The sequence below is a fragment of the Enterococcus sp. 3C7_DIV0644 genome (assembly GCF_002141235.1).
Lineage (GTDB): Bacteria > Bacillota > Bacilli > Lactobacillales > Enterococcaceae > Enterococcus_D > Enterococcus_D entomosocium.
This window is the reverse complement of record NZ_NGLK01000001.1, coordinates 1,582,630-1,640,300: the sequence shown is the minus strand read 5'-3', so window position 1 is coordinate 1,640,300 and position 57,671 is coordinate 1,582,630. Positions and strand designations below refer to the sequence as shown.

The following is a 57,671-nucleotide window of genomic DNA, read 5'->3' as shown; positions in this document are numbered from 1 at the left end:
GGTGCGATTTTGTATCTACGCCAAGAAGGCCGCGGTATTGGCTTGCGGAACAAGCTTCGTGCCTATCAGCTGCAGGAACAAGGCATGGATACTTATGAAGCAAATATTGCATTAGGGTTTGCAGCAGATGCCCGTCATTACACGTTTGCCGCTGATGTTTTACGTTCCTTAGAAGTGCAGGAGATTCAATTGATGACCAACAACCCTGACAAAGTGAAGGAATTAGAAAGCTTAGGGATTAAGGTAGCAGAACGGGTACCGCTGGAGATGCCTGCGCATAAAGAAAACAGCAGCTATTTGAAAACGAAGAAAGAAAAGTTTCACCATTACCTATCTATTTAATCAACCAAAGGAGAATGAGCGATGACAGTATTTGAAGGAACGTTTCAGGGAGAGGCAGTCAAAGTAGGGATCGTGGTCTCACGATTCAACGAGTTTATCACTTCCAAGTTAGTGGAAGGCGCCAAAGACAATTTGTTGCGTCATGGAGTCAAAGCAGAAAACATCGATGTGTATTGGGTTCCAGGTGCTTATGAGATTCCGTATATTACCAAAAAAATCGTTGACCACAAGCAATACGATGGGATCGTGACATTAGGTGCCTTGATTCGCGGAGCAACGACCCACTATGAATTGATCTCAAATGAAGTGGCGAAAGGCGTAGCCCAAATTGGTCTGAATGCCGACATTCCGATCATGTTTGGTGTGTTGACGACTGAAACGATCGAACAAGCCATTGAACGGGCGGGAACCAAAGCTGGCAACAAAGGCAGCGAAGCCGCTCAAGGTCTTTTGGAGATGATTTCGTTGAATCAACAAATCCTTGGCAACGCATAGGTTTCACGTTCGAACAAAGGGAAGCTAGCAAGAACAAGCCTGCCTGAGCATAGGCATCAGACTGGAGACAGACTTCGTACAAAATGAAGTCTGTCTTTTTTTCATCATTAAAAAAACACTGGATTATTATGCCAAAGGATTCGCTTCTTCACGGGTACCGTGTTTTCGATAGGTCAATGAAGAGGAAAACGCCCAATCAATCAAGAACATTAGAATAACTCTTATTTAAGGAAATTTTCAGAAAATTATTTACATTTCACAAAAGGTTCCTTATAATGACTCTATTCATTGAGAGTGATTCTCATTTGCAAATAGATGTCAAAGCAGCACATGGCTTTGGCGCTTTTCATGAGAAGAACTTTTATAAGCGAAAAAACGCACAGATGCTTCTTTTATGATGGCGGCGAGCAACACTCAGGTTGTTTTTGCTGTGAAATCAGAGGAGTTCGTGCTGAATAAAGGAGAATCACATGTCGGTAGGGTTGATTAAATCAAATCGTTGGATGGTGTCGACAATCATTTGCTGTGTTTTAGTTGTCGCCATTCTCTTATCTGCAGGAGTTGCTTTGGCAAACGGCCAAGCCAATATCACCCTTGGCGAAGTTTACCAAATTCTCTTCTATAAAATCAGCCACGGGTTGGTTGGTGATCTTTCAGGCATTTCAGACGCAAACATCAATATCGTCTGGTTTGTTCGGGCACCGCGGGTCTTGCTTTCTATTTTTGTGGGGATGGGGTTAGCGATCAGCGGGGCAGTGATGCAGGCAGTGGTCCAAAATCCGCTGGCAGATCCATATATCCTAGGGATCTCTTCCGGCGCATCCTTAGGGGCGACCTTTGCCATCTTAGTCGGTTTTGGCGGCTCGGCGCTAATCTTGCAGCTGGGCTTATCGTTTGGCGCCTTTGCAGGAGCGGGGATTGCGACTATTTTGGTGCTGCTGCTTGCCAGTATCGGTGGGAAAATGACTTCCACAAAACTTGTGCTGTCGGGGACGATCGTCAGTGCCTTATGCAGCTCTGTTTCAAACTTGATCATCTATCTGGCTAGCAATGCAGAAGGGATGAAGACCGTAGCGTTTTGGTCGATGGGCAGCCTAGCCTCGGCTTCTTGGAATAAATTGGGCTTTATCGTGGTTCTGGTTTCTTTGATCACGCTGTTCTTCCTGACGCAATACCGTGTTTTGAATACGCTTTTGCTGGGGGATGAAGTTGCTTCCACCTTAGGGGTCAAGCTGACCTTCTATCGGCGTTTTTACATGCTGCTAGCAGCGCTATTAACTAGTATCATCGTTGCGAATTCTGGGATGATCGGCTTTGTCGGCTTGATCATTCCTCATATCGTACGTGGAGTCAGCGGCTCGGATCATCGCCTGTTGATGCCTTTGACCGCTTTGACAGGCGCGTTGTTTTTGATTTGGGCGGATGTGATCGCCCGCTCGACCCTGCAAGGAGTCGAACTGCCGATCGGGATCATTACAGCGCTGATTGGCGCACCGATCTTTATCTATATCATTGTCAAACGACAATACAACTTTGGGGGGTGACGAGATGAAATTGGCAGTTGAAAAGCTCAATCTGACGATCGGGGATCAGCAGATTCTAAAAGACATCTCCGTCCAAACCGCACAAGGGCAATTTGTCGGTTTGATTGGGTCTAATGGCAGTGGGAAGTCCACGTTGTTAAAAGCCATCTACAAAACGTTGAAACCTGACAGCGGCGAAATTTATTTGGGTGAGATGAATATTTTGAAAAGTTCCGAAAAAAAAGTCGCCCAGCAAGTCAGCGTCGTCAGTCAGTTCAATGAGTTGAGCTTTGATTTAACAGTAGAACAGATGGTGCTTTTAGGCCGCACGCCCCACAAGGGGTTGTTGGAACAAGACACCAAAGCCGATCATGAGCTGGTCACCGAAGCCTTAGCCAAAACAGGGTTAAGTGCCTACAGAAAACGCAGCTACCTCTCATTATCAGGAGGCGAAAAACAGCGGGTCGTCCTTGCTCGTGCCATCACCCAAGAACCGAAATTTATGATTCTCGATGAGCCGACCAATCATTTGGATATCCGTTACCAGCTGGAAATCTTAGAGACCGTCAAGCATCTGAAGATTGGCTTGTTGGCGGCGCTGCATAATTTGGAACAAGCAGCCAACTATTGCGACATCATCTATGCCTTAAAAGATGGTCGGGTCGTAGGGTATGGCGAACCAGAAACGCTGCTGACAGAAGAACTGATCGAAGAAATCTATGGCGTGAAATGCAGTATTTACCATCATCCGATCACAGGCGGATTAGGGTTTCATTATTATTTTGAAAAGGAGCAAACAGATGAATAAATGGGGAAAAATGATTGGGGTAGGATTGGCAGTCTTTACATTAAGCGCTTGCGGCAATACGAAGGATGAAGGAACTTCGGCTTCTTCCTCACAGGCAGAAAGTACGTATCCCTTAACCATCAGCAACTACACCAAAGCAGAAGGCGGCACGCAATGGACCGCCAAGGATCAAACCTTTAATGAGGCACCAAAAAAAGTCGTTGCCAACACACGACCAGCAGCGGAATTGCTGCTGCATCTCGGCCTCAAGGATCAGATTGCGGGTGTCGGTGCAACCTTTGGTGCCGCTGATGAGGAAGTTGCTGCCGATTACGCAGAACTCAACGACCTGGGCAGCGACTATATCAGTAAAGAAACAGCCTTAAGTGTGGATCCAGATTTGATTTTTGGCCGCGGGGGACTTTTCGATAACCAAGATTGGGGCGTCGGAACCGTTGATTCCTTGAATGAGATGGGCATTCCGACTTATGTCCAAGAAACCTCTGTCACTGGGGCGACGTTTGATTCTGTTTATCAAGACATTGAAAACCTTGGTAAGCTCTTCAATGTCCCTGAGGCAGCCGCTGCTTTTGAAAAAGAATTAAAGGATCGTCAGAGTGCCTTGGAAGAAAAAGTAGCAGACAAAGAAGAGCAAACCTTTGCCCATCTCTTTATGTCTGATCCTAGTGTTGTCAGTGTCTATGCCGCTCAGGACGAGTCTTTTTTCAATAGCAACTTTGATATGATCAAACTGAACAATGTGTTTCAAGACTATTCAGGGGAAGTCAGTGTCGAAACTTTGATCGAAACGGATCCCGATGTCTTGATCGTCGGCGACTGGTCAACGATCGAAGGCAGTGTTTCCGGTCAAGAAATCATTGAAGGCTTATACAAAAACGACAAACTCTCTAGCATGAAAGCCATCAAAAACAAACAAGTCTACAGCATGGACTACAATTATCTCTTTGGCTACGGCTACCAAGCCTTGACTGGTTTGGAAGAACTGGTAGAGCAAATGGCACAATAAACACCTCCTATTCCCATAAAAAGGAGAACCAACTTTTTATATAATAGAAGAAAATCAACGTTTCACTGGCCGATTGACCACAGAAACGTTGGTTTTTTGTATTTGGGAAAAGCAACCTTTGCCGCTGCCCGTTACGCAACAAGTAGCCCGTTAGCTGTTTTTTTCTGTCTCTTGGTTCATTTGATAGCGAGACAAAAGCTTTTCTTTGTGTTTTTGCATGATTGTTTCCAGAGAAATATCGTATTTATCGGCGAGAATAAATAAGTTATCCAGTACATCGCCCAATTCTTCCGTCAGATTTGCCAGTTTTTCTTCCGGCAAGCCTTCTTGCTCATCGGGACGGTCACGGCCAATCTCCAATGTCCGAATGGCACGGCTCACTTCCCCGACTTCTTCTGCTAAAAAATTCGCCCGAATAAACGGATCATATTGATACCAGTTGCGGGCTTTGTAGAAGTCACTGATAAATCGTTGATATTCCTCAATGTTCATAATTTTTTTTCCATCCTTTCCCAGAACCTTTATCAGAATCATGATATACTATTTCAAAATGATTGAGAAGGATGATGGAGAGTTTTATGAAAATTGCAGTCTATTGTGGTGCCAGTGTCGGTAATGAACCTAGTTTTGCAACAGCCGCCCAAGAATTGGGGCAGTGGATCGCTTCACGGCAAAATACGCTGGTCTATGGCGGCGGAAAAGCGGGCTTGATGGGCGTGCTGGCAGATGCTGTCTTAGAAAATGGCGGTCAGGTGATCGGGGTGATCCCAACCTTTTTAAAAGATCGGGAACTAGCACATCCTGGATTGACCGAACTCCATGTCGTCGAGACGATGTCAGAAAGAAAACGAAAAATGTTCGAATTGTCGCAGGCGTTTGTCGCACTGCCAGGTGGTCCCGGGACGCTGGAAGAAATCACGGAGATGATCTCGTGGTCAAGAATCGGTCAAAACCCGAATCCTTGTGCTTTTTATGATGTGAACAACTTTTACCGCGCAACGAGAGCCTTGTATGACAACATGGTGGAAAATGAGTTCTTGACGCAGGCCGATCGCGAAAAAATCGGCTTTGCGCAAACAACCCAGGAGCTGGAAGTCTTTATTCAAGCTTACGAACCACCAGTTATTCGGCAGTATTAAGCGTCTGTTGCAAAAGAGCAAGGCGAAGCACCGGCGGGTGTCGTCTTGCTCTTTTGCTTCTTTGACGCATTCTTAGTATAATGGGGTTTGTTTTGCAAGTAGGGTCATAAAATAAGATCCTTGGACAAAGAAATGGAGCGTAAATCATGACAACAAATTTTTGGGCTGAATTGCCGAAGCCTTTTTTTATTCTAGCACCAATGGAAGATGTCACCGATGTCGTTTTTCGGCATGTCGTTCAAGCTGCCGGCGCACCAGATGTTTTCTTTACGGAATTTACCAACTCCGATAGTTACTGTCATCCAGAAGGACGCGACAGTGTGCGGGGACGTTTAGTCTTCACCGAAGATGAGCAACCGATGGTAGCCCACATTTGGGGAGACAAGCCAGAGTATTTCCGTGAAATGAGTATCGGATTAGCCGAGATGGGCTTTAAAGGGATTGACTTAAATATGGGCTGTCCAGTGCCAAACGTTGCCGGACGAGGCAAAGGCAGCGGCTTAATCTTGCGACCAGAAGTTGCTGCTGAGCTGATCCAAGCAGCCAAAGCTGGCGGCTTGCCGGTCAGCGTCAAGACGCGTTTGGGCTATACCGAACTAGGGGAAATGGAAGCCTGGTTGACCCATGTCCTGCAACAAGATATCGCTAACCTTTCGATCCATTTACGAACCCGCAAAGAAATGAGCAAGGTCGATGCCCATTGGGAATTGATTCCTGAAGTGGTGGCCTTGCGGGACCGAATCGCCCCACAAACGAAGCTGACGATCAACGGCGATATCCCTGATCGTACCAAAGGTTTAGAGCTAGCAGAAAAATATGGCGTAGACGGAATCATGATCGGTCGGGGTATTTTCAAGAATCCCTATGCCTTTGAAAAAGAACCGAAAGAGCATACCTCAGAAGAGCTATTAGGCTTGCTACAGCTGCAATTAGACTTGCAGGATCATTACGCCAAAATGGTGCCACGCTCGATCGCAGGATTGCATCGTTTCTTTAAAATCTATGTCAAAGGCTTCCCAGGAGCCAGTGATTTGCGAGCAAAATTGATGAATACCAAATCAACGGATGAAGTTCGGCAACTGCTGGCAGAGTTTGCGGAGAAAAAGAACCACGAGGAAAGTATTGAAGCGTAAGTTTCAATGCTTTTTTCGTTTTTGGTTGCTGCATCCGCTCTCAATGTCAATCCTTTCTTGACAATAGATAGGTACCTATGTAAAATGGAGAGCGGACTTTTAACTAGGTACCTATCTAAATAGTGAAGAGGCGAAAGGAGCTGAAGGTCGATGGTTTCCGAACAAGAAATCGTGGAACGATTGTTTGAAGTGTATAAATTAAATCGGCGGTATGCGGAACAAAAATATGGGCGTTTTATGCCAGGTCGGGGACAGTTCAATTGCCTACTGGTATTGGACGAAAAAGGGACGTTGACCCAAAAAGATCTCGCCGCGTATTTAGCGATTCGCTCGACATCCACTGGCGAACTACTAAAAAAACTGGCTGAAAAAGGGCTGATCCAAAAAGAAGTCGATCCGAAAGATAAACGCATCCATCTGATTTCGCTGACGGAAGCAGGCAAGGAAGAGGCACAGCGAATGAAAGAAAAACGTAGCAAGGCGCACCAAGAAATGCTGACCTATTTGACGGCAGAAGAAAAACAAGCCTTTGGTCAAGCCTTAGCAAAAATCGAACAGTTTTATCTTGAGAAGGAGGCGGACGTTGATTGAGTGAAACAGTCCAACGAACGGAACGTCAGCGGACGCTGATTTTTATTAATTTAATGATTACATGTATTGCCGTATCCATGTTGGCGACCGCATTGACGACGGCTTTACCCGCCATCGTCAATGACTTGCAGATTTCCGTCACTACGGGCCAATGGCTGACTAGCGGGTATTCTTTGGCAATGGCGATCGTTATGCCCTTGACGGCATATCTTATGAATCGTGTGCCAACCAAAAAGCTCTATCTCGCTGCATTAGGAATCGCTCTGGTGGGTTTGCTGCTTTGTGCCACAGCGCCCAATTTTCTAGTCATGATGCTTGCTCGTATTTTGCAGGCCGTAGGCAATGGAATCTTGACCGCGATGGCACAAGTGATCCTCTTATCGATTTATCCGATCAATCGCATCGGTGTCGTGATGGGCTGGTATGGACTCTCAATCACCGCGGCACCTGTGATCGCACCGACGATCGCTGGGCTGATCGTGGACCGCTTGAACTGGCATGCGATTTTTTATATCGTTGCCGTGATTGTTTTGATCTCATTGATTTGGGCCATAAAGGTTTTTGATGATGTGTTGCCAGTAAGCAACAGCAAATTTGATCAGACCTCTTTTGTTTTGAGTGCCTTCGCCTTTGGTGGGATCACTTTAGGCTTTGGAAACATCGGCAGCTATGGCTTTTTCAGCTTGCCGGTTTTAGGAACCTTAGCGATCGGTTTAATAGCAGGGATCTTTTTTGTCTTCCGTCAGTTAAGAGCAGAAACCCCATTTTTGGATCTGCGGGTCTTAAAAACAAAAGAGTATGCCATAAGTGTCTTTGGCAGTATCATGCTTTACTTGGTCTTGATGGGTTCGGCGATGCTGATGCCGCTTTATGTGCAGTCGATTTTAGGCAAATCAGCGACGATCTCAGGATTAGTCGTTTTGCCAGGTTCCCTAGTCTCGGCTTTTTTAAGTCCGGTGGCTGGACGAATCTATGACAAAGTCGGCATCCGTCTGTTGACGATTTTCGGCGGCGGCTCACTGGTCTTGAGCAACATCGGCATGTATTTCATCCATATACACACGGGTATTTGGGTAGCAGTGGTCTTGAACATGTTGCGCTGTGCCGCCACAGGCTGTTTGTTGATGCCCTTCGTGACGTGGGGAAATAAAAATATTCCGCCGCAGTTGACGGCGCATGGAACAGCATTATTGACTTCTTTGCGGACGGTGTCAGGCGCTATCGGGACAGCATTATTTGTCGGGATCATGAATAGTGTGGCGCAAAACAGCACGACCTTAACGGGGACGAGTGCACTGCTTCACGGGATGAATGTTTCTTTCTTATTGATGACGATCGCTTCTGGTCTGCTGTTTGCAACGGGGCTATTTTTGATTCGTGATCAGAAACCAGAAGCCGTGTGGCTGGAAGGTGCGGAGGAACCGCTGGAATAAAGAGGGGCACCTTTCTTTGAAGGGTGCTTTTCTTGATTTATTTCATGAAACTCTATGAAAAACCAAAAAATTCGATATAATAAGATAACTTATGGTTTAGGAGGAGTATTTTTTTTCAGGAAAGACTTGTTTTCATGGAAAAAAATCAGGGAGAAAATGAAGAATAAAGGCGTTTATTTTGGGTTGTCTGCCTATGTCTTGTGGGGCTTGGTCACACTATATTGGAAAATAATCGTTGGGGTTTCGCCATTAGCAACGATGTGCTACCGAATCGTGTGGTCCTTTGTTTTTATGGTGCTGTTTATTTTGCTTTCCGGGAAGAAAAAGCAATTTTTACAAGAAGCGCGTCTGCTGTGGAAGAACAAAGTGTTTGCTGGACTGATCGTTTTAGCTTCTGTGCTGATCTCCATCAACTGGTTCACCTTTATCTTTGCGGTGAGTGCGGGCCATGTGATGCAAGCCAGCTTAGGCTATTATATCAATCCGCTAGTCAATGTCTTGTTAGCAACCGTTTTTTTGAAAGAACGTCTTAGTCGTACTGGCATGCTGGCGTGTCTGCTGGCAAGTATCGGGGTGATCTTATTATCGATCCAAACAGGAACGATTCCTTATGCCTCACTGATCATGGCCTTTTCCTTTAGTACGTATGGCTTGATCAAAAAAAGGATCCCCATTAGTTCGGTTACTGGGTTAACGATCGAAACGATGGTGATTTTCCCCTTTGCGCTCGTGTATATTTTAGGATTTTCAACCGTCGGCTTTATGAATTATCCCTTGCAAACCAATCTCTTATTGATGGGTGCCGGGATCGTGACGGCTATTCCGCTGTTGCTGTTTGCGGAAGCCGCGAAAAATGTTTCTTACATTACGCTTGGGTTTATTCAATACGTCAACCCGACGATCATGCTTTTGTTGGCCATCTTTTTGTTTCACGAAACCTATTCACTGGCCCAATTTTCCGCCTTTGCGTTTATTTGGCTAGGGATCGCGGTCTTCACCTATGGTACGTTAGGCACGGCTATGAAAGAGCGGCGCATGGGACAGCAAAGAAAGCAACTCTGATACATCAGGAATGGCTGCAGCTGAGCCGTTCCTTTTTTTATTAAAAAACAACTCAATTTAGATAGTGAAGGATGTTGCAAGGAGAATTGTTCAATGGTATAACAAAGGAAAAGCACGTTGCAGAAATTCTGATTGAAAAGGGTTGCATCTGCCACAGGGGTGTGTTATTATTCTTTCAGTTACAAGGATTGTTACTGTTCGGCAGGCAAAACCAGAATTGACCGTAGCGCGCTAATGGGGAGATTCTAGGTTTTTTTATTTTGGAGTGAGGGAAAACGATGGTTATTGGGAAAATATTAAATAATAATGTCGTCATCTCGACCAATGATGCCGGTCAGGAAGTGATCTATATGGGTCGTGGCATTGCGTTTAAGAAGAAGGTCGGCGATCCAGTGGATGAAGCCTTTGTCGAAAAAGAATTTGTGTTAAAGGATACGTTTACCGCAAATCAGTTTCAGCAATTGTTTTCAGACATTCCTGTGGAAGAAGTCGAAGCCGTCAAGCAAGTGGTGGATGATGCAGAAGCGTCATTGGGGATCGAGCTGTCGCCAAATATTTATTTGACACTGACCGATCATATCCATTATGCGCTAGTTCGGGCACGTGAAGGCATTGAGCTGCCGAATCCATTGTTGTTTGAGACCCGCAAATTTTATCCGAAAGAGTATGCGGTTGCAGCAGATGCCGTTGCTTATTTTGAAAAAGTCTTCGGGATTTCATTGCCGGAATCGGAAATTGGCTTTATCGCCTTTCATATCGTCAATAGCGAACAAGCAAATGGTACGATGGAAACCACGATGCAAGCGGTAGAGATCGTTCGTGACGTATTGGCGATCATCAGTCGTTTTTATGGACGAGTCTTTAACCCAGATTCCTTGAACTATCAACGGATCACCACGCATTTACAGTATTTTGCGCAACGCTATTTAAGCGATGAACTTTCGGGGGAAAAAGATGAATTTTTATTTGCCCTTGTGCAATCGAAGTACCCTAAAGCGTTTCAAACGGTTCAACGGATCAACGAATATTTGATCAAAACCTACGACAAATCGATCGGTGAATCAGAAATGATCTACTTAACGATCCATATCGAACGTGTCGTCAATGATCAAACCAATTAACATTCAATCATTAACGGATTGTTACTGTCAGGCAGGCAATACCCAGATTGAAAAGACAACAGTCAGCGAGGAAAAGACTCGTTGGACGGTCGTTTTTTCAATCTGGGTTTTTTTATTAAAAAAGGAGTGTTGAAAAAATGAGTTCAAATAAAGAAATTGCAGTTCGCGTCCTCGATGCGGTGGGCGGCAAAGAAAATGTCAATAGCGTGGTGCATTGTGCGACCCGCTTGCGTTTCAAATTAAAAGATGAGAACAAAGCGGATACGGCACGCTTGAATCAAGACGACGACGTGATCCAAGTCGTTCAAAGCGGCGGACAATACCAAGTGGTGATCGGCAGTCATGTCAGCGACGTTTACCGTGAATTGAATGGAGTAGCGAACTTCGATGGTGAAGCAGACAGCAAAGGCGACAAAGGCAACCTGTTGAATCAACTGGTGGATATTATTTCGTCGATCTTCACGCCGTTTTTAGGCGCAATGGCAGGTGCCGGGGTCTTAAAAGGATTCTTGACGCTGGCAGTCACCTTGAATTGGTTAGCAGCTGATTCTGGGGTCTACACCGTATTGTATGCGATTGCCGATGGGTTGTTTACCTATTTACCAGTGATGTTGGCTTTTACTGCAGCGAAAAAGTTTCGCACCAATGAATTTCTAGCGGTTTCCTTAGCGATGGCGTTGGTTCATCCAGACATTACCGCTTTGGCTGGACAAACCTTGAGTTTCTTAGGCCTACCGGTCATTATTGGTGCTAGTGCTTATACGTCTTCAGTCATTCCGATTATTTTAGCGGTCTTTTTACAAAGCTATGTGGAGCGTTTCTTTAAAAAAGTCATTCCTAGCTTCTTACAGATCATCTGTGTACCTTTAGCGGTCTTCTTGATCATGGCGCCATTGACCTTTATTGTCGTCGGTCCACTAGGAACGATTTTAGGAAACTTGTTAGGTAGTGCTTACGACAGCATTTACCACTTCAGCCCACTGATCGCTGGTGCTGTTATGGGTGGTTTATGGCAAGTCTTTGTGATGTTTGGCATGCACTGGGGCTTTGTGCCGATCATCATGTTGAATCTCAGTCAAACCGGTGTCGATACCATGGTACCAATGCTGTTGCCAGCTGTCCTTTCTCAAGGTGGTGCAGCGCTAGCAGTGTTCTTTATGACAAAAAATGTGAAATTGAAAGGCTTGGCCCTTTCTTCAACGATCACCTCAATTTTTGGGATCACAGAACCGACGGTGTATGGGGTAACCTTGCCATTGAAAAAACCATTTATCGCCGCGTGTATCAGTGGTGCCATCGGGGGAGCCTTCATCGGCTTCAGCCAAGTCGAAAACTATACCTTTGGGTTAGTCAGCTTACTAAGTCTTCCTTCCTTTATCCCACAAGATACGAAAGATCTAAGTGGTCTGATCGCAGCTTCAATCGGAACGGCTATCGCTTTTGGGGCAGCGTTTGTCTTGACCTTCTTCTTACGTTTTGAAGATCAGCCAGCAACCGATGCCAGTGCAACATCAGCGAAAGAGCCAGCAGTACCCACAGATAGTTCGTCTAAAGAACGAGTGATCCTTAGTAGTCCGTTAGAAGGCAAAGTGGTTCCCTTAGCAGAAGTCAAAGACCAAGTCTTTTCTTCTGGTGCATTAGGAAAAGGCATCGCCATCGAACCGACCGTCGGGGCTTTATATGCGCCGGCAGATGGCACCATCACGACGCTCTTTCCTACCGGCCATGCTGTTGGTTTGACCACCACGGATGGAGCAGAAGTCTTGATGCATATTGGTATGGATACCGTGGAGCTAGATGGCAAAGGCTTTGAGGTCTTTGTTAAACAAGACGATCAAGTCAAACGCGGTGATTTGTTGGTGAAGTTTGATCTAGATACGATCAAAGCTGCCGGCTTATCCACGATTACACCAATCGTTGTGACGAATACTCCGCAATATTTAGATGTGATGGATATGAATCAAACCGATGTCTTGCAAGGAGAAGACTTCTTAGCCATCGTAAAATAAGCAAAAGAAACCCGATCCTCGACTGAATATCAGCAAGGATCGGGTTTTTTGTAAGAAAATAAGGCGCAGTTGCCGGTCTCGCTTGCCTTCTTCGGTGGAGAATGCTTGTCACAGCGCTAGTTAAGGGCAAGACCAACAGCAGGAACGCGTACTCAGGGAAAATCCGAACATTCTTATGGGCTGCTCCTTATACATGGCTTAAATTTTCGGCAAGCGACTCTAAAGCGGGGAAATCGAGAATTGCATAGCCCTGTTTTTGTTTTTCGATCAGCTTGTCTTCACGAAAGCTGGTAAAGGTTCGCAGCAGGTGGCGATAGCTGACATTCAAGATTGCGGCACAGGTGGTCAACTGAAAGGAAAAGTGTTGGTTTTCTTGATGCGCAAGAATAAATTTGGCCAACCGTGTCTCTACAGGTTCCGTCAATGAATTCGCTAAGTTGATCCCCGAATTCAAGCGGGAACTGAGCAACTGACAGATAGTTTGCAAAAAGCGGACGTCTTGTTGCAAGGTGCTGCGGTAGCGATTCAAAGGGATGCAGACGCAGACGCAAGCAGAAGCGGCTTTGACACTGCTTTTCGGCAAGAGTTCCCATAAAGAGGAAGCTTCCCCTAAAGGTGCAGCCGGCTTGGCGTAATCAATACAAATCGTTTGGGTATCCGAAGAGAAGGAATAGACCATCACGGTTCCTTCCACGAGAAAATACAAGTATTCAGAAGGCGTGCCCGTTCGAATCAGGTGCTCTTCTTTTTCAAAGGAATGCAAAGTGGCCATCGCTAACAAATCATTGTCCATATAAGATTGCAGATCGTATGTGTCAATGTAATTCCTGAGGCGTGCGGTATCATCGATTTTTTTCATGGGAATCAGCCACTCCTGAATGGTTTTCTTTAAGTATAGCTTAGTTCCCCTTTTGACTCAACACGAACGATAAATAAAAACTAATGTAAATTGTATGTAAAAATAAGGTAAAATAGGACATGTGTCACTTCATTTTGAAGGGATACTTGGTATGATTTGAATGTAAGAAAGCTTCAAACCATTAGGAGGAGAAAAAATGCCATTGAAACGAATTGTTAAAGGAATGTTAGGAATTGCGTTAGTTGCAGCATTGACCGGCTGTGGGAATGGGAGCAGCAGCAGCGACAGCAGTGCCGCAGCCGAAAAAGAAAAGCTGGTGGTACAATTCGTACCGACCAATAATGACGGCTCGATGCAAGCCAAAGCAAAACCGTTTGCTGAGTATTTATCAAAAAAATTAGACCGTGAAGTAGAAGTAACGTTAGCAACGGATTATTCGACGATCGTAGAAGCGATGGCTTCTGGCCAAGTTGATTTAGGGATCATGCCGCCAGCCGCTTATGTTCAAGCCAAAGACATGGATGCAGCAGAAGCGATTTTGACTTCTCAATTAGGTGCCTATGATCCAGAGACCGGCTTGCCATTAGAAGGGGAAAAAACCAATACCTTCAAAGGGGAGATCTTGGTACGTGCGGATAGCGATATGACAGAATTGACGGACTTAAAAGGGAAAAAAATCGCTACATTGAGTCCGAACTCTGCCAGCGGCTATATTTACCCAGTTGCCGAGTTGAAAGATGCAGGAGTTGATCCAACGACGGATGCTACATTAACGACGGTGAACGATATTCCAAGTGAGATCACTGCAGTCTTGAATGGTCAGATGGATGCCGCCTTTGTGTTTCAAGGGGCACGGAATGTCTTTGCTTCAAGCTTCCCAGATAACGATTTATTCGAAGATCTAAAAGTTCTTTACTTAACCGAAGGGGACATCCCGAATGACGCCATTGCCGTTCAACCGACGATGGATGCTGAACTAAAAGAGCAGATCAAAGAAGTGTTCTTGAATATGGCAGACGATGAAGAAGGCGCCGAAGCAATGAGCTTGTGGGGACACCAAGGGTATGAAGAAGCAGCTGATTCTGCTTACGATACCATTCGCGACTATACTAAACGAGCAGCAGAGTAAAAAATCAGGGATTGCGGTAGAAGGATAACGGGACACGGAGATGTGCAGCGATTTACTAGGGGAATAGGTGGAATACGCAGTATCAGTGCATTTTTTAGTGAGATAGACCGTGACCGATTGGGGAAACTTTGCCGCGGTCCCTACATAATGGAGAAGACAGATGATAACTTTTGAGAATGTATCCAAAGTCTACCCGAATGGGGTCAAAGGATTACAGAACATAGATGTAACGATTGAACAAGGAGAATTTGTGGCAATCATTGGTTTGAGCGGTGCTGGTAAGAGTACCTTTTTGCGCTCGATCAATCGCTTAGTGCCAATCACTGAAGGAGATATCCGGGTAGATGGCAAATCAGTCACGAAAGCCAATAAAAAAGAATTGCGCTTGATTCGCCGACAAATCGGATTGATCTCCCAAAGCTTCAATTTGGTCAAACGTAGTACTGTCCAAAAGAATGTGCTATCTGGTCGTTTGGGGTATTACGGGACATGGAAAAGTATTTTAGGGTTGTTTACGAAAGAAGACTACGAAAGAACGAAAGAAGCACTAGCGACTGTCGGCTTGTCAGACAAACTGCAAACGAGAAGCGACCAGTTGAGTGGTGGGCAACAGCAGCGGGTATCCATCGCCCGTGCCTTGGTCCAACAAGCACCAGTGATTTTAGCAGATGAACCCGTGGCATCGCTAGATCCCATCACCACAGAGAAAGTGATGGAGGATCTGAAGAAGATCAATCAAGAAATGGGCAAAACGATTGTCATCAATCTGCATTCGATTCCCTTGGCTCGTCAGTATGCGACAAGGATCATTGCCTTAAAAGCAGGTGCGATCGTTTTTGACGGCAACGCAGCCGCTTTGACGGATCAGCGTTTAGAACAAATCTATGGCAAAGCAATTTTTGAAGAAAAGGCAGGAGAAATCGATGAAACTGAAAGAAACAGTTCATTTTAATTGGTACAAGCACCTGCTGCTGGTTCTTTTATTGCTGCTCTTTTTTCAAAGCAGTGCCTGGATCACGGGGGCTGATTTTGCCCAAGTGTGGTCGAATCGAAGCCAGATGACGGCTTTCATGGCTCGCTTTTTGCATCCGGATTTTAGTTATTTACCACAACTGATGATGCCCTTGATCAAGACATTGCAGATGTCCTTTTTAGGCACCGTTTTAGGAGTAGTCGCAGCAATACCGGTTAGTCTGTTGGCGACGACAGTCGTGACAGAAAGCCGTTGGGTCTCTGTGCCGATGCGTTTTCTCTTAGGGCTGGTGCGGACGATTCCCAACCTATTGTTGGCGGCATTGTTCGTAGCGATTTTTGGGATCGGTGAAGCCACTGGTGTTTTGACCATCGCGGTCTTTACCTTTGGTATGGTTTCACAGCTGATGTTCCAAGCGATCGAAACCATTGATTTTGCGCCAATCGAAGCAGCAGCGGCGGTAGGGGCAAATAAATTTCAAGTGACTGTTTGGGCGATCATACCTCAAGTCATCAGCCAGTTTGCCAGCTATACTTTTTATGCCTTTGAAGTCAATGTTCGAGCTTCGACGGTGTTAGGATATGTGGGTGCCGGAGGGATCGGGGTCATCTTGAACGCCTCATTGGCATTATTGAATTATGAACGGGTCTCAATCATTATCTTGACGATTTTGCTAACGGTAGCGATCGTTGATTTTCTCAGTGAGCGGGTAAGGAGGTCATTCCTATGATGATCAGAGAAGTGAAGAAAACGACTTGGCTATTATGGGGACTCTTTGCTATCTTACTGGTATTATCCGCAGCGACGCTGGATTATTCCGGATTGAGTACTTTTTCCTTAGCGATGGGAAGAGATGTCCTGCAAGGGTTGAGTCAGCCAGACTGGTCTTTCTTTTACGACGGTAGCGGGGAGGATCTGTGGAGCTTATTGTTACTGACGATCGGCATCGCTTGTCTAGGAACGATGATCGCAACAGTCTGTGCGATACCGGTGACTTTGCTGAGTGCCGCCAACCTATGGGCTTCTGCGCCGTGGGTCGCGAAGGTCGGCAAAATGATCTGCAATATCTTGCGGGCATTTCCAGAGCTAGTTTATGCGATTATTTTTGTCCGTGTGGTAGGTCCGGGACCTTTTGCTGGGGTTATGGCGATCGGTGTCCACCAGATCGGTATGCTGGGCAAGTTGTTTACCGAAGAAATGGAAGCCATGGATGAGCGCTTGACGGAAGAGATGCAAGCAGTTGGTGCCAACTTTTGGCAGACGATGTTTTTCGTGCGGGTCCCTTACTTAGCACCCATCTATAGTTCCTTTGCATTGAATCATTTTGAAATTGCGGTCCGCAGTGCGGCAACGTTAGGGTTAGTCGGTGCTGGCGGGATCGGTGCACCATTGATTTTTGCTATTCAAACCAGAACCTGGAGCAAGGTAAGTATTATTTTGTTGGGCGTCGTTGTGACCGTCTTCTTATTAGACCAGTTGACTGGAATCATCAGAAAGAAATTGAGATAAACCTATGAATATATTGCATATATCAGATATCCATTTTCGAGAAAGTTACCTGCCTTGTGAGGAAGGGTATCAAGGAATGCTGGCAGCCATGCAAAATCCCTTGATTCCTCTTGAAGAGTGTATCCAAGATGCCAAGGCGCGAGGGGCGATCGATTTGGTGGTGATCAGTGGCGATTTGACCGAAGATGGCGCGTCTGCCGATTATGCCTCTTTGAAGCAATATTTAGAAAAAGCCTTTGGCTCAGTGCCGATCGTGGTAACGCTAGGTAATCACGATATCAAACGGCATTTTCGCCAAGGCTGGCAAGGTAAGTCAGTTGAAACGGCCAGTGATACGCCTTTTAATCAAGTCTATGAAACGGAGACATTGGCGATCGTGACTTTCGATAATTCCTGCTATGGCTATGCCGACGGTATCGTAGATGAGCGACAGTTTGAATGGCTGCAAGCCACGCTGGCGCAGCTCAAAGAGAAAAAGATCGTTTTTGTGACGCACCATCATTTGTTGCCTTATCAAGCAAGCACGCCGGCATGGGCCGGTGCCAATCGTTTGGTGGCATTATTGCAGCAGTATCAGATCTCTTGTATTCTCAGTGGACATACCCATCATGCATTTACGGGAACGATCGCAGGGATTCCTTACTATACTGTGGCAAGTATGTCGTTTGTCGGGGAAGATGAAGGCGAGGGGATGGTCCGTTTTGAAGAACGCTATGGATACAATTTGTATCGTTTTGAGGAAGGCGCGCTGGTTCATCAATCCTCAGAAAACTATCGACCGAACCGCGTATTGATGCGGGTCAACATGCAAGGATAAAAAACAGACGTTCCGTAAACGCTGAATTTAGCAGCAGGAAAGGAACGTCTGTTTTTGTGCAAAAAAGGCTTAACCTTGATTGCCAAAGGTTTTGACAACTTCAATCGTGCCGTCGATATGGAAAAACAAGGTATAGTTTTCTTCGGTTTTGATACCGTCAAAGCGGCGAGCATAATAGGTGACTGCGTCTTTGAAGGTTTGTGGGGGGACACCTAAAAAATCAGCGCATGCCGCCAACGTTTTGCAGCCTTCTTCAAAACAAGCGATGATATCATAGGGCGTGACCACGATCGCAGAACCAATGTCACGGGCTTTGCGTTCTTGTTTGCGTTTTTCGTTGGTGTCTTGGGCGGTAATGTCGCCAGCACTGGTCAAATAATGACCGATTTCTTCACCGATGGTGCTCAAGAGGTCTTCTTGTGATTGGTCAGGGTTCAAGTAAATATGGTGATCGATGTACAATCCTTGCTGACCATCAGGCATATTTTTATCGAAAATAAAGTGCAAGTCTGGGTAGGCGGCCATCAGTTCTTCTACTTTATCCATTTCCATCATTCCTTTTGGGCGTGCCGCTGTTTTATAAATTCAATGTAGCTGAGGATATCTTCCATCTGCTCATCGGTGACGTCATCATCAATATGGGCCGCAACGGTTTGAACTTTTGCAGAGGGCGGCGTAAAGCCTGCCGGGACTTGTCTGCCTAATAAAAAATCGGTGGATACTTGAAAAATCTCCGCGAGTTTGACGATGGTCTCGCCATCGGGTTCGTTACGATCATTTTCGAAATGCGAATACGCTGCGCGGGTGATCCCTAGCTGATCTGCGATCTGCTGTTGGGTTTGGTTGGTTCGTAGTCTGAGTGTTCTTAGCCGTTCGCCAAGCATGAGTGATCGCCTCCTTTTTTGTAGTATAGCACGTTGGATATAATTTGTATCTATTTTTGTATTATTTGATATAAAAAATATCACATCAGTTGACGATACGAATCGTATCTTTTATACTGGAAACAGATGATATGAATCGTATCAAAAAGAATGGGGGAGGATCATGGATACATCGATCGTAACAGTTGTCTTGCCGTCACTCATTACTGGTGTACTTACTTATTTGGCTACCCGAGTATCCAGCAAAGCGAATTTGGAACAAACGAATATCGAAAATGCCCAAAAGCTTTACCTAAAATATGAACAGATCAATCAAGAATTGACCCATAAAATCGATCAGTTAGAAGAAGAAGTCCAAAAGACCGCCAAAACCTACCAAGAAGAAGTCTTGGTCTATCAAGGAAAGCTTGCTACTGCCCAAAGCGAAAGGGATTTATTGCGGGCAGAAAACCAGGTGCTGAAAGAATTACAGCGAGGGAATCAAGTGCCTGTGGCGCGTGAAGAGAAGCAACATTCAGCCGTTGGCTAATAGAAAAAAACTGCTTATCCATCAATAAGCAGTTTTTTTTCTAGTTTTTATTCTTTAATTGATCATTTGTTCATTCACGTAGGCAGCATAAAGCGGGTGATTGTTGATCAATTCTGCATGGGTACCTTGACCGGTAATGGTACCTTTTTCTATAAAGTAGATTTGATCGGCATCCACGATGGTCGACAAGCGATGGGCGATCACTAATGTCGTGCGCCCTTCCATTAGATGATCCAACGCCCGCTGGACCTTTTCTTCCGACTGAGAATCTAGGCTGGCGGTCGCTTCATCGAGCATCAGCAGCTTGGGGTCTCGCAAGAATGCTCGTGCGATGGCGATCCGTTGTTTTTGCCCGCCAGATAGTTTGACGCCGCGTTCGCCGATTTGTGTTTCTAGTTTTTCGGGGAACTCTTGGACGAACTGATCGGCATAAGCCAATGCCAGTCCTTGCCACAATTCCTCCTCTGACAGTGTTCGGCTTAATCCGTATTGCAAGTTTTCCCGAATCGTACCGGCAAAGACCGCACTGTCTTGGGAAACATAGCCGATCTGTGCCCGCCAGTCCTGCAGATCAATGTCAGCTATCGGCTGTTCACCAATCAGCAAGCGCCCGCTGGTGGGTTCATAAAAGCGTTCCAGTAAAGCGAAGATCGTGGATTTTCCGCCGCCGCTTGGTCCCGCAAAAGCAATCACGGTGTTGGGTTTGGCTTCAAAAGAAATGTTTTGCAAAATCGGCCGTTTGGGATCGTAACTGAAATCGATCTGTTCTGCCCGTAGGACTGCGCCGTCGATAGCGGCTTTGGGTGCTGCCTGGATCGGCTCCAGCGGCGTATCCAAAATTTCTTGGATCCGTTCCGTAGCACCCATCGCTTTTTGGACTTGTGAAAAGAACATCGCAAACGTCGTCACAGGCGCAATAATATTAAAGAGATACAGTAGAAAAGCAATCAATGCGCCACTCGTCAAGGTGCCGGCTTGGACACGGATCGCGCCATAACCGAGGATTCCTACGAGTAATCCCAGCATTGCCGTCGTCATGATTGGCTGCAAAATCGCACTAACTTTCGCATCCTTGACCCCGAGGGTAAAGATTGCCCCAATGTTGCGCCGACCGTTTTCTTGTTCACTAGCTTCTCCGTTGCTGGCTTTGATCAAACGGATCTCTGAGAGTTTTTCGCTGGCATCCGCATTGAAATCGGCAGTCGCTGCTTGTAGTTGGCGTCCTAGTTTCGACATGATCTTGCCGATCGGCCACATGATCAAGGTGATCAAAGGCACCGCACTGAACATGATCGCCGCCATCTTCCAATCCATCAAAAACAAGATGATCATCGAACCAACCAATTGGATCAAGCCAGTGACAAAGCTGGGAAATTGCGAGGTGACTAGTTCTTTGATCACGGAAGTATCATTAACGAGTCGCGAACTGCTTTCCCCCGACTTATGGTCATCAAAATAGCTGACTGGCAAATGCAGCAGATGTTTCCAAAGACGTTCTCGTAATGTTTTCACGGCACTTTCTCCCACATAGCGCAAGAGAAAGCCGCCTAAAGTGCCTACGCCTAATTGCAGCACAAAGGCTAGGATCAAAACGACCAGCATGGAGGTGCTGAACGTGGGGGTGCCGCTGGCATCGACTAGCGTTTTCGTCAGCTGCGGCACGACCAAACTGGCGGCACTCGTGATCAGGCTAAAGAGCATCCCTAAAAGAAACAAGCCTTTCTTGGGATTGACACTGACGATCAGGTGGATAAAGTCTTTCATTTTAAATTTGTTTTTGTTCACTGTTGGTGTCGTTGTTTCCATTCGTTTTCCTCCGCTACAAGCAAGATGTCCTGCAGCTTTTTCTTTTTCATTAGGTGCTATTAGAAATCCTGCCAATCATCTTCGGCTGCTTCGTCTTTAGAAGCGGAATCAGGTCTTGCTTTGTGGTCTTGTCCAAACCCGTAGGCATCAAAAAAGTTGCCTTTTCCCCATGTGTCCCGTGGATCATTCGCCTCGCTACTATCAAATGGCCCAAATGGCCCAAATGACCGATTGCCAAACATGCCGCGGTGTCCAGGAAATGGCATTTGCCGCATGGCTTCTTTGATCTGCTTTTTCATTTGACGCCGCTCGTCAGCGCCCATATCTTGCCAAGTATCTTTCATTTGTTGCTTCATTTTTCGGCGATCGTCATTCGTCATTTCCTGCCAATTTCCACCCCATTGCTTCATCATCTGTTCCCGGATCTCCTGCATAGCTTGTAGACGATCCATCGGGTCAATAAAGCGTTGCGTCTGTTGCTGAAAGTCAGCTTCCCACCCAGTGGCGATGTTTTCAAGCAGACGGGCAAATTCGGTTTGTTCTTCCTCTGTTAACCCAGCAAAAAACGTTTGACTGCTGGCGGCTTCTTTTTGTGCCAGTAATTTTTCTGCTTTTTTTCGTCCAGTCTCTGTCAGAAAGATTCGTTTGATCCTTTTGTCGGCTGCATCTTCTTTGCGTTGGATATCCCCACTGCTTTCCATTTTCTTCAATAGTTCTGCCAAGGAACTTGGCCGTAAATCTAAAACTTCTGCGAGGTAATTTTGCACCAAGCCATCTTCTAAATTTAAAACGGCTAGGACGCGTTGCTGTCCAGAAAGGCGTTGGTTATTTTGACTCATAAAAGCATTGCTGGCTTCGCTGATAAAACGAAGCTGTTTCATTAAGTGATCGGTCATTGTACTCATTGAGAACACTCCTTTTGAATTATTGTTCGGTACCTAATGATATCGATGAGTTGATTATAGTTCGGTGCCGAACGAATGTCAAGAGGAAGTAGCTGGGATTTTTTTCTAACAAAAAGTAAGCAAAATGATTGACTTACTAAAAGTAAGTTTGATATGCTGAGTCCATCGTTAAAGAAAACACAATAAAAGGAGTACAAAAGAATGGTCTTTGGATTTGGGAAAAAAGAACAAATAATTGAAAAAGAAGTAATTAAAGAGGTGTATCGCACTCCGGAAAAGAAAAAAGCGCAAAAAATCGGAATCATCGTTGGCAGCACGAGAGAAGGCCGCGTGAGTCCGCAAGTAGCCAATTACGTTTTACAAACAGCACGAGCACATAGCGACCGCTCATTTGAAATCATTGATATCAAAGACTACAACTTGCCCTTTATGGGTACAGGCGAAGCGAACCAAGCGTGGAATGAAAAAATCGCTGAATTAGACGGTTATATCTTCATCGTACAAGAATACAATCATGGGCTATCGGCTTCCTTGAAAAATGCGTTAGACAGCGCCCGCGAGGAATGGTTCAACAAAGCAGCAGCAATCGTCAGCTATGGTTCAGCAGGGGGTATTCGGGCCGCTGAGCAAGTTCGCTTGATTTTGGCGGAACAAAAAGTAGCCACGGTGCGCACTAATCCAGCCTTCAACTTATTTACTGATTTTGAAAATTTTGCCACCTTTACTCCTGGCGAACATATGACGGCAGGAATGAACGATATGTTGACGGAATTACTGGACTGGGCAGACACATTTGCCAATCGTTAAAAAACAAACGAAAACAATCTTAGGAGGAACCTATCATGAAATTTGGTATTATTTTAGGCAGTACAAGAGAAGGACGCGTAAGTCCGCAAGTCGGAGCATATATTCAAGAAATTGCTACTCAACGGTCAGAGCATCAGTTTGAGATCGTTGATGTAAAGGCATTTGATTTACCGTTTATGGGAACGGCTGAGCCAAACATGGCGTGGAACAAAAAAATCGCTGAATTAGATGGCTATATCTTCATCGTACAAGAATACAACCACGGTTTTGCGGCTTCCTTGAAAAATGCCGTAGACTCTGCACGGGAAGAATGGTTTGATAAAGCAGCTGGGATCGTCAGTTATGGTTCTGGCGGTGGGATTCGTGCCGCTGAACAATTGCGTAACGTTTTAGCTGAACAAAAAGTTGCCACCGTGCGGACTAACCCAGCCTTCAATCTCTTCACAGATTTTGAAAATTTCAGTACCTTCAAACCCGGTGCGCACATGGCTGCAGGTGTCAATGACATGCTGGATGAATTGTTGTTGTGGTCAAAAGCTTTTGCCACGATTCGCTGATCTGTTTTAGGAGGTCACCATTTATCATCGATCATTTGCTGTTTCATTCATTGAATGGAGCAGCATTTTTTTGCGTTTCCAAGGAATGGTTTTCACTGGAAAGGCTATTTCACTGAAAGAATGACTAAAAATCGGGTATACTAGAAGAACAGAAGATGCGGGCAACTGCGTTCGATTTTTTGCCCAACGAGTGCATCCAGTAACAGAGGAGTGAACAAGAGCATGAATCTACTTTTTGCGATTGATGATCGATTCAGTGAACAATTAAAAACAACGTTATATTCAATCAAACGCCATACGACAGCAGCATCTTTCGATGTCTATGTCTTACAAGAAAAAGAATTGAGGCAAGGTGCAGAGCTAGAGGTCTTTTGTCAAAAATTGGCGATGACCTATCATCCCGTCATCATCGGTTCTGGTTCGATCTTTAAAACGGCACCAGTTAGTGACCGCTACCCAGAATCAATCTACTATCGATTGTTGGCACAAAATTACTTGCCGCAGCAGGTGGAAAAAATCCTGTATCTGGATGCGGATATTTTGTGCATCAATGATTTGCGCCCCTTGTATGAGCTGACGTTAGGGGATTTTCTGTATGCCGCTGCCAGTCATTCCAAGCTGACAGAAGTGACGACGGTCATCAATAAAGTCCGTTTGCGCAATTATGAGTCAGAAGGCTACTATAATTCAGGTGTCTTGCTGATGAATGTGCACCAGCTACGGCAAGAGGTCAAAGAAACAGAAATCGCAGCCTTCATTGAGAAAAATCATTTGAACCTCTTTTTGCCGGATCAAGATATTTTGAATGGGTTATATGGTGATCGGGTGCTGGCGATTCCTGATCAGCTCTATAACTATGATGTACGGAAAAACCGTACGTATGAGACGATCAGCCTAGGGGAATGGAGTTTGGATTGGGTCATCGAACATACCGTTTTGCTGCATTTTTGCGGCAAAGAGAAACCATGGAAGAAAGGCTATCGCAGCCGCTACGGTTCGTTATACAAATATGTAGAAAATGAACGGCGGAAGTTTGAAGAGGAACAATCAAAGTAGCTGTCATTGAATATAATCAAAATTACCTTGAAAGAAACGTCCACACGGCCGTTTCTTTTTTTAAGCGTTCTATTCTGCTTTTTTTCGATTCGATGGTACGATGAAACTAGTGAGTTATGAAAAAAAGAAGGAGTGGAGAACATGAAATTTTTAATTTGGCTGGTCTGTGTGATCGGCATTGAAGCAACAGGAATCATATCGAGTTTGTTTGCAGGGGACATTGCCGGAACGTATGCGCAAATGGAAAAACCCTTTTTAGCCCCTCCTGGCGGGATCATTGGGATCGTTTGGACGATTTTGTATGCCTTTATGGGAACGGCGTTGTATCTGTTGATCGTCGCCAAAGTCAATCCAGCGCTTAAAAAGAATGCCTACATCTTCTTTGCGATCCAGCAAGTATTAAACTTCTTTTGGAGTATCGTTTTCTTTGGCTGGAATGCTTACTGGGCAGGAACGGTCATTATTGTCTTGTTAGTGTTATCAGTGATTATTTGTATGATCCTCTTTGCTCGCATCGACAAAAAAGCGATGTACTTGTTTATTCCTTATTTGATTTGGTGTTTATACGCCGGCTACTTAACGATTGGCTTAACTTTATTGAATGCCTGATAGAAAAACCCTCTTCCAAGCGTCTTGTTGGAAGAGGGTTTTTTCTTTTAGATATAGTCTTCAGTCAATTCCATAAAGCTGGCAACATCTTTTAGGACCATGTCGATCCCTGCTTGCCAGAAGTCTGGTTTCGTTAAATCGACACCAAGGTGTTTTTGCGCCAGTTCTTCCGTCGTCATTGAAGCAGTATCTTGCAATAAAGCAATGTATTCTTCTTCAAAGCTAGACCCTTTTTCATTGGCATACGCGTAGATCCCCATACTAAAGAGGTAACCAAAGGTATAAGGGAAGTTGTAGAACGGCACATCGTCAATAAAGAAGTGCAATTTGGCTGCCCAGAAATGTGGGTGATAAGTCGCTAACCCATCCGCATAGCTTTCTTTTTGCGCCGCAGTCATCATTTCCGTGATTTGTTCCGCTGAAACCAAGCCCTTTTGACGAGCTTGATAGAAGCTGTTCTCAAAAATAAAACGTGCGTGGATGTTCATGAACATCGCGATCGCATTTTGCATTTTAGCATCCAATAGATTGATTTTTTCTTCTTTTGTCGTTGCTTCTTTGAGGGTTGCATCAGCAACGATCAATTCAGCAAAGGTACTTGCTGTTTCGGCAACGTTCATGGCATAGTTGCGGTTTAATTCTGGCAGCTCCCAAAGAACGCTGCTGTGAAAAGCGTGACCGAGCTCATGGGCAAGCGTCGCTACTTCGTTGACAGAATTGCTGTAGGTCATGAAAATACGTGATTCTTTGGTTTCTGGCAAGCTGGTGCAATAGCCGCCAGGACGTTTGCCGGGACGATCTTCTGCTTCGATCCAGCTTTTTTCAAAAGCGACTTGGGCAAAGTCAGCCATTTTTGGGCTGAACTTACGGAAGTTGGTCAAAATGAAGTCAGCTGCTTCATCAAAGGTGTAGGTTCTTTCTTCCATATCGCCAAGGATGATTGGCGCATCTTGGTCTTGCCATTCCATTTTTTCTTTGCCGAAAAGCTGCGCTTTGCGGGTCAAGAAATCAACGATCGGCTGTTTGTTCTTTTGGATCGTGCCCCACATAGCATCCAATGTCGCTTTTTGCAGACGATTGTATTCTAATGGTTCCTTCAAGTAATCAGTGACACCGTGAAGTTTGAAGGTAGAAAGGCGGAAACCGTCTAAGTGGTTCAAGGTATCCGCAAAGAGGTCTTCTTTTTCTGCCCACGTCTTTTCCCAAGTGTCGAATAAACGCGCACGAACTTCCGGATCAGGATCACCCATCATTTTATTGAAGGCTTGACCAGCTGAAAACTTGATCGTCGTGCCGTCTTCTTGCAGGAAAGGAATTTCGATCGAGGCAACGATCGTATCGTAATGTTGGCTCCAAGCATTCAAGCCATCTAAATTTAAAGTATTGATGATGGTCTCTTCTGCTTCGGATAACAATTCTTTGCCGTCGCGGCGAATCTCGCTTAAACGAAAAGCGACAGGTGCTAAGTTTTCCGCTTTAACTAGTGCTGTCCAATCATCCTCAGAAATTTCTGTCAATTTTTTCGAGAAAACGGTTTGTGCTGCTTGCAGTGCTGGCAATTTTGCGTAGAGGTCACCCGTCAGGATTTTGGCTTTGCTGTCATTGACATTCGCTGAAAGCAAGGCATTGATAAAGCTGCCGCATTGTGAAAATCCTTGACTAATAGTTGCGGATAAATCAAGTAACTCTTCTAATTTTGCTGCATCGTCTTCGCTGTTGGGCGACCATGCATCGACTGTTGTTCGGTAATTTGCAATTTGTTCTTCCAGTTGGCTCATGCGTTCTTTTAATTGAACAGAATCGCTGCCTCCCGGAAAGATTGTTTCCAGATTCCAATTGATTGAATAGGTCATTCCTATCAAACCCCTTTCTTTTCCTTCGATCTTATTAAGTATAGCATAACGAAATTTGGTCGCAACCATCAGAATCCTTATGAAATAAGGGTTCTTGATGAAACTGTACCAAAAACAAAAAATGGAATGTATAACTCCTTGATCTATTGATAGGGCGGAAAAACGTCAAAAATAAAAAAACTATCACATCCTCATCAAATTCTTAGAAAAAAATCGATGGATAAATATTACATATGAAAAAAAACAGCGAGTAAAAAAACGCCTGATGAGCGATATTCGCTTTTTCATGCATAATGCCAAATCCTTTGCGAAAAGAACACGAAATATACCACTGCGAAAGCGTATACAATTAGGTAGCATAGAGGTGTAAACAGAAGAAGGAGGAAGAAAAATGCCAAATGCTATTCATGTTTTTTCAGAGATTGGACGATTGAAGCAAGTCATGCTTCACCGCCCTGGTCGGGAATTGGAGAACCTTGTTCCTGATCATTTGAACCGCCTGCTATTTGATGATATTCCTTTTTTGGAACAAGCCAGAGCAGAACATGATCGGTTTGCGGAAGTCCTACGTCAAAATGATGTGGAGGTGTTGTATCTAGAAGATTTAGCTGCTGAATCGCTCACGTCACCAGAAATCAAACAGCAATTTCTCAAGGATTATTTAGCGGAAACTACAATCCAAAGTTCTGAGATCATCAAAGAAGTCACGGATTATTTTATGTCTTGTGACAATGATCGGGAACTGATCGACAAAACTATGGCTGGTTTAGCCAAAAATGAACTGGAGCTGCCAAATACCCAGAGCCTCGCTGGGACCGTGGATGATCAATACCCATTTCTGATCGATCCAATGCCGAATTTGTATTTTACACGAGATCCCTTTGCGACGATTGGTAACGGAGTATCCTTGAATCGCATGTATTCAGAAACAAGACGGCGCGAAACGTTATACGGCAAATATATTTTTGCTCATCATCCAATGTTCCAGCAAAATCCGCCTCATATGCTTTATGATCGCGCCCAACCAACCCGCATCGAAGGTGGCGACGAATTAGTTCTGTCAAAACATGTGTTGGCGATTGGTATCTCGCAACGAACGGATGCCGCTTCGATTGAGCAGCTGGCCCGCAAAGTGTTCGAAAATGAGCCAAGCTTTGAGTATGTTCTAGCGTTTGACATTGGTCAAGAGCGCAAATTCATGCATTTAGATACGGTATTTACAATGGTCGATCATGACAAGTTTACGATCCATCCAGAAATCGAAGGAGAGCTGACGGTTTATTCAATCTCACGAGCAGGTGATGGGGTGACGATCAAAGAAGAAAAGGACACGTTGGAAAATATTTTATGTCGCTATCTAGAACTAAATACGGTTGAATTGATTCGTTGCGGCGGCAGTGATTTGATTGCAGCAGCTCGGGAACAATGGAATGACGGTTCCAATACCTTGACGATCGCACCTGGCGAAGTCGTCGTATATGACCGCAATACCATCACCAATCAGAAGTTGGCAGAAGCCGGTATCAAATTGCACAAAATCTCCGGCAGTGAATTGGTTCGTGGTCGTGGCGGTCCTCGTTGCATGAGCATGCCATTTGTTAGAGAAGATATTTAAATCAGAGGAGGAATCATCGATGGAACAAGTATTTAAAGGAAGAAGTTTTTTAGCAGAAAAAGATTTTACGAAAGCCGAGTTAGAATACCTCATTGATTTTTCAATCTATTTAAAACAATTGAAAAAACAAAATATTTCTCATCGTTATTTAGAAGGCAAGAACATTGCCCTTTTGTTTGAAAAAACATCGACTCGGACACGGGCGGCCTTTACGACAGCTGCCATCGATCTTGGTGCCCATCCAGAATTTTTAGGCGCGAATGATATTCAGCTAGGCAAAAAAGAATCTGTCGAAGATACAGCAAAAGTTTTAGGCAGCATGTTTGACGGTATTGAGTTTCGTGGATTCAGTCAACAAGTCGTTGAAGATTTAGCCAAATTCTCCGGTGTTCCTGTTTGGAATGGCTTAACCGATGAATGGCACCCAACCCAAATGATCGCTGACTTTATGACCATCAAAGAAAACTTCGGCACCTTGGAAAACATTACGCTAGTTTATGTGGGCGACGGCCGGAACAATATGGCGAATAGTTTGTTAGTGACGGGGGCAATTTTAGGGGTCAACGTTCGTATCTGTGCACCAAAAGAACTTTTCCCAGCGCAAGAAGTGACAGACTATGCCAACAAATTTGCTAAAGAATCTGGCAGTCAGTTGATGGTAACAGATGATATCCAAAAAGGCGTCAAAGATGCAGACGTCTTGTATACCGATGTTTGGGTGTCAATGGGGGAAGAAGACCAGTTCGAAGAGCGGGTGAAGCTGTTGAAAGATTACCAGATCAACCGCGAAATGGTGATGGCCACCGGAAAACAAGACGATGGCTTGATCGTGCTGCACTGCTTGCCAGCGTTCCATGATACGAATACGACGTATGGAAAAATGATCGAAGAAAAATTTGGCATTTCTGAAATGGAGATCACAGACGATATTTTCCGTAGTCACTGGGGTCGTCAATTTGAAGAGGCTGAAAACCGGATGCACTCGATCAAAGCGATCATGGCAGTAACATTAGGCGATCTATTTATTCCTAGAGTGTGAGAAGGAGCAGTGAGCAGATGAGTGAAAAGAAACCAACGATCGTTGTCGCCCTTGGCGGCAACGCCATCTTAGCAGAAGATGCCAGTGCCAAAGGGCAAAAAGAGCGACTCAAACAGACCGTGGACTACCTGATTCCCTTGATCCGAAAAGACGTCAATTTGATCATTACTCATGGGAATGGTCCCCAAGTGGGAAACCTGGTTTTGCAGCAGCAAGCGAGCGATTCTAGCAAAAACCCAGCAATGCCTTTAGATACCTGTGTCGCCATGACCCAAGGCAGTATTGGCTATTGGTTGCAAAATGAGCTGAGAATCCAGTTGAAAGCAGCACAAATAGCGAAGCCGGTGGTGACTGTGGTCACGGAAATTACAGTCGATGCCCAAGATCCAGCATTTGCCCATCCGACAAAACCAATCGGGCCGTTCTTAACGGAAACGGCTGCCAAAGAAGCCATGGCGGCTTCAGATGCCATCTACCGGGAAGATGCTGGTCGTGGCTGGCGGAAAGTCGTGGCTAGTCCTGCACCACAAGCGATCCAAGAAGTTGCCAGCATCAAAGCGCTGATTGAACAAAACACGATCGTCATTTGTGCAGGAGGCGGCGGCATTCCCGTGCTAGACAATGGCCTGGGTGTTGAAGCCGTGATCGATAAAGATTTTGCTTCTGAAAAATTGGCTCGATTAGTCGATGCGGATCAGCTGATCATTTTAACGGGCGTAGAAAAAATCGCTTTGAACTTTGGCAAGGAAAGTGAGCAGTGGTTGGATCATGTGACCGCCGCGGAATTGGAAACCTATGTCGATGAAGGCCATTTTTCACCAGGTAGTATGTTGCCGAAAGTACAAGCCGCTTTGAACTTTGTCAAAATGGGGGCGGAAAAACGGGCAGTGATTACTTCTTTAGACAAGCTGGCAGCTATCGATGATGCTGGCACGCAGATCACCTGGAAGTAAGCGAAGCAGCAAAGCAAGACCCAAAACATTGGAGTGAGAAAAATGATCGACCACCAAATAAAAGATCCATCAACAAGAGCGAACAGCTTTCAATGGCTGGAAGAAGAAAATCAGCAGCGTTTGAAAGAGCATATTTACTGCCGTACGTACAAAAAAGGTCAAGTGCTTTTTTATGAAGGCGACGTAAGAGATCGGATATTCCTTGTGATAGAAGGACTTGTGCGGATCGAAAAGACCGACGGAACTGATTCCTATTGTTATGTAGATTTTGTTGGGCCAGATCAGTTATTTCCTTTGATTGGCTTGTTTGAAAGAGACAACTATGATGTATCGGCATTCGCTGCAACAGACATTGTCGTGCAGTTTGCAGCGATGTCACTGTTTGAACCGCTAGTCGTTTCGTCTACAAGTCAGTTGCTGTGGCTCAATCAGCAAATGAGCCGGCAGTTGGAAAAGCAAAGACGCCGTGTCGAGTATTGTGTCACCTCCAGCGCGCAAACAAGAGTCGTTAATACGATTGGTCTTTTGATGATCGAGCATGGGCAGACACAAGGTGAGCAGATTCGCATCCCTTTTCCAGTTTTTATCAATGATATAGCCAAGTACAGTGGAACGACGCGAGAGACAGTCAGTCAAACGCTCAAGGCGCTCGTGCATAAAAGAAAGATTTATTATCGCTACAAAGAACTCATTATTTATGACCAAGATTATTTTTCTCATGTTGCCAAGTAATGGCTGGCAGCAAATAGGATCGATTCAAAAAAGGGGGAACACAGATGAAAAAAAAACAAAAAGAAAAAAAGTCGCTGACATCATTCAGTATCTTATTTCTGATCATTATCGCCTTGACGGTCGCTTCCTGGCTCTTAGCAGGGCAGCCTTTTGCGCCTTCTTTACCAGCAGGCCAAGAAGAGATGGTCAGCCAAGTGGTGGGTGCCAAGTTTTCTGATTTCTTTATGGCGCCTTTTAACGGATTTCGTGATGCGATCGAGATCTGTGTGTTTATTCTCTGTTTGGGTGGTTTTTTGAATATCGTCACGCGAACAGGCGCTTTGGAAGCCGGGATTCAGCATTTGGTCAAAAAACTCAAAGGCAATGAGTTGATTTTGATTCCGATTTTAATGATCTTGTTTTCGATCGGCGGCTCCACTTATGGAATGGCGGAAGAAACGATTCCTTTTTATTCCTTATTAGCAATAACGATGGTGGCATCAGGTTTTGATACGATCGTCGCAGCAGGAACCGTTATGCTGGGTGCTGGTGCCGGCGTGATTGGCTCCACCGTCAATCCCTTTGCGACCGGCGTTGCGATGGATGCCTTGCGAAGCATCGATATTGCCCCAAACAATGGCACGATCTTAGTAGTCGGGGCATTGCTTTGGTTAGTCACGACCGCATACTGTATCTTTGTGGTGATGTCTTATGCCAAAAAAGTCAAAGCCGACAAAGGCTCCACGATCTTATCGCTGCAAGAGCAAAAAGAAATGGAAGAACATTTTGTCAAAGACACGAACGAAGCCTTGGTGTTTACGCAAAAACATCGCCTGATTTTGACGATTTTTGGTTTATCCTTTGTGATCATGGTGGTTTCCTTGATTCCTTGGGGCGACTTTGATATCCATGTGTTTGACGGTTGGACCGCCTTTTTGACCGGCAATAGCTTCGGTGAATGGTATTTTGGTGATTTGGCCATGTGGTTCTTCTACATCAGTATCATCATTGCGTTGATTCAAGGATTCTCAGAAAAAGAAATCGTGACCAACTTTATCGATGGGGTCAAAGACATTTTATCCGTTGTCTTGATCATCGTTGTGGCACGGGGTGCTTCCTACATTATGCAAACGACGTACTTGGATCTGTTTATTTTGGATCGGGCTTCCCATCTTTTAGAAGGTCTATCACCTGTCCTGTTTGTGATTGGCGCCTACATTTTGTATCTGCTCTTATCGTTCTTGATTCCATCGACTTCCGGACTAGCGTATGTATCGATCCCGATCATGGGGGCCTTGGCGCAAAGCATCGGACTCAATCCGAACGTCATGGTGATGATCTTTACTGCTGGTTGCGGATTAGTGAATTTGATCACACCAACTTCTGGCGTCGTGATGGGGGGATTGGAGCTGGCTCGGGTCAACTATTCCACTTGGACCCGCTTTATGCGCAAACCGTTACTGGTTATCGGAATTTCCAATCTTGCCATTTTAATCTTCTCAATGTTGTTCTTGTAAGCTACGTTTCAAGATGTGAACGAGACGGATCAACTATTTCAGTAAGCGAGACGACTTGAGAGGAGCGGATCAAGTAAATGAAAAAAAAAGAGCGACAAGCAATTATCAAAAAACTCTTTGTCCTACATCGGATTGAGTCTCAAGAAGAATTGATGAATTTATTAAAAAAAGAAAATGTTTCAGCTACCCAAGCCACGATTTCTAGAGACATGCGGGAAATGAACATCGCTAAAACGTATGCTAAAAACGGTCGGCCGTATTATTCGATCTTTGAATCCAAAGAGCAGGATCTAGAAGACAGAATTGCGTTTTCGATGTATGAGTACCTAAAAAAGATTACGCAGATTGACTTTTTAGTTGTCGTTCATACGGCTGAAAACGGCGCCGATGTGATCGCCAATTATCTTGATGAAATGGAGCTACCAGAAATTGTCGGCACGATTGCAGGGTTTGATATTTTATTGATCATCACGCCGTCACAAGAAGCGGCAGCAGAGGTGGTCGATCGGTTGAACCATTATGTAGAAGGCTACGAGATGGGTTCGTCATTGTTTACTGGAGAAAAAAACGCAAAACAGCCCTGAGAATCGTTGAAGGAGCTGAACGTCACAAGCCCCAAAATCTCACAACCAAACGGGTGACGGCTTTTCATACCGATGGCTATTTTTAAAAAGAAAGAGTGCTTCTAATCTTCACGGAAGCACTCTTTTTGTGTGTGCAATGTCACCACGGTTTGCTGGAAAAACAGTTGCATCACCAAATGAAAATGGTAAGATAGGAAAATGAGGAGTGAAAACTATGAAAAAATTACTGAAAGAACCGAATTTTTACTTTTGTATCGCACTTGCGGTTATGGTCATCCTCTTTATCAGTTCTTCACAAACCTATGAGCAGCAATCACAAATCGGGTTGCTTTCACGAATCTTAAAAAATGAACCATTGAAAGAGTGGCTAGAGAAGATTTCTTTTTCCTATGCTGGTTCGGAGATCAGTATTGCGGAAAAAGGCTATTTCTCATTTGTGGAATTTTTCATTCGTAAAGGCGCACATTTCTTTACCTATTTTGTCTTAGGGGGCAGTCTGTTCTTCGTTCTCGTATATCGCCGTACGCCGTATTGGCTAGCCGCTTTTTTTGCTTGGTTAGCAGCTACCGGCTATGCTGGGATCGATGAATACCATCAAATGCTGACGGGAGGACGGACGCCGCTTTTTCAAGATGTCATGCTGGATTCAGCTGGAGCACTGACCGCCGTTCTTTTGGGGTGGTTGATTTGTCAGTTATCGAAAAAGTCACCTAAACGCCGCAAAACATAACGAGTTGTCGGCGTTTTTAAGCGTTAAGCTGTTAGAAAGTATAAAAAACAAGAGGCGAAACCAATGGAAAAAAGTTTGAGTAGTGTCAAAGGCAAAACCGAGTTTGTCGTGCATGAAAGTTTGCCGGTGGGGGTTCTTCTCGCGATGGCTGGCGGCTTTTTAGATGCCTATACCTATCTCTTTCACGGTGAAGTGTTTGCGAGCATGCAGTCGGGGAATGTTATTTTGTTAGGGATCAATCTTTCAACGGGGCAGTTTGAACAAGCCTTTCGGTATCTGCCACCAATCTGTATGTTTTTAGTGGGGATCGTGGTGACGAATTATCTGCAGCATCATTTTCCGACTGGTGGTTGGATCGTTTGGCAAAATGCTGCGTTGATCTTTGAAGCAATCGGTATTTTGGTTCTGGGCTTTTTTGCGCGTTCTTTACCCAATGTCCTGGTTGATTCCGGATTATCTTTTTTTGCAGCGATTCAATATGCCGCTTATCGGCGCTTGGCAGGGATGCCCTATGCCACCACGATGACCACTGGCAATTTACGTTCGCTGGCTGATTACTTGTATTTGCGCGGGTTTAAGCAGGACCGATCAGTGACACCCAAGATCATTTCTATTTCCTTGATCATCGGCGGTTTCTTTTTTGGGGCGGTTTTAAGCAGCTTGCTAGGAATTTTCTTATTCCACCGGACCATCTGGGTGGTTTCAGGAATTTTAGCCCTGGTGTTGGGAATCACGATCCACAGTCAAAATAAAGAATAGAAAAAAGACATTCCCCGGAATGTCTTTTTTGTCTTACTTTTTGGTGCTCGCGCGTGAATCTTTGAGATAAAGCGCTATTTCTACCAGCAGTGCTGCTAGAAGATAGCTACCAAGGACGGCTATCTGGTAAAATTTCTCTTCAATCAGCTCGTTGCGCTGCAGCAAAATGACCCCACCTAGAAAGAGCATCGCCAACAGGGAGAACCACTGCTGGGAAAAACGCCAATTGCTGACACTGGCTGTACTGCGCTTGGTGCGAAAGCCGAATATATAATTGGGTTCTTCTCGGTAAAAGAACCGGAAGACGATGAAAAAAATACCCGTAAAAATCAACAACAAAAGACCAATATCGATCGAAATCACTTCCTTTCAAGCGAGGTTTGTTGGGAAAATCAGCGAATAAAAAGGATTATCTATTTATTGTACTCGCTGTAAAGGGTTCTATGAAGGGGAACTATTGAAAAAATAGATAGTTTTGCGTAAATAAAAAGGGAGGGCGCTATAAGTCGCCATCCCTTTTTCAATTATCCGCGTTGAAATGGTCCTTTTGGTGCAATCAGTTCAAGATTGGTACCATCTGGATCTGTAAAGTAGGCAACACCTGTCCCGAAGCCGCTTTTTAAACCATCTTGTTCTTCAAAAACGATTGGGGTACCGTCAGGTTCAACCCCGATGGCTTTTAGACGAGCAACGGCTTCATCAATATTTTCGACTTCAAAACAAAGATGCATGGCACTGATTTGCTCATTGGAATAGCTAGCTTTGTTGGATTTTGGTTTGACGTATTCTAAAAGGTCGATGTTGAGATTGTCTAAATGAAGATTGGCGTATTTGATCAATGTATCCTCTAAACCTTGCGTTTGCGCCATTCGTTTGCCACCGATCGTATCTTGATTGGCGATTTTCTTTCCAGTTAATGCTTCATAAAATTGGATGGAACGTTCGAGATTGCTGACGGTGATTCCCACGTGGTTCACCATTGAAAAGCCTGTGTTTGTGTTTGTCATTATACTTCCTCCTAAGGTTTTGTTTAGTATATCGTTTGGTTAATGAAAATCGAATGTGTCTGGATCTGGACCCACTCGCAGGTCCTCATTTAATGCGTTCAAGCGAGCCATTTCATCTTCTGATAAATGGAAATCAAAAATCGCTGCATTGGCGCGCATTCGCTCAGGGTGTGTCGATTTGACATTGACTAAGATTCCTTGTTGGATAGCCCAGCGTAAAAGCACTTGTGCCGCTGATTTTTGCTGTGCATCGGCGATCGCCAAGACGGTTTCCTCTTTCAGCAGTTTGCCTTGCATCAAAGGTGACCAAGCTTGGATCGCAATCCCCTTTTCAGCACAAAAGTCCCGCAGGTCTTGCTGCGTAAGTTTGGGATGCAGTTCGATCTGATTGACGACAGGAACGACCTTAGCAGCGGCCAATAGTTGCTCCAAGTGATGAATCTGGAAGTTGCTGACCCCGATTGCTTTGATTTTTCCAGCGGCATACAAGTCTTCCAAGGCGCGCCATGACTCTTGAAATGCCTGGTTTCCCGGCCAATGGATCAAGTACAAGTCGAGATACTCGAGGTTTAAGCGGGCCAAACTTTCATTGAAAGCATGGATCGTTTCATCATAAGTTAAATGATCGTTCCAAAGTTTGGAAGTGACAAAGAGTTCTTCACGAGCCAACCCCGTTTCTTGTAAGCCTTGTTTGATTCCTTCCCCTGTTCCTGTTTCGTTGCCGTAAATAGCCGCCGTATCAATCAGGCGATACCCATTGATAATGGCCTGTTTCACGACCTCTGCTGTTTCAGCTTCAGGGATTTGAAAGACACCTAACCCCAAACCGGGGATTTTGCTGCCGTTGTTCAGTGTAACGGTATCCGATAATTTTTCGATCATAAAAACATCTCCTTTATTTTTTTCTGTAATCATCATATAATGATGAGGTAAGGTTGTATAGTACGTACTTTTTTGTTTGATACACACCTTTTGGTAACATTTGTGTGTTTACAGACTTGATGAGGTGAAAAAAATGGAAGTAAAAATTTATAATATCGGTGTAGAAGCAACGATGGATGTCATCGGCGGGAAATGGAAACCAATCATTCTTTGTAATTTACGCCATGGGGCATTGCGTCCTAGTGATTTACGGCGAAAAATTCCTGGCATCAGTCAAAAAATGTTGACGCAGCAATTGCGGGAACTAGAAGAGTCTGATATCGTTACCCGCAAATCCTATAATCAAGTACCACCCAAAGTTGAGTATTCCTTGAGTGAATATGGAGAAACGTTAGGCGGCTTATTGGATACCCTTTGCCAGTGGGGCACGATGCACGTCGCTGCGCTACAAGACAAAGGAGAACAAGTTACTTTGTTAGAACAAGAAGAGGCGATTGTCTAGCAGAGGGCAAGTGGCATGAGAAAAGGCCGGCAGAAACCATTGGTTTCCGTCGGCCTTTTTTAGGCTATGCTTGTTGGATCAATTCTAGAATGGCTTCAGCATTCATGCCGCTGTAATGATTGATGGGAAATGACAGGCGCTTGATTCGCGGCGGGATGGCCTGCTTGATCATCGGATCTGTTAAAGAAAGCAAAGGATCGACCAAAACGATTTTTTCTTGCGAAAAACGATAATTCATCAGACGTTCTGGTGTCACAACAGTCACGCTGATTTGATCCTCGGACAGCATTTGGATGTTGCGGGCGAAAATTTTAATCAGACTTCCAGCTAAAGTAGAACGATCAATAAAGACAACTTTTTCCAAAGTGATTCTCCTTTTTAATTAATATGCTTAATTAAGTATATTAATTAAATGGCGCTTTTTAAACAGGAACATTTGGAAACAACAAAAAAGCCGCAAAAGAATTTTTTTGCGGCTTTTGGTTCATCTATAAAAAGGTTTGACTCTTTTTTCCATTAAATCACGATCACGGGTGTCCCGACTTCGGCTTTACTGTACAATTCTTTCATCACGCCTGGCGGAGTATTGATACAGCCGTGAGAGCCGCGGGTTTTCCAAAGATCACCACCGTATTCCGTTTGCCAATCAGAATCATGGATTCCGACACCGGTCCAATCGATCGGCATCCAGTAATCAACAGGGGACGCATAATCTTCACCGGTCAAGGTTGCATCTTCTTCTTTGTTCCAGACATAGAAGACACCAGTTGGCGTTGGTGTGGCTGGTTTTCCAGAGATAATTTTCGTATCTAGCACCAGCTCGCCATCTTTGTAATACCACATGTGTTGGTTTTTCAGATCAACTTCGATATACGTGTTGCCAAATAACGGGCTGCCAGCATCGGTGCTTCCTTGAGCGATCGGTGTGCGCGTGAAGTCTTCGCCGGCTTTTAACGCCTCAATCAATGCTTCTGTTTCCGCATCGGTTTGGATCGTCCAGCTGAGGGTGCCGGCTGGAACCGTTACTTCGCCTTGTTTGGTACTCTTGAAGGTCGAAGAATTGGTGCTGGTGTTGTATTGCTCTCCGATCGAAGCGACATAGCTTCTTACTTTGTCTTCGTCGATCGTGGTGTTGCCATCTTTGTAAGAGAGCCAATCCATGATCGATTCTCTTGGAATTTGAAACGTGTTTCCGTTGATCGTATAATTGCCGGTTACTTTGGCGATTTTATTCAACGAATCCATTTCTTTGGTTAGATCAGGATCATCAGCGGTCACACTTGGTTTTGTGACGTAATCGACGAGATTTAATTCCTTTTCGCCACTGACGATGGCTTCTTGGAAGTCTGCTACTGCTTTGTCCACATCAATGGCATCGCCGTCAACTTCTGGTTTGATAGAAAAGCCGTCTTCGCCTTTTTCCAATGTTGCATCGGCTGACTTGGTACGATCCTCATTTAAAGTTTCTAGTTCCTTTTGGATCGTGTCCGTTTCGCTGTTTAGCGTATCTTGATCCACCGAGAGATTGTCCAGTGTTTTTTCTTCTGCAGCGGAAACATAAGCCATTCCCCAACTCCACTGGTTCTGTTCATCTTTTAATGATTGCAGCTCATTGGTGAAATCCGTTTGTAACCCAAATTGAGCAAGGTTGATTGTCTTCCATTCGCTATCGCCTTCTTTGATGGTGAAATCTTCTTGCGAGTAGCGGTCATGCAGCAGGGCATTGGCCTCGGCAACAGTTTTGTTGCTGATGTCGATCCCATCGATTTCAGTCTTTGGTAAAAAACGGTTTGCATAATATGTACTTCGGTAGGTATAGCCGCCAGCGATCACTACTAATATAGCAGCCACAACGATTAGAACAATTTTCTTGGTATTGTTCTTGGCGTCAGTATGTTTGTTTGAACGAGTCATTCAACTACTCCTTTTTTTCTAATGGCATAATAGATAATAACGCTTAAATCATACCATATTCCCCCAAGAAAGCGAATATGGCAAATGAAACTTCCATAAAAAATAGAAAATTCTTAAACTATCTTTAGCTAAGCTGTAGAAAAGCATTTCTTTGCATAAAAAAACTGAACGAACCGCAGCAAATCATCTTGATCAAATTGTTCTGAAAAAGAGTGAGCTGTAAGGTTCGTTCAGTGGCATAGTTGACTAGCTAAACGAAGTGAAAGAAATTATTGATTGTCTTCTGCATCTAGTTTCGCAAAAGCTTCATCAAGAATATCTTTTAATTGTTTTGCAGAAGCGGCCATCCGGTCTTTTTCACCATCCGTCAATGGGATCTCAATCACTTTTTGAATCCCTTGGGCGTTGATAACTGCAGGCGCACCGATGTACAAGTCGTTTAAGCCGTATTCGCCGTTCATGTACACAGACAATGGTAAAACAGCATTTTCATCGTCTAAGATCGCACGAGTGATCCGTGCTAAGGCTACCGCGATCCCATAGAAAGTCGCACCTTTTTTCTCGATAATGGTGTAGGCTGCATCACGAACGCTGAAGAAAATGTTGACCATTGCTTCTTCATCGATATCTGGGTTGTTTTTGACCCATTCATAGATTTGCAAGCCGGCTACGTTGGCATGAGACCAAACAGGGAATTCTGAATCCCCGTGTTCGCCTAAGATATAGGCATGGACGTTACGGGCATCAACATCGACTAATTCAGCCAAAGCTTGACGGAAACGTGCAGAGTCTAAAGAAGTACCTGAACCGATGACGCGTTCTTTCGGGAAGCCTGAGAATTTCCAAGTCGAATAAGTCAAAATATCGACTGGGTTTGCTGCTACTAAGAAGATTCCGTTGAACCCTGAATCAACGATTTGGGTAACTACTTCCCGGTTGATTTTCAAGTTTTTATGAACCAAATCTAAGCGGGTTTCACCTGGTTTTTGAGGCGCACCAGCTGTAATAACGACTAAATCAGCATCATGTGCATCTTCATAAGAAGCGGCATAGATTTTTTTAGGGGAAGTAAAGGCCAAGGCATGGGACAAATCAATTGCGTCGCCTTCTGTTTTTGCTGTATTTATATCAATGATTCCGACTTCTTGCGCAATGTTTTGGGTCACCAGCGCAAACGCGTAACTAGAACCAACCGCACCGTCTCCAACAAGAATTACCTTTTGGTGATCTTTTTTGTTCGTTTTTGCAGTCATCTGTGTATCATTCCTTCCGCATAATTGTTTTACTCGCTATCATCCTACCATTTTCAAGTATATTTGTCATGTGATTTGCACAACAATATTACACAAAATATCGCTGTTTCAGTTGTAAATGCTTTCTTTGTTATTACGTCAAAAAGAGGATATATCAACGTTTTATTAAGATTCGTTAAGAAAGATAAAAACTGAGCAAGAGGACGCCACCATAACAGTCCATTTCGTGTTATAATTATTTCAGCAAAAGAACTGGGCGCATTTGTGTGCCCAGTATTTTGTGTTTGGATAAGAAAACCGATAAAATAGATGAAGAATCAGCTTGAAACTAGAAATAATGGAGCGTAATCGAAAAATGAAAATGATTGTAGGCTTGGGAAATCCCGGCAAAAAATATGAGAAAACCAAACACAATGTTGGCTTTATGGTAGTGGATGCGTTGGCACAAAAGTACCAAGCAACCTTTAAAAAGTCGGCTTTTGAAGCAGAAGTGGCAGAGTTTTTCTTGAAGGGTGAAAAAATCCTTTTGGTCAAACCGCAAACCTTCATGAATGAATCCGGTCGTTCGGTAGGTCCGTTGATGACCTATTTTGGCATCTACCAAGAAGAATTAGTAGTGGTCTATGATGACCTTGATTTAGCATTAGGGAAAATCCGCTTGCGCCAAAAAGGCAGTGCGGGGGGACACAATGGAATCAAGAGTTTGATCGCGCATTTGGACTCGACAGTCTTTGACCGCATCAAAATCGGGATCGATCGGCCACGTCCAGGACAAACCGTGGTCAATCATGTACTGAGTCCTTTTGCAAAAGACGATCTGCCCATCGTTTTACAAAGTATTGATAAGGCAGTCGAGGCAAGTAGTGATTACTTGACCAACGGCGACTTTCTTGCCACAATGAATCGATTTAACTAAGGAGGGCCGAGATGGATTTAATTGAATTAATAAATAAAGTGCCGACAGTGGCGGCTTGGCATGCAGGTTTACGTGAACAGGCCCCCCGGCAATTATTGACCGGTCTAGCTGGATCGGCAAAAACATTGGCGATCACCGGTGTGTATCAGGCATTTCAAAAACAAGTGATCGTGGTGACACCAAATCTGTATTATACGAATCAACTAGCCGAAGATCTGCGCAACGTGACGGATGATGTCTATGTTTTCCCAGTGGACGAAGTGTTGTCAGCCGAAATGGCTTTTTCTTCACCAGAAGCACGAGAAGAACGAGTGGCAGCGCTGAATGCTGTTTCTCAAGGAAAAACTGGGATCTATGTGTTGCCGGTGGCGGCTTTGCGAAAGTATTTGCCTGAAAAGAAAACCTGGTTAGCCAACCAATTCCAATGGCAAATCGGCGATGAGATCGATTTAGAGCGTTTGCCGCAACAATTGATCTTGATGGGTTACGAACGGCAGTCAATGATTGGCAAACCCGGCGAATTCAGTATTCGTGGGAGCATCCTCGATATTTATCCATTAAATGCCGAATACCCCGTACGGATCGAGTTATTCGATGTAGAAATCGACTCGATGCGTTCTTTCAACGTGGAAACGCAACGCTCAGTGGAAACGCTGCAGCAAGTGGCTATTTTACCGACTACCGAATTGGTTTTCTCAGCGGAAGATTTAGCGGCGGGGCAAAAGCAGCTACAAGAATTATTGAACAAACGGTTGGCGGTCACCAAAGAAGTAACTGATCGCGCGTTTTTAGAAGACTATTTCGGCCAATTGGCCTCCCAATGGCAAGCGGGGATTCCCGGTGAAAGTGCCCGTTATTACACGGATTTGCTTTATCGTCAGCAAACGAGTGTCTTAGATTATTTTTCTGAAGACGCCTTTTTGATGATCGATGATTATGCTCGGATCATGGAGACCAATCGTGAGATCGAACGGGAAGAAGCGGAGTGGCATACCCAAAAATTAGCGGAGCTGCGGGTCTTTTCTGAACAGCAATTCGGGATCGATGTCCATCAACTGCTGCAAAAAGAAACCTTTGTGACCAGCTTCTTTTCTTTATTCCAAAAAGGAATGGGGAACATTCGCTTCCAAGCGATCCATCAATTCCAATACCGGCCGATGCAGCAGTTTTTCAGCCAAATGGGTCTCTTGAAAGTTGAGATTGATCGCTGGGAGAAGCAACAGCAAACGGTGATTTTTCTGGTCAGTGACCAAGAACGGGCCAAGAAGTTAGAGCAAGATCTGCGAGATCATGATATCTATGCCGTGCAGACGCAACAAGACCGCCTGTTTACGGGACGCACCCAAATTGTGGTGGAACGTTTGCAAAGCGGCTTTGAAATGCCGCAAGACAAGCTAGTGGTGGTTACAGAAAAAGAAATTTTCCAAAAGATGAACAAAAAAAGAGCCCGCCGGCAAAATGTCACCAATGCGGAACGTCTCAAAAGCTACAATGAGTTAAAAGCCGGCGATTATGTCGTCCATGCGAATCATGGGATCGGGAAGTACATCGGCATGGAAACCTTAGAAGTCGATGGCGTCCATCAAGATTACATGACGATCTTGTACCAAAACGAAGACAAGCTCTTTATTCCAGTCACCCAATTGAATTTGATTCAAAAATATGTGGCTTCCGAATCGAAAACACCGAAAATCAATAAATTAGGCGGCAGTGAGTGGGCGAAGACCAAGCGCAAAGTGACGGCTAAAATTGAAGACATCGCAGATGATTTGATTTTATTGTATGCCAAACGCGAATCAGAAAAAGGCTATGCCTTTCAACCAGACGATGCCTATCAAAAAGAATTTGAAGATGCCTTTCCTTATTCGGAAACCGATGATCAGCTGCGCAGTACGGCAGAGATCAAGCGGGATATGGAAAAAGAAAAGCCGATGGACCGTTTGTTAGTTGGAGATGTCGGTTTTGGGAAAACAGAAGTGGCGCTGCGGGCTGCTTTTAAAGCGATCAAAGAAAGCAAACAAGTGGCTTTCTTAGTGCCGACAACGATCTTGGCACAGCAGCACTATGAAACGATGGTCGATCGTTTTGAAGGCTTCCCCGTCAATGTTGGGGTGCTGAGTCGTTTTCGGACGAAAAAACAGCAGAATGAAACGATCGAGCAAGTGCGCAAAGGGCAAGTCGATATTTTGGTGGGGACCCACCGATTATTGTCAAAAGATGTCGAGTTTGCTGATTTGGGCTTGTTGGTGATCGATGAAGAACAACGTTTTGGGGTCAAACACAAAGAGCGCTTGAAACAACTGCGTTCGCAAGTCGATGTGTTGACGTTGACGGCAACGCCGATCCCAAGAACATTGCATATGTCGATGCTGGGCGTGCGGGACCTATCTGTGATCGAAACACCACCGGAAAATCGTTACCCGATCCAAACCTATGTGATGGAGATGAATCCAGGAGCGGTGCGAGAAGCGATCCAACGGGAGATGGCACGCGGGGGCCAAGTGTTTTATCTCTATAATCGTGTCGATACGATCGAGCGAAAAGTCGAAGAACTGCAGGCGTTAGTGCCAGATGCACGAATCGCTTATGCCCACGGGCAAATGACCGAGATCCAATTGGAAAATACCCTGTTTGACTTTATTGAAGGGCAATACGATGTGTTGGTGACGACGACGATCATTGAAACCGGTGTGGATATTCCCAATGCCAATACGTTGTTTGTGGAAAATGCCGATTACATGGGGCTTTCGACGTTGTATCAGTTGCGTGGCCGTGTCGGTCGGAGCAATCGAGTCGCTTATGCGTATTTCATGTATGAACAGCAAAAAGTGTTGAACGAAGTCAGTGAAAAACGTCTGCAAGCCATTAAGGACTTTACGGAGTTAGGTTCAGGATTCAAAATCGCGATGCGAGATCTTTCGATTCGTGGGGCAGGAAATCTATTGGGGGCGCAACAGCACGGCTTTATCGATGCAGTCGGGTTTGACATGTACTCACAAATGCTGTCGGAAGCAGTCACTCGTAAACAAGGGAAAAATACCCAAACAGAAAAAACGACCGTTGAGATCGATCTGGGGATCGATGCCTACTTACCGACTTCGTATATTGAAGACGAACGGCAAAAAATCGAGATCTATAAACGAATTCGTGAGCTGGAATCACAAGAAGCAGTTGATGAACTTCAAGATGATTTATTAGACCGTTTCGGAGAATACCCTGTAGAAGTGGCGCACCTCTTAACGGTGGGCGAGATCAAAATGAACGGCGATCGTGCCTTGTTAGAAACTATCCGCAAGCAGCAACAAACCGTGTCGTTTACTTTGAGTAAAGTCGGCACGAAAAATTATTCGGTGGAGCAGCTGTTTGAAGCATTGAAAGCTACTAAATTAAAAGCCACGATGGGTGTCGATCATGAGCAAATGACCATCAAATTACAGATTCCGCCAGTGATGAAAGAAAGCACCTGGCTATTAGAAATCCAAGATTTTGTCAAAGCGTTACGGGAACAAAAATACGCCAGCCAAGGCTAGAAAGGAACCAGAGGGATGCCGAAATCACAATTGAAGCGTACGATGGAAGGGGCGTTTATTTTAACGATCGCTTCCTTTATCGCAAAAATCTTAAGTGCCGTTTATCGGGTCCCTTTTCAGAACCTGGTAGGCGACGAAGGGTTTTATGTGTATCAACAGGTCTATCCGATTTATGGATTGGCAATGACTTTGGCGTTGTCAGGTTTGCCGCAGTTTATCTCCCGCATTGTTGCTGAAGAACCTGATCCTTTGAAAAGCAAGGAGCGGCTGCAAGCGTTGACGCCTTATGTGCTTTGGTCGGCGATCGGCTTATGGGCTGTGACCTTTTTATTTGCCGGTCCAATCGCGCAAGTGATGGGGGACCATCAACTGGCAGGCTTGATTCGAGTCGTTTCCTTTACCTTTTTGTTTGTCCCACCCTTGACCTTTTATCGAGGAATGTTTCAAGGAAATCTACAAATGGTGCCAACCGCAGTGTCTCAAGTTGTAGAGCAGCTGCTTAGAGTTGGTGTGATTTTAGGTGCTGCGGCAGCCTTCCAGCAATTGGGCTGGACGATTTATCAAACGGGGACTGTCGCCATGATGGGTGCCTTAGTCGGGGGCCTTGCGGCGTGGTGGATTTTAAGTTATTATAGCCGACAAATCAACGGCAAACGCCTATCGCTATGGCATAAACCAGTCACCCGTACAGGAGAAAATACCGCTGGTTTATCCGCCTCGTTGAAAAAACGGTTCTTCTTAGAAGGCGGTCTGTTGACGATTTATAGCGGCTATTTGATCTTGTTCCAGTTAGCGGATTCGTTTTTATTGACCAATGCGCTAGAAGCGGGGGGATTGACGGCACAAGCAGCCCGGATTTCGAAAGGGATCTATGATCGCGGACAACCCCTCGTCCAACTAGGTCTTGTGGTGGCGATGGCGTTAAGCTCGACGTTTTTGCCAACGTTGACCAAGTATTTGACGGTAAAAAATCAGCAGCTGTTTGAAAAGTCGGCAAAAATGTATTTGCGCCTAACAATCGGGATTGCTTCGGCTTCTGCGGTAGGGTTAGCGATTTTGCTGCCTTATATCAATTTTGCCTTATTTAAAGACGGATCTGGCAATGCTGCGCTGGTATTGTTTGTCTTTTCCATCGCTCTGATGGCGACGATTCAAGCCTATCAAAGCATTCAACAAAGTCGCAATACCTATACCTTCGGCTTGCTCGCTGCGGGGATTGGTCTTTTGGTCAAATGCCTATCGATGTGGCCACTGACCGCTTCTTATGGGACTGCAGGAGCAAGTATCAGTACGCTGTTGGGGTTAGGCGCGACCTTATGCTGTTTTGTGGTTTCCGAACAGCGTCGAGCACAAAGTAGCATCAATCGCTTTTGGTATGAAGGAAATTATGGAAAAAAATTATTTCTTTGTTTAGGGATCATGGCAAGCGTGCTATTCTTATATTATAGCTTCGTTGCGATCTTATTGAACGGTCCTTTGACCCATCGACTACAGGCGCTGATTTTTTGCCTAGGCGGTGTCGGTCTGGGAGGCGCAGCCTTTATCGGGACAGCGATCAAAATCAAATTGTTAACGATTCGCGAATGGCTGTTAGTTCCATTTGGAAAGAAACTATTAAGAAGAGGTGAAAAACATGAGATTAGATAAATTTCTTAAAATCTCCCGCATCATCAAGCGTCGCTCTGTTGCCAAAGAAGTGGCAGACAAGGGACGTATTCAGATCAACGGCAAATTAGCCAAGTCAAGCAGTGACGTCAAAGTAGGCGATACTATGCGTATTCAGTTCGGGAATAAGGTCTTGGAAGTAAAAGTCAATGAATTGCATGAATCGACGAAAAAAGAAGACGCTGCAAAAATGTATGAGATTGTTTCAGAGGAAAGAATCTCAGAAAATGCTTGATTTTTACGGCATTTTCAGTTAGACAAGCTTTGCGGATGTTGGTATAATGTAAAAAACAAAGACAGCGACGGGAGCGAGTTCAGGTGGCAAAAGAATCAAATAAAAAAATAGAACTATTGCAGACCGATTATGCGAAAGAGCAATTTGCCAAGTTTGAAAAAGAGCGGCGGCAAGTCGTGTTTCGCCGACGTCGGCTGGTGGCGTTTTTCGTGGCGGCATTAGCGATATTTGCAGTCGTGGGGATTCAGATGTTTAACGACCAAATGCGCCTGCAAAAACTAAAGGAATACAAGGCGGAAACAGTCGCCGAACAAAAAGAAGCTGAACAAAAAGTGGCTTCATTGGAGCGAGATGTTGCCTTATTGCAAGACGATGAGTATGTGGCAAAATTGGCCCGCAGCCGATTCTTCTACTCAAAAGATGGCGAAAAAATTTATCCTGTCTTGCCAGATGGAACGGATTCTCAAAACACTAATGAGCGTTCTGCGCAAAGCGAACAAGAATCATCATCCACAGAGTCACAAGATTAAGCAATGTCATACCTACTCAGCGCAGTAGTTTGAATTATTTTAAATGGGTAAAAATTAGGAGGAACATTTTTTATATGTCAATCGAAGTTGGAGCGAAACTAAAGGGCAAAGTGTCTGGTATTACAAATTTTGGTGCGTTCATTGATCTTGGTGAAGGGAAAACTGGTTTGGTGCATATCAGTGAAGTATCAAACGGATTCGTCAAAGACATTCACGACGTGTTGTCTGTTGGGGATGAAGTGACAGTACTTGTTACGGCAATCGGCAACGATGGAAAAATTGGACTATCGATCCGCAAAGCAGAAGATAAGCCGGAAGAAAAACGTGAATACCCGAAAAAAGAATTCAATCGACCAAATCCGAAAAAATCTTTTTCACGCAATCAAACTACGAATGTAAATAAACAAGACTTCGATTCATTGATGAGTTCTTTTCTAAAAGATAGTGATGATCGTCTTTCATCATTACGTCGAAATACAGAAGGAAAACGCGGTGGCCGCGGCGGACGCCGTAACTAAACATGAATAGCAAGTTGGAAAAAGCTGAAACAAAACTGTTGGTTCGTTTTGTTTCAGCTTTCTTTCTTGTGGATCTACCAAATGAGAAGGAGGGCAAATGATGGTCATTCAAACCGTTCGAGGGCAACTCACTGCCATCGATCCTGAAAAAAAACGCCGCTTTTTGCTGGCGGTATCGACGGGAGTCGACTCCATGGTCTTGCTGCAGGTCTTTTGTCAGTTGTTTCCCGAAATGCAAAAAGAGCAGGTCTTTGGTGTGGCACATGTAAACCATCAATTGCGCCCAGCATCTGCTGAGGAAGCTGCTTTTTTACGGCAGTACTGCCAAGAACGCGGCATTCCTTTTTATGAGCGGTGCTGGGAAAATCCGCCAGAAACTGGCATAGAAGCTAGCGCTCGGGACTTTCGCTATACGTTTTTTGCCGATGTCATGTCCCGAGAAGGCTATGATGTTTTGCTGACTGCTCACCACAGTGATGACCAAGTAGAAACGATGCTGATGAAGATGATGCGAGAAGGCCGCTTGCAATCGGCTGGCGGGATGCAGCAGCAGCAGCCTTTTCACGCTGGAATCCTGTTGCGGCCGTTGCTTAGTGTCAGTAAGACAGCGATTTACGACTATGCGCAAGTACAGCAGATTCCCTACTTTGAAGACGAAAGCAATCACGAACCGCTGTATTTGCGAAACCGACTACGCCAGCAAGTAGTGCCGGCATTAAAAGCGGAAAATCCGCAACTGTTGCCGCATTTTCAACAGCTTTCTGTAGAAATGCAGTTCGCCAATCAGTTGATCCAGCAAGAGCAGCAGCAATGGTTGTCTGCGTTCGTTCAACAGCAAGCTACTCGCTTAGTGATCGATCTGCAACAGCTGCCGACGTTTTCGCCGGCGCAGCGCTATTTTTTCTATGCGGGGTTTTTGCAACAAGCAGAAGCTTTTACAAAGCATCCACTCAATCAAAAACAGCTGCCACAGCTATTGCGTTTGCTAGACGAAAAGAAAGGGCAATGGCAATTGGCGTTGCACAAACAGTGGCAGCTGCGGCGCAGTTATGACCAATTACTATTGGAACTCATTGCTGTTCCCCAAAAGCCTGCAGCGCCGTTGACAGAAGTCAGTCAGCGTCTGGTTTTAGGAGAAGGGATCTATCTTTCTGAAAAGGAATGGATTGGGTATTTTCCGATAAATGAACAGCATATTCCCAAAAAAATCACAAATTGGTCAGAGTTTTCCCAAGATTTACCGCTAAACTATTCCTCTGAGCTGATCGTACGTAAGCGTCAGCCAGGAGACCGAATCCGCTTGGCACGTGGCCTGACCAAAAAGATCAGTCGTTTTTTTATCGATTCAAAAATTCCTAATGAAGAGCGAGAAAAAAGTTGGGTCGTCACAAACCTTGATAAACAGGTGATTGCCTTACTACCTCATGCATTTTCCTATTTGAGTATTGCGCCAGAAACTGATAAAATACACTACATACTTCTTTATAAATATCAGAAGTAAGAGTTGGAAGGAGAACTTTATGCTAGATAAAGATATTGAGAAAATTTTGATTTCCCGTGACGAAATCAAAAATCGTTGTGTGGAACTTGGTCAAGAATTAACGGCGGCTTATGCGGATAAAAATCCTCTAGTCGTAGGTGTACTGAAAGGTGCCGTTCCTTTCATGGCAGACATCGTTCGTGAGATGGATTGTTACTTGGAGTTAGACTTCATGGATGTCTCGAGTTATGGCAATGCCATGATTTCATCTGGAGAAGTCAAAATCATCAAAGATTTAGATACAAATGTTGAGGGCCGCGATCTTTTGATCGTTGAAGACATCATTGACAGTGGTCGCACGTTGGCTTATCTGGTAGATCTATTCAAATACCGTAAAGCGAAATCAGTGAAAATCGTGACGTTATTAGATAAGCCGGAAGGCCGTGTTGTTGAGATCGATGCTGATTACGTCGGCTTCGATGTGCCAAATGAGTTTGTTGTTGGATATGGACTGGACTATGCAGAGCAATATCGAAACTTACCTTACGTTGGCGTCTTAAAACCTAGTGTTTATCAGTCAAATTAGTGACTGTTCTAAATCAATTGTGATACAATTAAATGGTCAGGATTGATAAAACAAAATAGCCAGGGAGGTACGCATGAATAAGAAAAATAACGGTATGGTAAAAAATACCTTATATTATGTACTTGTCTTGTTGGCGATGGTCATGGTCGTTTATTTCATTTTTGGAAATGGCAATCAGCAGACCCCAACGATCGAGTACTCCACGTTTACAGAACAACTGAAAGACGGGAAGGTCAAACAATTTACTGTCCAACCCGCTAACGGTGTTTATCGAATCGTGGGTGAATACAATGAAGAACAAACTGTCAGCAATGACAACAGCTTGTCTGTTTTAGGCAATACACAGGCGAGTTCGACCCGCTTTTCAACGATCATTTTACCAAATGATTCTACGCTGAGCGAAGTCACCAGTCTGGCCTCAGCACAAGGGGTCAAAACTACCATCGAAGAAGAATCCAACAGTGGTATTTGGTTATCGCTTTTGGTTAGCTTCTTACCACTTGTGATCATCATTTTCTTCTTCTATATGATGATGAGCCAACAAGGCGGCGGCGGTGGCGGTGGCGGCCGTGTGATGAACTTTGGCAAATCAAAAGCCAAAGAAGCGGACAAAAAAGCCAACCGCGTACGTTTTTCAGACGTAGCCGGTGCAGAAGAAGAAAAACAAGAACTTGTCGAAGTCGTGGAATTCTTGAAAGATCCTCGACGTTTCGTTGAATTAGGTGCCCGTATCCCAGCAGGTGTCTTACTTGAGGGACCTCCGGGAACCGGGAAAACGTTGCTAGCCAAAGCCGTTGCCGGTGAAGCTGGCGTACCGTTTTACTCGATCTCTGGTTCAGATTTCGTTGAAATGTTTGTCGGTGTCGGTGCAAGCCGGGTACGTGACTTATTTGAAACAGCGAAGAAAAATGCACCAGCCATCATCTTTATCGATGAAATCGATGCCGTCGGTCGCCAACGTGGTGCCGGTATGGGTGGCGGACATGATGAGCGGGAACAAACATTGAACCAATTATTGGTTGAGATGGATGGTTTTGATGGGAATGAAGGCGTGATCGTCATTGCCGCAACGAACCGTTCGGATGTTCTAGATCCAGCGTTGCTGCGTCCAGGTCGTTTTGACCGTCAGATTTTAGTTGGTCGTCCAGACGTGAAAGGCCGTGAAGCAATCCTCCGTGTTCATGCTCGGAACAAACCTTTATCAGATGATGTTGATTTGAAAGTCGTTGCCCAACAAACACCGGGCTTTGCCGGTGCGGATCTGGAAAACGTCTTGAACGAAGCCGCCTTAGTTGCTGCTCGTCGTAACAAGAAAAAAATCGATGCTTCAGATATCGATGAAGCAGAAGACCGCGTGATCGCTGGTCCTGCGAAGAAAGACCGTGTCATCAACAAACGCGAACGTGAAATGGTTGCTTACCATGAAGCAGGACATACCATTGTTGGTTTAGTCTTGAGTCGTGCCCGTGTGGTACACAAAGTAACCATCATTCCTCGGGGGCGAGCTGGTGGGTACATGATCGCCTTGCCGAAAGAAGATCAATTCTTGATGACTAAAGAAGATATGTTTGAACAAATCGTTGGCTTGCTAGGTGGACGTACGGCTGAAGAAATCATCTTCGGTGTGCAATCAACGGGGGCTTCCAATGACTTTGAACAAGCAACTGCGCTTGCAAGAAGCATGGTGACAGAATATGGAATGAGCGATAAATTAGGTCCAGTTCAATATGAAGGAAACCATCAAGTCTTTGTCGGTCGCGATTACGGTCAAACAAAAGCATACTCTGAACAAGTTGCCTTTGAAATTGATCAAGAAGTTCGCAAGATTTTAATGGATGCCCATCAAAAAGCCCATGAAATCATTGAAGAACATCGTGCCCAACACAAATTGATCGCTGAAAAACTACTTGAACATGAAACATTGGATGCTAAAGCAATCAAATCCTTGTTTGAAGAAGGCAAAATGCCTGCAGGGACTGAAAGCTCTGAGTATCCTAGTGAAAAAGCCCAAACGTTTGAAGAAGCGAAACGTGCGCTGGAAGAAAAAGATGCAGAGAAGCAAGCTGCAGAAAAACACAGCGAAGATGCATCATCAAACGATTTTGATCAACAATTGGAAGACGTTCGCCGCAATAGCGAAAGCCAACCGACTGATCAAGAAAACAAAGATGATAACGCCTAAAACAAGACGTATCAAGGCGCCGAGGAAACTCGGCGCCTTTTTGTTTCTATTTAAGAAGACTTTTCTTAAATTCAAACACATTCAGTTGAAAAAAGCGGCGCTTCCTAGTATGATTCATTAATGAATAAAAAGGAGAATCAAGATGAAGGATTATTTAGTAAAAGCACTCGCATATGACGGCTTCGTCCGAGCATACGCCGTATCGGCAACAGAGACGATCGCCGAAGCACAACGACGCCATGAAACATGGAATACGGCATCTGCTGCTTTAGGGCGAGCGATGGTGGGAAGTTTGTTATTAGGCAGTACCTTAAAAGGGGAAGACAAATTGACCGTCAAAATTCAAGGAAATGGTCCTGCTGGGGCAATCGTCGTAGACAGCAATGGCCGTGGGGACGTAAAAGGATACATAAAAAATCCACAGATCAGTCTGCCATTGAATCCTCAAGGAAAATTGGATGTTCGGGGCGCAGTGGGAGACCAAGGAATTTTTACCGTAATCAAAGACTTAGGGCTAAAAGAACCTTTCTCTGGACAAACACCGATCGTCTCTGGGGAACTTGGGGAAGACTTTACTTATTATTTAGCAGTGTCAGAACAGATTCCTTCTGCTGTTGGTCTGAGTGTATTAGTAGAAACCGATGATTCGATTCGGGCAGCCGGTGGATTTATGCTACAGATCATGCCTGGTGCCAGTGAAGAGATCATTGATGCCATCGAAAAACGTTTGGGAGAATTGCCTCGAGTGTCAACCTTGATCGATGAAGGCCAATCACCAGAAGAGGTCTTAGCGACATTGTTACCAGACACGACGATCGAAGTACTAGAAAAAATGCCCGTCCAGTTCCACTGTGATTGTACGAAAGAAAAATTTGCGACAGCGATCATCACCTTAGGGGCTGAGGAGATCCAAGCAATGATCGATGAAGATCATGGGGCAGAGGCAGTCTGCTCGTTTTGTGGCAACAAGTATCATTTTGATGAAACGGAATTGGCGGCGTTGAAGAAAGAGGCGGAAGCGTAAGTGAAAGATAGACAGACATGGCAGATCGGCTCGGTTGAGATTCCTAACCGCGTCGTCGTTGCGCCAATGGCAGGGATCACCAATTCTGCGTTTCGTGTGACAGTCAAAGAATTTGGCGCGGGTTTAGTCGTCTGTGAGATGATCAGTGATCGAGGGATTCAACTGCGTAACAAGAAGACCCTTGAGATGCTGTTTATTGACGAGACCGAGCATCCTCTTAGTATTCAGATTTTTGGTGGGAATAAAGCATCCTTAGTAGAAGCAGCGCAATTTGTCGCAGAGAACACAACTGCCGATATCATTGATATCAATATGGGGTGTCCTGTAAACAAAATCATCAAAGCAGAAGCTGGTGCGAAGTGGCTTTTAGATCCCGACAAGGTTTATGAAATGGTCCATGCTGTTTCCAGTGCGATCGACAAGCCCGTTACCGTCAAAATGCGGATCGGTTGGGATGAGCAGCACGTCTTTGCGGTTGAGAATGCCCAAGCCGCGGAAGCAGCGGGTGCCGCAGCAATCGGTATGCATGGCAGAACCCGTGTACAGATGTATGAAGGATCGGCTGATTGGGACGTTTTGAAACAAGTGAAGCAAAGTATCACCATTCCTTTTATGGGCAACGGCGATGTCAGAACCCCTGAAGATGCGAAACGAATGTTGGAAGAAGTCGGCGCTGATGCAGTGATGATCGGACGGGCAGCCTTAGGCAATCCGTGGATGATCCACCGCACCAAGCAATACTTGGAGACAGGCGAGTTATTGCCGGAACCAACACCACGAGAAAAAATTTCGACAGCGAAACTTCATTTAGAACGGTTGGCTGATCTAAAAGGGGAAAAAATCGCTTCGCGAGAATTCCGCCAACATGCTGCGTACTACTTAAAAGGTATTTCACGGGCAGCCAAAGTGAAGGCAGCTATCAATCAAGCAGAAGATAAGCAAACGATTTTTGATTTATTGGATGCATTTGTAGAGAAGACCGAAAAACAGCCGGTAGCAACTTTTAAGGAATAAGAAACAAATCAAGTCGATTCGAAAGTTCGGCTTGATTTTTTGCGTCATCATTGGCATTATAAGAAGGAAACCCAAGTTAAGAATGGAGGAAAACTCGTGACAGAGGAACGACAAACACAAGAAGAATTGAATGATCAAATGTTGGTTCGCCGTGAAAAGATGGAAAAACTACGGGAAGAAGGCATTGATCCTTTTGGCAAGCGATTCGAACGCACCCATAATTCTGCCGAGTTACATGAGTTATTTGATCAAAGAACCAAAGAAGAATTAGCCGAAATGAATCTTTCAGCAAGCATTGCAGGAAGAATCGTTACAAAACGTGGAAAAGGGAAGGCTGGTTTTGCGCATTTACAAGACCGCGAAGGCCGTATTCAAATATATGTACGTAAAGACCAAGTCGGGGACGAACCTTACGAAGTATTCAAGCATGCAGATCTAGGTGATTTCTTTGGTGTATCTGGTGAAATCATGAAGACCGACACTGGCGAAGTGACCATCAAAGCCAAAGAAATCGTGATCTTATCCAAAGCATTGCGTCCATTGCCAGACAAATACCATGGCTTGACGAACGTAGAACAACGCTACCGTCAACGTTACTTGGATTTGATCAGTAATAAAGAGAGCTTTGATCGTTTCATGAAACGAAGCCAAATCATTAGCGAAATTCGTCGTTACCTTGACGGACATGGATATATCGAAGTCGAAACGCCAGTATTGCATAATCAAGCAGGTGGTGCAGCGGCTCGTCCCTTCATTACACACCACAATGCCTTAGACATGGATCTGTATTTACGAATCGCACTTGAGCTTCACTTGAAACGATTGATCGTGGGTGGCATGGAAAAAGTCTATGAGATCGGCCGCGTTTTCCGAAATGAAGGAATCGATACGACCCATAATCCCGAGTTTACGATGCTAGAAGCGTATACAGCATATACAGATTTCAAAGATGTGATGGATTTGACAGAAGGCATTATCCGTAATGCTGCTGAAAAAGTCTTGCATACAGCAACGATCCAATACGATGGACAAGAAGTCGATTTAGCTAGCGACTTTGCACGAATCCATATGGTCGATGCAATCAAAAATCAAACAGGTGTTGATTTCTGGCAACCAATGTCCGTTGAAGAAGCGCGTAGTTTAGCGAAAGAACATCATGTTGAAATCACTGATGCCATGACTGTTGGCCATATCATCAATGAATTCTTTGAGACATTTGTTGAAGAAACGTTACAGCAGCCAACCTTTGTCTTTGGTCATCCAGTGGAAGTTTCGCCATTAGCGAAAAAGAATCCAGAAGATGAACGCTTTACGGATCGCTTTGAATTATTTATCGTTGGTCGTGAATTTGCGAATGCCTTCACGGAATTGAATGACCCAATCGATCAAAGAGAACGTTTTGAAGGACAAGAAAAAGAGCGCGAAGCAGGAAATGATGAAGCCCATGGGGTGGATGAAGATTTCTTAGAAGCACTTGAATACGGTATGCCGCCAACTGGTGGATTAGGGATCGGGATCGACCGCTTAGTGATGTTGTTGACCGATGCACAATCGATTCGTGACGTTTTATTATTCCCGACAATGAGATAAAAAAGCTCCGTCCACTCGCAAGAGATGGGCGGCTTTTTTATTGTCTACTGAGCCAGAGAGAAAAACTGCGAGGAAATAGAGGGAAATACGTTAGGACAGATGCTAGGAAACGGATTAAATACGAACGATAAAAGCTGGATTCAATGTGATTAGACGGGTTTGTAAAAATTAAAAAAAGCCATAGAAAATGATTGACCGCAAGGGATTTAGTTGGTATATTATTACATGTGCCAAATGACTGAAATGAATTCGTAAAAAGAATTGAAAAAAGTGGTTGACGCACAGCTCGACAGATGATATTATAACGAAGTCGCAATTTTAAAATAGTTAATCGATGTTGATACATCAACAAAATTAATTAAAAAAAGTTGTTGACAAATAACAAATCATTTGTTATTCTAATGAAGTCGCTGAGACAGCCGCTGCGAAGTTGAAAAACAACGAGCGAAAAAAACTTTTAAAAAAGAGTTGACAATCAAACGTCGCTCTGATATGATATAAAAGTTGCTAACACAGCACTGTAGACCTTTGAAAACTGAACAAAGCAAGCAAACGAACCAATGTGTAGGACGTTTCAATTTATTGAAACAAATACATGCAAGCAATAGCTAGCAAAGTTAATTTTTATGAGCTTAATGACCGTATGGTCATTCAAACAAATCATTATGAGAGTTTGATCCTGGCTCAGGACGAACGCTGGCGGCGTGCCTAATACATGCAAGTCGAACGCTTTTTCTTTCACCGGAGCTTGCTCCACCGAAAGAAAAAGAGTGGCGAACGGGTGAGTAACACGTGGGTAACCTGCCCATCAGAAGGGGATAACACTTGGAAACAGGTGCTAATACCGTATAACACTATTTTCCGCATGGAAGAAAGTTGAAAGGCGCTTTTGCGTCACTGATGGATGGACCCGCGGTGCATTAGCTAGTTGGTGAGGTAACGGCTCACCAAGGCAACGATGCATAGCCGACCTGAGAGGGTGATCGGCCACACTGGGACTGAGACACGGCCCAGACTCCTACGGGAGGCAGCAGTAGGGAATCTTCGGCAATGGACGAAAGTCTGACCGAGCAACGCCGCGTGAGTGAAGAAGGTTTTCGGATCGTAAAACTCTGTTGTTAGAGAAGAACAAGGATGAGAGTAAAATGTTCATCCCTTGACGGTATCTAACCAGAAAGCCACGGCTAACTACGTGCCAGCAGCCGCGGTAATACGTAGGTGGCAAGCGTTGTCCGGATTTATTGGGCGTAAAGCGAGCGCAGGCGGTTTCTTAAGTCTGATGTGAAAGCCCCCGGCTCAACCGGGGAGGGTCATTGGAAACTGGGAGACTTGAGTGCAGAAGAGGAGAGTGGAATTCCATGTGTAGCGGTGAAATGCGTAGATATATGGAGGAACACCAGTGGCGAAGGCGGCTCTCTGGTCTGTAACTGACGCTGAGGCTCGAAAGCGTGGGGAGCGAACAGGATTAGATACCCTGGTAGTCCACGCCGTAAACGATGAGTGCTAAGTGTTGGAGGGTTTCCGCCCTTCAGTGCTGCAGCAAACGCATTAAGCACTCCGCCTGGGGAGTACGACCGCAAGGTTGAAACTCAAAGGAATTGACGGGGGCCCGCACAAGCGGTGGAGCATGTGGTTTAATTCGAAGCAACGCGAAGAACCTTACCAGGTCTTGACATCCTTTGACCACTCTAGAGATAGAGCTTCCCCTTCGGGGGCAAAGTGACAGGTGGTGCATGGTTGTCGTCAGCTCGTGTCGTGAGATGTTGGGTTAAGTCCCGCAACGAGCGCAACCCTTATTGTTAGTTGCCATCATTTAGTTGGGCACTCTAGCGAGACTGCCGGTGACAAACCGGAGGAAGGTGGGGATGACGTCAAATCATCATGCCCCTTATGACCTGGGCTACACACGTGCTACAATGGGAAGTACAACGAGTTGCGAAGTCGCGAGGCTAAGCTAATCTCTTAAAGCTTCTCTCAGTT

56 protein-coding genes and 2 other annotated features (1 of these 58 running past the window's edge) are annotated in these 57,671 nt (G+C 44.8%); of the genes, 43 read left to right on the top strand and 13 right to left on the bottom strand.

Going from position 1 to position 57,671, the window contains the following annotated elements:
• The 5 genes from ribB to A5877_RS07735 all read left to right on the top strand — a co-directional run.
• A protein-coding gene (ribB, locus tag A5877_RS07755; RefSeq protein ID WP_176273438.1) for a 3,4-dihydroxy-2-butanone-4-phosphate synthase crosses the window boundary here: on the top strand, positions 1-342 show its 3' portion. Its footprint begins 834 nt before the window's first position; only the last 342 of its 1,176 coding nucleotides appear in the window; its start codon lies beyond the left edge, outside the window; its stop codon occupies positions 340-342.
• A gap of 21 nt (positions 343-363) precedes the next feature.
• A complete protein-coding gene (gene ribE / locus A5877_RS07750; protein WP_005230622.1) occupies positions 364-837 on the top strand; it encodes a 6,7-dimethyl-8-ribityllumazine synthase in 474 nt (157 codons plus the stop codon).
• Between the two features lie 470 nt (positions 838-1,307).
• A complete protein-coding gene (locus tag A5877_RS07745; RefSeq protein WP_086316645.1) occupies positions 1,308-2,381 on the top strand; it encodes an iron ABC transporter permease in 1,074 nt (357 codons plus the stop codon).
• 4 nt (positions 2,382-2,385) lie between these two features.
• A complete protein-coding gene (locus tag A5877_RS07740; protein ID WP_086298790.1) occupies positions 2,386-3,168 on the top strand; it encodes an ABC transporter ATP-binding protein in 783 nt (260 codons plus the stop codon).
• Positions 3,161-4,174: an ABC transporter substrate-binding protein gene (locus tag A5877_RS07735; protein ID WP_005233274.1), complete on the top strand. Its 1,014-nt coding sequence runs from the start codon at positions 3,161-3,163 to the stop codon at positions 4,172-4,174. The genes A5877_RS07740 and A5877_RS07735 overlap by 8 nt, the downstream gene beginning before the upstream one ends.
• Positions 4,175-4,324: 150 nt before the next feature.
• Here A5877_RS07735 and A5877_RS07730 read toward each other — a convergent pair whose 3' ends face one another.
• Entirely contained in the window at positions 4,325-4,666 is a 342-nt protein-coding gene (locus A5877_RS07730) for a MazG nucleotide pyrophosphohydrolase domain-containing protein (RefSeq protein ID WP_034872892.1), read from the bottom strand.
• A gap of 86 nt (positions 4,667-4,752) precedes the next feature.
• Here A5877_RS07730 and A5877_RS07725 point away from each other — a divergent pair, with 86 nt between their 5' ends.
• The 7 genes from A5877_RS07725 (at position 4,753) to A5877_RS07695 (ending at position 12,662) form a co-directional block, all read left to right on the top strand.
• Complete coding sequence (locus A5877_RS07725) at positions 4,753-5,313, top strand: TIGR00730 family Rossman fold protein (RefSeq protein WP_008380221.1); 561 nt, start codon at positions 4,753-4,755, stop codon at positions 5,311-5,313.
• A gap of 146 nt (positions 5,314-5,459) precedes the next feature.
• Positions 5,460-6,446 (top strand): tRNA-dihydrouridine synthase, encoded by a 987-nt coding sequence (locus tag A5877_RS07720; RefSeq protein ID WP_005230648.1) that lies wholly within the window; start codon positions 5,460-5,462, stop codon positions 6,444-6,446.
• Positions 6,447-6,596: 150 nt separating this feature from the next.
• Positions 6,597-7,037, top strand: coding sequence for a MarR family winged helix-turn-helix transcriptional regulator (locus tag A5877_RS07715; RefSeq protein WP_086316644.1), 441 nt, complete (start codon positions 6,597-6,599; stop codon positions 7,035-7,037).
• Positions 7,034-8,470, top strand: a complete 1,437-nt coding sequence (locus A5877_RS07710) for an MDR family MFS transporter (RefSeq protein WP_042890890.1) — start codon at positions 7,034-7,036, stop codon at positions 8,468-8,470. Before A5877_RS07715 ends, A5877_RS07710 begins: the two co-directional genes overlap by 4 nt.
• Before the next feature lie 156 nt (positions 8,471-8,626).
• Positions 8,627-9,532 (top strand): EamA family transporter RarD, encoded by a 906-nt coding sequence (gene rarD / locus A5877_RS07705; protein WP_008380213.1) that lies wholly within the window; start codon positions 8,627-8,629, stop codon positions 9,530-9,532.
• 278 nt (positions 9,533-9,810) lie between these two features.
• Positions 9,811-10,653: a BglG family transcription antiterminator LicT gene (licT, locus tag A5877_RS07700; protein ID WP_005233287.1), complete on the top strand. Its 843-nt coding sequence runs from the start codon at positions 9,811-9,813 to the stop codon at positions 10,651-10,653.
• A gap of 137 nt (positions 10,654-10,790) precedes the next feature.
• The gene (locus A5877_RS07695) at positions 10,791-12,662 is read left to right on the top strand and encodes a beta-glucoside-specific PTS transporter subunit IIABC (RefSeq protein ID WP_016620311.1); all 1,872 of its coding nucleotides are present in this window, start codon (positions 10,791-10,793) and stop codon (positions 12,660-12,662) included.
• Between the two features lie 187 nt (positions 12,663-12,849).
• On the opposite strand, the gene A5877_RS07690 is transcribed toward A5877_RS07695, so the two are convergent.
• Positions 12,850-13,521 (bottom strand): cyclic nucleotide-binding domain-containing protein, encoded by a 672-nt coding sequence (locus A5877_RS07690; RefSeq protein ID WP_008380210.1) that lies wholly within the window; start codon positions 13,519-13,521, stop codon positions 12,850-12,852.
• Between the two features lie 196 nt (positions 13,522-13,717).
• On the opposite strand from A5877_RS07690, the gene A5877_RS07685 reads away from it, so the two are divergent.
• From A5877_RS07685 to A5877_RS07665, 5 genes are all read left to right on the top strand, one after another.
• Positions 13,718-14,650 carry a phosphate/phosphite/phosphonate ABC transporter substrate-binding protein gene (locus A5877_RS07685; protein WP_008380209.1) on the top strand — a complete coding sequence of 311 codons (933 nt, stop codon included), beginning with the start codon at positions 13,718-13,720 and terminating at the stop codon, positions 14,648-14,650.
• Positions 14,651-14,810: 160 nt separating this feature from the next.
• Positions 14,811-15,602: a phosphonate ABC transporter ATP-binding protein gene (gene phnC / locus A5877_RS07680; protein ID WP_005230661.1), complete on the top strand. Its 792-nt coding sequence runs from the start codon at positions 14,811-14,813 to the stop codon at positions 15,600-15,602.
• Positions 15,574-16,353 carry a phosphonate ABC transporter, permease protein PhnE gene (phnE, locus tag A5877_RS07675; protein WP_010748971.1) on the top strand — a complete coding sequence of 260 codons (780 nt, stop codon included), beginning with the start codon at positions 15,574-15,576 and terminating at the stop codon, positions 16,351-16,353. The genes phnC and phnE (A5877_RS07675) overlap by 29 nt, the downstream gene beginning before the upstream one ends.
• Entirely contained in the window at positions 16,350-17,132 is a 783-nt protein-coding gene (phnE, locus tag A5877_RS07670) for a phosphonate ABC transporter, permease protein PhnE (RefSeq protein WP_077452412.1), read from the top strand. Before phnE (A5877_RS07675) ends, phnE (A5877_RS07670) begins: the two co-directional genes overlap by 4 nt.
• A 4-nt stretch (positions 17,133-17,136) precedes the next feature.
• The gene (locus A5877_RS07665) at positions 17,137-17,949 is read left to right on the top strand and encodes a metallophosphoesterase (protein ID WP_086316643.1); all 813 of its coding nucleotides are present in this window, start codon (positions 17,137-17,139) and stop codon (positions 17,947-17,949) included.
• A 69-nt stretch (positions 17,950-18,018) separates the two neighbouring features.
• Here A5877_RS07665 and A5877_RS07660 read toward each other — a convergent pair whose 3' ends face one another.
• A complete protein-coding gene (locus A5877_RS07660) occupies positions 18,019-18,495 on the bottom strand; it encodes an ImmA/IrrE family metallo-endopeptidase (protein WP_034858679.1) in 477 nt (158 codons plus the stop codon).
• Positions 18,496-18,500: 5 nt separating this feature from the next.
• Complete coding sequence (locus A5877_RS07655) at positions 18,501-18,833, bottom strand: helix-turn-helix domain-containing protein (RefSeq protein ID WP_005230670.1); 333 nt, start codon at positions 18,831-18,833, stop codon at positions 18,501-18,503.
• 163 nt (positions 18,834-18,996) lie between these two features.
• On the opposite strand from A5877_RS07655, the gene A5877_RS07650 reads away from it, so the two are divergent.
• Positions 18,997-19,362: a hypothetical protein gene (locus A5877_RS07650; RefSeq protein ID WP_005233306.1), complete on the top strand. Its 366-nt coding sequence runs from the start codon at positions 18,997-18,999 to the stop codon at positions 19,360-19,362.
• Between the two features lie 54 nt (positions 19,363-19,416).
• Here A5877_RS07650 and A5877_RS07645 read toward each other — a convergent pair whose 3' ends face one another.
• Both A5877_RS07645 and A5877_RS07640 read right to left on the bottom strand, forming a co-directional pair.
• Positions 19,417-21,168: an ABC transporter ATP-binding protein gene (locus tag A5877_RS07645; protein WP_008380198.1), complete on the bottom strand. Its 1,752-nt coding sequence runs from the start codon at positions 21,166-21,168 to the stop codon at positions 19,417-19,419.
• 59 nt (positions 21,169-21,227) lie between these two features.
• On the bottom strand, positions 21,228-22,073 hold the full coding sequence (locus tag A5877_RS07640; RefSeq protein ID WP_086316642.1) for a MarR family transcriptional regulator: 846 nt from the start codon (positions 22,071-22,073) through the stop codon (positions 21,228-21,230).
• Positions 22,074-22,274: 201 nt separating this feature from the next.
• On the opposite strand from A5877_RS07640, the gene A5877_RS07635 reads away from it, so the two are divergent.
• From A5877_RS07635 to A5877_RS07620, 4 genes are all read left to right on the top strand, one after another.
• Positions 22,275-22,880 carry an NADPH-dependent FMN reductase gene (locus A5877_RS07635; RefSeq protein ID WP_086316641.1) on the top strand — a complete coding sequence of 202 codons (606 nt, stop codon included), beginning with the start codon at positions 22,275-22,277 and terminating at the stop codon, positions 22,878-22,880.
• Between the two features lie 35 nt (positions 22,881-22,915).
• Positions 22,916-23,437 (top strand): NADPH-dependent FMN reductase, encoded by a 522-nt coding sequence (locus tag A5877_RS07630; RefSeq protein WP_005233313.1) that lies wholly within the window; start codon positions 22,916-22,918, stop codon positions 23,435-23,437.
• 222 nt (positions 23,438-23,659) lie between these two features.
• The gene (locus tag A5877_RS07625; protein WP_005233315.1) at positions 23,660-24,493 is read left to right on the top strand and encodes a glycosyltransferase family 8 protein; all 834 of its coding nucleotides are present in this window, start codon (positions 23,660-23,662) and stop codon (positions 24,491-24,493) included.
• A 141-nt stretch (positions 24,494-24,634) separates the two neighbouring features.
• The gene (locus tag A5877_RS07620; RefSeq protein ID WP_005233316.1) at positions 24,635-25,102 is read left to right on the top strand and encodes a TspO/MBR family protein; all 468 of its coding nucleotides are present in this window, start codon (positions 24,635-24,637) and stop codon (positions 25,100-25,102) included.
• A 47-nt stretch (positions 25,103-25,149) separates the two neighbouring features.
• Here the strand turns inward: A5877_RS07620 and A5877_RS07615 are convergent, their stop codons facing one another.
• Entirely contained in the window at positions 25,150-26,955 is a 1,806-nt protein-coding gene (locus A5877_RS07615) for a M3 family oligoendopeptidase (RefSeq protein ID WP_034872886.1), read from the bottom strand.
• Positions 26,956-27,346: 391 nt separating this feature from the next.
• Between A5877_RS07615 and arcA the strand changes: the two genes are divergently transcribed.
• From arcA to A5877_RS07575, 8 genes are all read left to right on the top strand, one after another.
• Positions 27,347-28,570 carry an arginine deiminase gene (gene arcA / locus A5877_RS07610; protein WP_008380174.1) on the top strand — a complete coding sequence of 408 codons (1,224 nt, stop codon included), beginning with the start codon at positions 27,347-27,349 and terminating at the stop codon, positions 28,568-28,570.
• Positions 28,571-28,589: 19 nt separating this feature from the next.
• Positions 28,590-29,609, top strand: a complete 1,020-nt coding sequence (gene argF, locus A5877_RS07605; protein ID WP_008380172.1) for an ornithine carbamoyltransferase — start codon at positions 28,590-28,592, stop codon at positions 29,607-29,609.
• Positions 29,610-29,626: 17 nt separating this feature from the next.
• Positions 29,627-30,562, top strand: coding sequence for a carbamate kinase (arcC, locus tag A5877_RS07600; protein WP_005233327.1), 936 nt, complete (start codon positions 29,627-29,629; stop codon positions 30,560-30,562).
• Between the two features lie 42 nt (positions 30,563-30,604).
• Positions 30,605-31,294 (top strand): Crp/Fnr family transcriptional regulator, encoded by a 690-nt coding sequence (locus A5877_RS07595; protein ID WP_005233329.1) that lies wholly within the window; start codon positions 30,605-30,607, stop codon positions 31,292-31,294.
• Positions 31,295-31,338: 44 nt separating this feature from the next.
• Positions 31,339-32,790: a YfcC family protein gene (locus tag A5877_RS07590; protein ID WP_008380167.1), complete on the top strand. Its 1,452-nt coding sequence runs from the start codon at positions 31,339-31,341 to the stop codon at positions 32,788-32,790.
• A 77-nt stretch (positions 32,791-32,867) separates the two neighbouring features.
• Positions 32,868-33,374 carry an arginine repressor gene (locus A5877_RS07585; RefSeq protein ID WP_005233333.1) on the top strand — a complete coding sequence of 169 codons (507 nt, stop codon included), beginning with the start codon at positions 32,868-32,870 and terminating at the stop codon, positions 33,372-33,374.
• A gap of 214 nt (positions 33,375-33,588) precedes the next feature.
• Entirely contained in the window at positions 33,589-34,104 is a 516-nt protein-coding gene (locus A5877_RS07580) for a VanZ family protein (RefSeq protein ID WP_008380164.1), read from the top strand.
• A gap of 63 nt (positions 34,105-34,167) precedes the next feature.
• Positions 34,168-34,863, top strand: a complete 696-nt coding sequence (locus A5877_RS07575; RefSeq protein WP_008380162.1) for a YoaK family protein — start codon at positions 34,168-34,170, stop codon at positions 34,861-34,863.
• Between the two features lie 33 nt (positions 34,864-34,896).
• Here the strand turns inward: A5877_RS07575 and A5877_RS07570 are convergent, their stop codons facing one another.
• The 3 genes from A5877_RS07570 to A5877_RS07560 form a co-directional block, all read right to left on the bottom strand.
• Positions 34,897-35,226 carry an SdpI family protein gene (locus A5877_RS07570; RefSeq protein ID WP_016611997.1) on the bottom strand — a complete coding sequence of 110 codons (330 nt, stop codon included), beginning with the start codon at positions 35,224-35,226 and terminating at the stop codon, positions 34,897-34,899.
• A 161-nt stretch (positions 35,227-35,387) separates the two neighbouring features.
• The gene (locus A5877_RS07565) at positions 35,388-35,870 is read right to left on the bottom strand and encodes a VOC family protein (RefSeq protein ID WP_086316640.1); all 483 of its coding nucleotides are present in this window, start codon (positions 35,868-35,870) and stop codon (positions 35,388-35,390) included.
• A gap of 39 nt (positions 35,871-35,909) precedes the next feature.
• A complete protein-coding gene (locus tag A5877_RS07560; RefSeq protein WP_016611992.1) occupies positions 35,910-36,788 on the bottom strand; it encodes an aldo/keto reductase in 879 nt (292 codons plus the stop codon).
• A 97-nt stretch (positions 36,789-36,885) separates the two neighbouring features.
• Here A5877_RS07560 and A5877_RS07555 point away from each other — a divergent pair, with 97 nt between their 5' ends.
• Positions 36,886-37,254 carry a helix-turn-helix domain-containing protein gene (locus A5877_RS07555; RefSeq protein ID WP_086316639.1) on the top strand — a complete coding sequence of 123 codons (369 nt, stop codon included), beginning with the start codon at positions 36,886-36,888 and terminating at the stop codon, positions 37,252-37,254.
• Positions 37,255-37,318: 64 nt separating this feature from the next.
• Here A5877_RS07555 and A5877_RS07550 read toward each other — a convergent pair whose 3' ends face one another.
• The 3 genes from A5877_RS07550 to A5877_RS07540 form a co-directional block, all read right to left on the bottom strand.
• The gene (locus A5877_RS07550) at positions 37,319-37,618 is read right to left on the bottom strand and encodes a hypothetical protein (RefSeq protein ID WP_005233340.1); all 300 of its coding nucleotides are present in this window, start codon (positions 37,616-37,618) and stop codon (positions 37,319-37,321) included.
• Between the two features lie 152 nt (positions 37,619-37,770).
• Positions 37,771-39,168, bottom strand: coding sequence for a L,D-transpeptidase family protein (locus tag A5877_RS07545; RefSeq protein ID WP_086316638.1), 1,398 nt, complete (start codon positions 39,166-39,168; stop codon positions 37,771-37,773).
• 269 nt (positions 39,169-39,437) lie between these two features.
• On the bottom strand, positions 39,438-40,421 hold the full coding sequence (locus A5877_RS07540; protein WP_005230720.1) for an L-lactate dehydrogenase: 984 nt from the start codon (positions 40,419-40,421) through the stop codon (positions 39,438-39,440).
• A 355-nt stretch (positions 40,422-40,776) separates the two neighbouring features.
• On the opposite strand from A5877_RS07540, the gene pth reads away from it, so the two are divergent.
• The 12 genes from pth (at position 40,777) to lysS (ending at position 55,691) form a co-directional block, all read left to right on the top strand.
• Positions 40,777-41,337 (top strand): aminoacyl-tRNA hydrolase, encoded by a 561-nt coding sequence (gene pth, locus A5877_RS07535; RefSeq protein WP_008380153.1) that lies wholly within the window; start codon positions 40,777-40,779, stop codon positions 41,335-41,337.
• 11 nt (positions 41,338-41,348) lie between these two features.
• Positions 41,349-44,867, top strand: coding sequence for a transcription-repair coupling factor (mfd, locus tag A5877_RS07530; RefSeq protein WP_016620327.1), 3,519 nt, complete (start codon positions 41,349-41,351; stop codon positions 44,865-44,867).
• A 15-nt stretch (positions 44,868-44,882) separates the two neighbouring features.
• Entirely contained in the window at positions 44,883-46,514 is a 1,632-nt protein-coding gene (locus tag A5877_RS07525; RefSeq protein ID WP_016611989.1) for a polysaccharide biosynthesis protein, read from the top strand.
• Positions 46,501-46,767 carry an RNA-binding S4 domain-containing protein gene (locus A5877_RS07520; RefSeq protein ID WP_005230745.1) on the top strand — a complete coding sequence of 89 codons (267 nt, stop codon included), beginning with the start codon at positions 46,501-46,503 and terminating at the stop codon, positions 46,765-46,767. Before A5877_RS07525 ends, A5877_RS07520 begins: the two co-directional genes overlap by 14 nt.
• 83 nt (positions 46,768-46,850) lie before the next feature.
• Complete coding sequence (locus tag A5877_RS07515) at positions 46,851-47,297, top strand: septum formation initiator family protein (RefSeq protein WP_005233351.1); 447 nt, start codon at positions 46,851-46,853, stop codon at positions 47,295-47,297.
• 74 nt (positions 47,298-47,371) lie between these two features.
• Positions 47,372-47,815, top strand: a complete 444-nt coding sequence (locus A5877_RS07510; RefSeq protein ID WP_005233352.1) for a S1 domain-containing RNA-binding protein — start codon at positions 47,372-47,374, stop codon at positions 47,813-47,815.
• 100 nt (positions 47,816-47,915) lie between these two features.
• Entirely contained in the window at positions 47,916-49,316 is a 1,401-nt protein-coding gene (gene tilS / locus A5877_RS07505; protein ID WP_086316637.1) for a tRNA lysidine(34) synthetase TilS, read from the top strand.
• A 19-nt stretch (positions 49,317-49,335) separates the two neighbouring features.
• The gene (hpt, locus tag A5877_RS07500) at positions 49,336-49,881 is read left to right on the top strand and encodes a hypoxanthine phosphoribosyltransferase (RefSeq protein ID WP_005230750.1); all 546 of its coding nucleotides are present in this window, start codon (positions 49,336-49,338) and stop codon (positions 49,879-49,881) included.
• Between the two features lie 73 nt (positions 49,882-49,954).
• Positions 49,955-52,063 (top strand): ATP-dependent zinc metalloprotease FtsH, encoded by a 2,109-nt coding sequence (gene ftsH / locus A5877_RS07495; RefSeq protein ID WP_005233354.1) that lies wholly within the window; start codon positions 49,955-49,957, stop codon positions 52,061-52,063.
• 142 nt (positions 52,064-52,205) lie between these two features.
• Positions 52,206-53,087 carry an Hsp33 family molecular chaperone HslO gene (gene hslO, locus A5877_RS07490; protein ID WP_005233356.1) on the top strand — a complete coding sequence of 294 codons (882 nt, stop codon included), beginning with the start codon at positions 52,206-52,208 and terminating at the stop codon, positions 53,085-53,087.
• On the top strand, positions 53,088-54,101 hold the full coding sequence (gene dusB, locus A5877_RS07485; RefSeq protein WP_005233357.1) for a tRNA dihydrouridine synthase DusB: 1,014 nt from the start codon (positions 53,088-53,090) through the stop codon (positions 54,099-54,101).
• 96 nt (positions 54,102-54,197) lie between these two features.
• Positions 54,198-55,691 (top strand): lysine--tRNA ligase, encoded by a 1,494-nt coding sequence (lysS, locus tag A5877_RS07480; RefSeq protein WP_005230758.1) that lies wholly within the window; start codon positions 54,198-54,200, stop codon positions 55,689-55,691.
• A gap of 669 nt (positions 55,692-56,360) precedes the next feature.
• Positions 56,361-57,253 (top strand) — a sequence feature (16S ribosomal RNA rRNA prediction is too short).
• 60 nt (positions 57,254-57,313) lie between these two features.
• Positions 57,314-57,671, top strand: a sequence feature (16S ribosomal RNA rRNA prediction is too short).

Excerpts from the sequence above, each read along its gene's own strand:
- ribE (WP_005230622.1), top strand. The coding sequence starts at position 364 with ATGACAGTATTTGAAGGAACGTTTCAGGGAGAGGCAGTCAAAGTAGGG.
- A5877_RS07745 (WP_086316645.1), top strand. The coding sequence starts at position 1,308 with ATGTCGGTAGGGTTGATTAAATCAAATCGTTGGATGGTGTCGACAATC.
- A5877_RS07740 (WP_086298790.1), top strand. The coding sequence starts at position 2,386 with ATGAAATTGGCAGTTGAAAAGCTCAATCTGACGATCGGGGATCAGCAG.
- A5877_RS07735 (WP_005233274.1), top strand. The coding sequence starts at position 3,161 with ATGAATAAATGGGGAAAAATGATTGGGGTAGGATTGGCAGTCTTTACA.
- A5877_RS07730 (WP_034872892.1), bottom strand. The coding sequence starts at position 4,666 with ATGAACATTGAGGAATATCAACGATTTATCAGTGACTTCTACAAAGCC.
- A5877_RS07725 (WP_008380221.1), top strand. The coding sequence starts at position 4,753 with ATGAAAATTGCAGTCTATTGTGGTGCCAGTGTCGGTAATGAACCTAGT.
- A5877_RS07720 (WP_005230648.1), top strand. The coding sequence starts at position 5,460 with ATGACAACAAATTTTTGGGCTGAATTGCCGAAGCCTTTTTTTATTCTA.
- A5877_RS07715 (WP_086316644.1), top strand. The coding sequence starts at position 6,597 with ATGGTTTCCGAACAAGAAATCGTGGAACGATTGTTTGAAGTGTATAAA.
- rarD (WP_008380213.1), top strand. The coding sequence starts at position 8,627 with ATGAAGAATAAAGGCGTTTATTTTGGGTTGTCTGCCTATGTCTTGTGG.
- licT (WP_005233287.1), top strand. The coding sequence starts at position 9,811 with ATGGTTATTGGGAAAATATTAAATAATAATGTCGTCATCTCGACCAAT.
- A5877_RS07695 (WP_016620311.1), top strand. The coding sequence starts at position 10,791 with ATGAGTTCAAATAAAGAAATTGCAGTTCGCGTCCTCGATGCGGTGGGC.
- A5877_RS07690 (WP_008380210.1), bottom strand. The coding sequence starts at position 13,521 with ATGAAAAAAATCGATGATACCGCACGCCTCAGGAATTACATTGACACA.
- A5877_RS07685 (WP_008380209.1), top strand. The coding sequence starts at position 13,718 with ATGCCATTGAAACGAATTGTTAAAGGAATGTTAGGAATTGCGTTAGTT.
- phnC (WP_005230661.1), top strand. The coding sequence starts at position 14,811 with ATGATAACTTTTGAGAATGTATCCAAAGTCTACCCGAATGGGGTCAAA.
- phnE (WP_010748971.1), top strand. The coding sequence starts at position 15,574 with ATGAAACTGAAAGAAACAGTTCATTTTAATTGGTACAAGCACCTGCTG.
- phnE (WP_077452412.1), top strand. The coding sequence starts at position 16,350 with ATGATGATCAGAGAAGTGAAGAAAACGACTTGGCTATTATGGGGACTC.
- A5877_RS07665 (WP_086316643.1), top strand. The coding sequence starts at position 17,137 with ATGAATATATTGCATATATCAGATATCCATTTTCGAGAAAGTTACCTG.
- A5877_RS07660 (WP_034858679.1), bottom strand. The coding sequence starts at position 18,495 with ATGGATAAAGTAGAAGAACTGATGGCCGCCTACCCAGACTTGCACTTT.
- A5877_RS07655 (WP_005230670.1), bottom strand. The coding sequence starts at position 18,833 with ATGCTTGGCGAACGGCTAAGAACACTCAGACTACGAACCAACCAAACC.
- A5877_RS07650 (WP_005233306.1), top strand. The coding sequence starts at position 18,997 with ATGGATACATCGATCGTAACAGTTGTCTTGCCGTCACTCATTACTGGT.
- A5877_RS07645 (WP_008380198.1), bottom strand. The coding sequence starts at position 21,168 with ATGGAAACAACGACACCAACAGTGAACAAAAACAAATTTAAAATGAAA.
- A5877_RS07640 (WP_086316642.1), bottom strand. The coding sequence starts at position 22,073 with ATGAGTACAATGACCGATCACTTAATGAAACAGCTTCGTTTTATCAGC.
- A5877_RS07635 (WP_086316641.1), top strand. The coding sequence starts at position 22,275 with ATGGTCTTTGGATTTGGGAAAAAAGAACAAATAATTGAAAAAGAAGTA.
- A5877_RS07630 (WP_005233313.1), top strand. The coding sequence starts at position 22,916 with ATGAAATTTGGTATTATTTTAGGCAGTACAAGAGAAGGACGCGTAAGT.
- A5877_RS07625 (WP_005233315.1), top strand. The coding sequence starts at position 23,660 with ATGAATCTACTTTTTGCGATTGATGATCGATTCAGTGAACAATTAAAA.
- A5877_RS07620 (WP_005233316.1), top strand. The coding sequence starts at position 24,635 with ATGAAATTTTTAATTTGGCTGGTCTGTGTGATCGGCATTGAAGCAACA.
- A5877_RS07615 (WP_034872886.1), bottom strand. The coding sequence starts at position 26,955 with ATGACCTATTCAATCAATTGGAATCTGGAAACAATCTTTCCGGGAGGC.
- arcA (WP_008380174.1), top strand. The coding sequence starts at position 27,347 with ATGCCAAATGCTATTCATGTTTTTTCAGAGATTGGACGATTGAAGCAA.
- argF (WP_008380172.1), top strand. The coding sequence starts at position 28,590 with ATGGAACAAGTATTTAAAGGAAGAAGTTTTTTAGCAGAAAAAGATTTT.
- arcC (WP_005233327.1), top strand. The coding sequence starts at position 29,627 with ATGAGTGAAAAGAAACCAACGATCGTTGTCGCCCTTGGCGGCAACGCC.
- A5877_RS07595 (WP_005233329.1), top strand. The coding sequence starts at position 30,605 with ATGATCGACCACCAAATAAAAGATCCATCAACAAGAGCGAACAGCTTT.
- A5877_RS07590 (WP_008380167.1), top strand. The coding sequence starts at position 31,339 with ATGAAAAAAAAACAAAAAGAAAAAAAGTCGCTGACATCATTCAGTATC.
- A5877_RS07585 (WP_005233333.1), top strand. The coding sequence starts at position 32,868 with ATGAAAAAAAAAGAGCGACAAGCAATTATCAAAAAACTCTTTGTCCTA.
- A5877_RS07580 (WP_008380164.1), top strand. The coding sequence starts at position 33,589 with ATGAAAAAATTACTGAAAGAACCGAATTTTTACTTTTGTATCGCACTT.
- A5877_RS07575 (WP_008380162.1), top strand. The coding sequence starts at position 34,168 with ATGGAAAAAAGTTTGAGTAGTGTCAAAGGCAAAACCGAGTTTGTCGTG.
- A5877_RS07565 (WP_086316640.1), bottom strand. The coding sequence starts at position 35,870 with ATGACAAACACAAACACAGGCTTTTCAATGGTGAACCACGTGGGAATC.
- A5877_RS07560 (WP_016611992.1), bottom strand. The coding sequence starts at position 36,788 with ATGATGATTACAGAAAAAAATAAAGGAGATGTTTTTATGATCGAAAAA.
- A5877_RS07555 (WP_086316639.1), top strand. The coding sequence starts at position 36,886 with ATGGAAGTAAAAATTTATAATATCGGTGTAGAAGCAACGATGGATGTC.
- A5877_RS07545 (WP_086316638.1), bottom strand. The coding sequence starts at position 39,168 with ATGACTCGTTCAAACAAACATACTGACGCCAAGAACAATACCAAGAAA.
- A5877_RS07540 (WP_005230720.1), bottom strand. The coding sequence starts at position 40,421 with ATGACTGCAAAAACGAACAAAAAAGATCACCAAAAGGTAATTCTTGTT.
- pth (WP_008380153.1), top strand. The coding sequence starts at position 40,777 with ATGAAAATGATTGTAGGCTTGGGAAATCCCGGCAAAAAATATGAGAAA.
- mfd (WP_016620327.1), top strand. The coding sequence starts at position 41,349 with ATGGATTTAATTGAATTAATAAATAAAGTGCCGACAGTGGCGGCTTGG.
- A5877_RS07525 (WP_016611989.1), top strand. The coding sequence starts at position 44,883 with ATGCCGAAATCACAATTGAAGCGTACGATGGAAGGGGCGTTTATTTTA.
- A5877_RS07520 (WP_005230745.1), top strand. The coding sequence starts at position 46,501 with ATGAGATTAGATAAATTTCTTAAAATCTCCCGCATCATCAAGCGTCGC.
- A5877_RS07510 (WP_005233352.1), top strand. The coding sequence starts at position 47,372 with ATGTCAATCGAAGTTGGAGCGAAACTAAAGGGCAAAGTGTCTGGTATT.
- tilS (WP_086316637.1), top strand. The coding sequence starts at position 47,916 with ATGGTCATTCAAACCGTTCGAGGGCAACTCACTGCCATCGATCCTGAA.
- hpt (WP_005230750.1), top strand. The coding sequence starts at position 49,336 with ATGCTAGATAAAGATATTGAGAAAATTTTGATTTCCCGTGACGAAATC.
- ftsH (WP_005233354.1), top strand. The coding sequence starts at position 49,955 with ATGAATAAGAAAAATAACGGTATGGTAAAAAATACCTTATATTATGTA.
- hslO (WP_005233356.1), top strand. The coding sequence starts at position 52,206 with ATGAAGGATTATTTAGTAAAAGCACTCGCATATGACGGCTTCGTCCGA.